The sequence below is a fragment of the Sphingobacterium bovisgrunnientis genome (assembly GCF_009829085.1).
Classification (GTDB): Bacteria; Bacteroidota; Bacteroidia; order Sphingobacteriales; family Sphingobacteriaceae; genus Sphingobacterium; species Sphingobacterium bovisgrunnientis.
The window spans coordinates 1-57,671 of sequence record NZ_WUQY01000004.1; the positions used below are offsets into that span (position 1 = coordinate 1).

Annotated in this window: 50 protein-coding genes (1 of these 50 running past the window's edge); 36 read left to right on the top strand and 14 right to left on the bottom strand. The window is 36.7% G+C overall.

Features of this window, described 5'->3' with window-relative positions:
- Window positions 1-140: 140 nt before the first annotated feature.
- Window positions 141-869 (bottom strand): RDD family protein, encoded by a 729-nt coding sequence (locus GOQ16_RS03285; protein WP_160067878.1) that lies wholly within the window; start codon window positions 867-869, stop codon window positions 141-143.
- 32 nt (window positions 870-901) lie between these two features.
- On the opposite strand from GOQ16_RS03285, the gene GOQ16_RS03290 reads away from it, so the two are divergent.
- The 6 genes from GOQ16_RS03290 to GOQ16_RS03315 are packed head-to-tail and all read left to right on the top strand — an operon-like array spanning window position 902 to window position 7,093.
- Entirely contained in the window at window positions 902-1,867 is a 966-nt protein-coding gene (locus GOQ16_RS03290; protein ID WP_149914810.1) for a stage II sporulation protein M, read from the top strand.
- Window positions 1,855-2,772, top strand: coding sequence for an ABC transporter permease (locus GOQ16_RS03295; protein WP_160067880.1), 918 nt, complete (start codon window positions 1,855-1,857; stop codon window positions 2,770-2,772). Before GOQ16_RS03290 ends, GOQ16_RS03295 begins: the two co-directional genes overlap by 13 nt.
- On the top strand, window positions 2,765-3,565 hold the full coding sequence (locus tag GOQ16_RS03300) for a hypothetical protein (protein ID WP_160067882.1): 801 nt from the start codon (window positions 2,765-2,767) through the stop codon (window positions 3,563-3,565). The genes GOQ16_RS03295 and GOQ16_RS03300 overlap by 8 nt, the downstream gene beginning before the upstream one ends.
- Window positions 3,562-4,767, top strand: coding sequence for a DUF4350 domain-containing protein (locus GOQ16_RS03305; RefSeq protein ID WP_160067884.1), 1,206 nt, complete (start codon window positions 3,562-3,564; stop codon window positions 4,765-4,767). Before GOQ16_RS03300 ends, GOQ16_RS03305 begins: the two co-directional genes overlap by 4 nt.
- Window positions 4,764-5,765, top strand: a complete 1,002-nt coding sequence (locus tag GOQ16_RS03310; RefSeq protein ID WP_160067886.1) for an AAA family ATPase — start codon at window positions 4,764-4,766, stop codon at window positions 5,763-5,765. Before GOQ16_RS03305 ends, GOQ16_RS03310 begins: the two co-directional genes overlap by 4 nt.
- Window positions 5,765-7,093, top strand: a complete 1,329-nt coding sequence (locus tag GOQ16_RS03315; RefSeq protein WP_160067888.1) for a DUF58 domain-containing protein — start codon at window positions 5,765-5,767, stop codon at window positions 7,091-7,093. The genes GOQ16_RS03310 and GOQ16_RS03315 overlap by 1 nt, the downstream gene beginning before the upstream one ends.
- Before the next feature lie 39 nt (window positions 7,094-7,132).
- Here the strand turns inward: GOQ16_RS03315 and metK are convergent, their stop codons facing one another.
- Window positions 7,133-8,386 carry a methionine adenosyltransferase gene (gene metK / locus GOQ16_RS03320; RefSeq protein WP_160067890.1) on the bottom strand — a complete coding sequence of 418 codons (1,254 nt, stop codon included), beginning with the start codon at window positions 8,384-8,386 and terminating at the stop codon, window positions 7,133-7,135.
- A gap of 269 nt (window positions 8,387-8,655) precedes the next feature.
- Between metK and GOQ16_RS03325 the strand changes: the two genes are divergently transcribed.
- The 25 genes from GOQ16_RS03325 (at window position 8,656) to GOQ16_RS03445 (ending at window position 33,847) form a co-directional block, all read left to right on the top strand.
- A complete protein-coding gene (locus GOQ16_RS03325; protein WP_160067892.1) occupies window positions 8,656-9,534 on the top strand; it encodes a diacylglycerol/lipid kinase family protein in 879 nt (292 codons plus the stop codon).
- A gap of 11 nt (window positions 9,535-9,545) precedes the next feature.
- A complete protein-coding gene (locus GOQ16_RS03330) occupies window positions 9,546-9,893 on the top strand; it encodes a translation initiation factor (protein ID WP_160067894.1) in 348 nt (115 codons plus the stop codon).
- Between the two features lie 403 nt (window positions 9,894-10,296).
- Complete coding sequence (locus tag GOQ16_RS03335) at window positions 10,297-11,127, top strand: MotA/TolQ/ExbB proton channel family protein (protein ID WP_149914801.1); 831 nt, start codon at window positions 10,297-10,299, stop codon at window positions 11,125-11,127.
- A gap of 98 nt (window positions 11,128-11,225) precedes the next feature.
- Window positions 11,226-11,882: an ExbD/TolR family protein gene (locus GOQ16_RS03340; protein WP_149914800.1), complete on the top strand. Its 657-nt coding sequence runs from the start codon at window positions 11,226-11,228 to the stop codon at window positions 11,880-11,882.
- A 13-nt stretch (window positions 11,883-11,895) separates the two neighbouring features.
- Window positions 11,896-12,456 carry an ExbD/TolR family protein gene (locus tag GOQ16_RS03345; protein WP_149914799.1) on the top strand — a complete coding sequence of 187 codons (561 nt, stop codon included), beginning with the start codon at window positions 11,896-11,898 and terminating at the stop codon, window positions 12,454-12,456.
- Window positions 12,457-12,490: 34 nt separating this feature from the next.
- A complete protein-coding gene (locus tag GOQ16_RS03350; protein ID WP_160067896.1) occupies window positions 12,491-13,372 on the top strand; it encodes an energy transducer TonB in 882 nt (293 codons plus the stop codon).
- Window positions 13,373-13,662: 290 nt separating this feature from the next.
- Window positions 13,663-14,571, top strand: coding sequence for a PstS family phosphate ABC transporter substrate-binding protein (locus GOQ16_RS03355; protein ID WP_160067898.1), 909 nt, complete (start codon window positions 13,663-13,665; stop codon window positions 14,569-14,571).
- A gap of 25 nt (window positions 14,572-14,596) precedes the next feature.
- Window positions 14,597-16,333, top strand: a complete 1,737-nt coding sequence (locus GOQ16_RS03360) for a tetratricopeptide repeat protein (protein WP_240140953.1) — start codon at window positions 14,597-14,599, stop codon at window positions 16,331-16,333.
- 108 nt (window positions 16,334-16,441) lie between these two features.
- Window positions 16,442-16,822 (top strand): NADH-quinone oxidoreductase subunit A, encoded by a 381-nt coding sequence (locus GOQ16_RS03365; RefSeq protein ID WP_160067900.1) that lies wholly within the window; start codon window positions 16,442-16,444, stop codon window positions 16,820-16,822.
- Window positions 16,823-16,913: 91 nt separating this feature from the next.
- Window positions 16,914-17,468, top strand: coding sequence for an NADH-quinone oxidoreductase subunit B (locus GOQ16_RS03370; protein ID WP_149914795.1), 555 nt, complete (start codon window positions 16,914-16,916; stop codon window positions 17,466-17,468).
- Entirely contained in the window at window positions 17,461-17,964 is a 504-nt protein-coding gene (locus tag GOQ16_RS03375; RefSeq protein ID WP_160067902.1) for an NADH-quinone oxidoreductase subunit C, read from the top strand. Before GOQ16_RS03370 ends, GOQ16_RS03375 begins: the two co-directional genes overlap by 8 nt.
- Before the next feature lie 15 nt (window positions 17,965-17,979).
- Window positions 17,980-19,215 (top strand): NADH-quinone oxidoreductase subunit D, encoded by a 1,236-nt coding sequence (locus tag GOQ16_RS03380; protein ID WP_192922502.1) that lies wholly within the window; start codon window positions 17,980-17,982, stop codon window positions 19,213-19,215.
- The gene (locus tag GOQ16_RS03385; protein ID WP_160067904.1) at window positions 19,208-19,732 is read left to right on the top strand and encodes an NADH-quinone oxidoreductase subunit NuoE family protein; all 525 of its coding nucleotides are present in this window, start codon (window positions 19,208-19,210) and stop codon (window positions 19,730-19,732) included. The genes GOQ16_RS03380 and GOQ16_RS03385 overlap by 8 nt, the downstream gene beginning before the upstream one ends.
- Before the next feature lie 5 nt (window positions 19,733-19,737).
- Window positions 19,738-21,093 carry an NADH-quinone oxidoreductase subunit NuoF gene (nuoF, locus tag GOQ16_RS03390; protein ID WP_160067906.1) on the top strand — a complete coding sequence of 452 codons (1,356 nt, stop codon included), beginning with the start codon at window positions 19,738-19,740 and terminating at the stop codon, window positions 21,091-21,093.
- A gap of 18 nt (window positions 21,094-21,111) precedes the next feature.
- Window positions 21,112-22,128, top strand: coding sequence for an NADH-quinone oxidoreductase subunit G (locus GOQ16_RS03395; RefSeq protein WP_160067908.1), 1,017 nt, complete (start codon window positions 21,112-21,114; stop codon window positions 22,126-22,128).
- Window positions 22,129-22,134: 6 nt separating this feature from the next.
- A complete protein-coding gene (nuoH, locus tag GOQ16_RS03400; RefSeq protein WP_160067910.1) occupies window positions 22,135-23,175 on the top strand; it encodes an NADH-quinone oxidoreductase subunit NuoH in 1,041 nt (346 codons plus the stop codon).
- An 8-nt stretch (window positions 23,176-23,183) separates the two neighbouring features.
- Window positions 23,184-23,702 carry a NuoI/complex I 23 kDa subunit family protein gene (locus GOQ16_RS03405; RefSeq protein ID WP_160067912.1) on the top strand — a complete coding sequence of 173 codons (519 nt, stop codon included), beginning with the start codon at window positions 23,184-23,186 and terminating at the stop codon, window positions 23,700-23,702.
- Between the two features lie 5 nt (window positions 23,703-23,707).
- Complete coding sequence (locus tag GOQ16_RS03410) at window positions 23,708-24,205, top strand: NADH-quinone oxidoreductase subunit J family protein (protein ID WP_149914788.1); 498 nt, start codon at window positions 23,708-23,710, stop codon at window positions 24,203-24,205.
- Complete coding sequence (gene nuoK / locus GOQ16_RS03415; protein ID WP_160067914.1) at window positions 24,205-24,534, top strand: NADH-quinone oxidoreductase subunit NuoK; 330 nt, start codon at window positions 24,205-24,207, stop codon at window positions 24,532-24,534. The genes GOQ16_RS03410 and nuoK overlap by 1 nt, the downstream gene beginning before the upstream one ends.
- Before the next feature lie 20 nt (window positions 24,535-24,554).
- Window positions 24,555-26,474: an NADH-quinone oxidoreductase subunit L gene (nuoL, locus tag GOQ16_RS03420; protein ID WP_160067916.1), complete on the top strand. Its 1,920-nt coding sequence runs from the start codon at window positions 24,555-24,557 to the stop codon at window positions 26,472-26,474.
- A gap of 24 nt (window positions 26,475-26,498) precedes the next feature.
- Window positions 26,499-27,944, top strand: coding sequence for a complex I subunit 4 family protein (locus GOQ16_RS03425; protein WP_160067918.1), 1,446 nt, complete (start codon window positions 26,499-26,501; stop codon window positions 27,942-27,944).
- Window positions 27,945-27,969: 25 nt separating this feature from the next.
- The gene (locus GOQ16_RS03430; RefSeq protein ID WP_160067920.1) at window positions 27,970-29,355 is read left to right on the top strand and encodes an NADH-quinone oxidoreductase subunit N; all 1,386 of its coding nucleotides are present in this window, start codon (window positions 27,970-27,972) and stop codon (window positions 29,353-29,355) included.
- Window positions 29,356-29,462: 107 nt separating this feature from the next.
- A complete protein-coding gene (locus GOQ16_RS03435; RefSeq protein WP_160067922.1) occupies window positions 29,463-31,985 on the top strand; it encodes a DUF5686 family protein in 2,523 nt (840 codons plus the stop codon).
- A 3-nt stretch (window positions 31,986-31,988) separates the two neighbouring features.
- On the top strand, window positions 31,989-32,768 hold the full coding sequence (locus GOQ16_RS03440; protein WP_160067924.1) for an enoyl-CoA hydratase-related protein: 780 nt from the start codon (window positions 31,989-31,991) through the stop codon (window positions 32,766-32,768).
- Between the two features lie 32 nt (window positions 32,769-32,800).
- Window positions 32,801-33,847, top strand: coding sequence for an AI-2E family transporter (locus tag GOQ16_RS03445; protein WP_160067926.1), 1,047 nt, complete (start codon window positions 32,801-32,803; stop codon window positions 33,845-33,847).
- Here GOQ16_RS03445 and GOQ16_RS03450 read toward each other — a convergent pair whose 3' ends face one another.
- Complete coding sequence (locus GOQ16_RS03450; RefSeq protein WP_160067928.1) at window positions 33,848-34,486, bottom strand: 4'-phosphopantetheinyl transferase family protein; 639 nt, start codon at window positions 34,484-34,486, stop codon at window positions 33,848-33,850.
- Window positions 34,487-34,608: 122 nt separating this feature from the next.
- Between GOQ16_RS03450 and dcd the strand changes: the two genes are divergently transcribed.
- Window positions 34,609-35,145, top strand: a complete 537-nt coding sequence (dcd, locus tag GOQ16_RS03455) for a dCTP deaminase (protein ID WP_149914840.1) — start codon at window positions 34,609-34,611, stop codon at window positions 35,143-35,145.
- 81 nt (window positions 35,146-35,226) lie between these two features.
- On the opposite strand, the gene GOQ16_RS03460 is transcribed toward dcd, so the two are convergent.
- The 8 genes from GOQ16_RS03460 to xseA form a co-directional block, all read right to left on the bottom strand.
- The gene (locus GOQ16_RS03460) at window positions 35,227-35,667 is read right to left on the bottom strand and encodes an RrF2 family transcriptional regulator (RefSeq protein ID WP_160067930.1); all 441 of its coding nucleotides are present in this window, start codon (window positions 35,665-35,667) and stop codon (window positions 35,227-35,229) included.
- 93 nt (window positions 35,668-35,760) lie between these two features.
- Window positions 35,761-38,559 carry an excinuclease ABC subunit UvrA gene (gene uvrA, locus GOQ16_RS03465; RefSeq protein ID WP_160067932.1) on the bottom strand — a complete coding sequence of 933 codons (2,799 nt, stop codon included), beginning with the start codon at window positions 38,557-38,559 and terminating at the stop codon, window positions 35,761-35,763.
- A gap of 143 nt (window positions 38,560-38,702) precedes the next feature.
- On the bottom strand, window positions 38,703-39,827 hold the full coding sequence (locus GOQ16_RS03470; RefSeq protein ID WP_160067934.1) for a cytochrome-c peroxidase: 1,125 nt from the start codon (window positions 39,825-39,827) through the stop codon (window positions 38,703-38,705).
- A gap of 10 nt (window positions 39,828-39,837) precedes the next feature.
- Entirely contained in the window at window positions 39,838-41,328 is a 1,491-nt protein-coding gene (locus tag GOQ16_RS03475; RefSeq protein ID WP_160067936.1) for a DUF6850 family outer membrane beta-barrel protein, read from the bottom strand.
- Window positions 41,329-42,528, bottom strand: a complete 1,200-nt coding sequence (locus tag GOQ16_RS03480) for a DUF4876 domain-containing protein (protein WP_160067938.1) — start codon at window positions 42,526-42,528, stop codon at window positions 41,329-41,331.
- 21 nt (window positions 42,529-42,549) lie between these two features.
- Window positions 42,550-45,300: a carboxypeptidase-like regulatory domain-containing protein gene (locus GOQ16_RS03485; protein WP_160067940.1), complete on the bottom strand. Its 2,751-nt coding sequence runs from the start codon at window positions 45,298-45,300 to the stop codon at window positions 42,550-42,552.
- Window positions 45,301-45,435: 135 nt separating this feature from the next.
- A complete protein-coding gene (xseB, locus tag GOQ16_RS03490) occupies window positions 45,436-45,657 on the bottom strand; it encodes an exodeoxyribonuclease VII small subunit (RefSeq protein ID WP_160067942.1) in 222 nt (73 codons plus the stop codon).
- A 2-nt stretch (window positions 45,658-45,659) separates the two neighbouring features.
- On the bottom strand, window positions 45,660-46,919 hold the full coding sequence (xseA, locus tag GOQ16_RS03495; protein ID WP_160067944.1) for an exodeoxyribonuclease VII large subunit: 1,260 nt from the start codon (window positions 46,917-46,919) through the stop codon (window positions 45,660-45,662).
- Between the two features lie 115 nt (window positions 46,920-47,034).
- Here xseA and GOQ16_RS03500 point away from each other — a divergent pair, with 115 nt between their 5' ends.
- From GOQ16_RS03500 to GOQ16_RS03510, 3 genes are all read left to right on the top strand, one after another.
- Window positions 47,035-48,771, top strand: coding sequence for a serine hydrolase domain-containing protein (locus GOQ16_RS03500; protein ID WP_160067946.1), 1,737 nt, complete (start codon window positions 47,035-47,037; stop codon window positions 48,769-48,771).
- A complete protein-coding gene (locus tag GOQ16_RS03505) occupies window positions 48,771-49,931 on the top strand; it encodes a dipeptidase (protein ID WP_160067948.1) in 1,161 nt (386 codons plus the stop codon). Before GOQ16_RS03500 ends, GOQ16_RS03505 begins: the two co-directional genes overlap by 1 nt.
- A 63-nt stretch (window positions 49,932-49,994) precedes the next feature.
- Window positions 49,995-51,482 (top strand): CotH kinase family protein, encoded by a 1,488-nt coding sequence (locus GOQ16_RS03510; protein WP_160067950.1) that lies wholly within the window; start codon window positions 49,995-49,997, stop codon window positions 51,480-51,482.
- Between the two features lie 61 nt (window positions 51,483-51,543).
- Here the strand turns inward: GOQ16_RS03510 and GOQ16_RS03515 are convergent, their stop codons facing one another.
- The gene (locus tag GOQ16_RS03515; RefSeq protein WP_160067952.1) at window positions 51,544-52,956 is read right to left on the bottom strand and encodes a DUF4374 domain-containing protein; all 1,413 of its coding nucleotides are present in this window, start codon (window positions 52,954-52,956) and stop codon (window positions 51,544-51,546) included.
- Between the two features lie 7 nt (window positions 52,957-52,963).
- On the bottom strand, window positions 52,964-55,441 hold the full coding sequence (locus tag GOQ16_RS03520; RefSeq protein WP_160067954.1) for a TonB-dependent receptor: 2,478 nt from the start codon (window positions 55,439-55,441) through the stop codon (window positions 52,964-52,966).
- A gap of 91 nt (window positions 55,442-55,532) precedes the next feature.
- On the opposite strand from GOQ16_RS03520, the gene GOQ16_RS03525 reads away from it, so the two are divergent.
- The gene (locus GOQ16_RS03525; RefSeq protein ID WP_160067956.1) at window positions 55,533-56,489 is read left to right on the top strand and encodes a helix-turn-helix transcriptional regulator; all 957 of its coding nucleotides are present in this window, start codon (window positions 55,533-55,535) and stop codon (window positions 56,487-56,489) included.
- A gap of 68 nt (window positions 56,490-56,557) precedes the next feature.
- Here GOQ16_RS03525 and GOQ16_RS03530 read toward each other — a convergent pair whose 3' ends face one another.
- A protein-coding gene (locus GOQ16_RS03530) for a TonB-dependent siderophore receptor (RefSeq protein WP_160067958.1) crosses the window boundary here: on the bottom strand, window positions 56,558-57,671 show its end. The gene runs 1,349 nt beyond the window's last position; 1,114 of the gene's 2,463 nt are visible here — the last part of the coding sequence; its start codon lies beyond the right edge, outside the window; it ends in the stop codon at window positions 56,558-56,560.

The following is a 57,671-nucleotide window of genomic DNA, read 5'->3' on the forward strand; positions in this document are numbered from 1 at the left end:
ACATTCTGAAAGAAGGATTAAAAATAATATCGTCAGGAACTGGCGATTACACGGGCGGAGACTCAAATAAGACTTTGGCAACAAAGCACAAGTCTGTGAAGCCCGAAGCCCATTTGTCTTTAGCAAATGGGTAGTTCACTTTAGTTATCTTTGAACGAATAATAGTGGTCTTGAATAACCTGAGCTACGAAAGCTTCTGGTTTATCAGTAGATTTCTTTTCAATCATTGTTTCCACCTTTTCCGCTAAAGCGATTATGATTTCGTAATTTTTTCGGCGATAGCCTGTATTATAAATGTCTTTTATTTCGTTGATCTCCTGATCTGAAATTTTATACACTTCGGGATAAACGATTTTGTGTTCTACAGTGAGTTCTTCGAATACCGTTTCTTTAAGATTTAAAGTTTCTTTCAAACTTATAACTGTCGTATCTGCAGCAATATCTCCCAACCGTTGGCCTTTCTGAGAAAGAATAATACTCGTTAATCCAACTCCACCCATGCTTAAAAATATATCCACAGCATTGGAAACCCAACGAATAAAATATTGGTAGAATGTGGCGCGTGTACCATCTATCTTCACCACCTTGAGTTTCATAATTTTCTTACCCAACGTTTGGCCATTTAATGTGGTTTCGCACGCCAAAGGGTAAAAAAATAGCGGTAGAAAAACCAATGAATATATTCCCCACAAAGACCAATTGTCTAATCCTTCGAGGAAATCGAATGTGCTGAAAAACACATAAACCATAAACGCGTAAAGCATCATAATACCGTAATCAATAGCAAAGGCTAGAATACGAGAACCAACAGGTGCTAATTTGTATTCAAAGTTTACGTTTTGTGGCGTATTTATTAACAGCTTATTCATATATTTGAGATAAAGTCAATTTAACTTAAATTATGCGAGAGGCGTCCTTTATAGAACGAAATAAAGAAAAATGGTTGTCAATTGAAAATAATTTACTCAATATTGTGCATGTTGATCCCGATATTTTGGCATCTAACTATATTGAACTGACCAACGACCTAGCGTACGCACAGACTTTTTATCCGCAAAGCAAAACCAAAGATTACCTCAATGAGCTTTCGATTCGTGCACATCAGCTTATTTATAAAGATCAGAAATCTTCCAGCAATAAGCTAGCACATTTTTTCACGTATGAAATTTTTGAATCTATTTGGAAGATCAGAAAGCCACTTATCTATTCTTTATTGATATTTCTGTTGGCAAATGTAATTGGGTTTATTTCGGCAGTGTATGAAGAGAGCTTTTTGAAGTTTATTATGGGTTCGCATTATGTCGATATGACGTTGGCGAATATTAAAGATGGAAATCCAGCGGGCGTATATCAGCAGGGGTCAAATTGGGGTGGGGCATTAGCAATAACTATAAATAATGTGAAGGTTGCATTTTTTGCATTTATATACGGAATTTTCTTCAGCTTGGGTACAGGCTATATTCTAATGCTCAACGGTATTATGGTCGGTACTTTCCATTATTTGTTTTACAAATATGATGTTTTGGGCGAAGCGATGACAGCAATTTGGATTCACGGCACCATTGAGCTATCCGTAATTGTCATTGCTGGAGGCTGTGGATTGGCAATGGGTAATAGCATACTTTTCCCTAAATCTTACACCCGATTAGAATCCTTCAAACGTGCAGTAAAACATGCTTCCAAAGTATTGATTAGCACGATTCCATTCTTTATCGTAGCAGGAACTTTAGAAGGTTATGTTACGCGCTATTATCAAGTTTCGATTTGGTTGTGCTTACTTGTTATAGTATTATCCGCAATTGCAATAGCATATGTCTATATTATAAAACCTAAACAAATGGCTGTAAAATACGCATGGGACAAATAGACTTCGAATTTAAGCGGGAGCGTAAGTTGGGGGAATTTGTACAGGATTTTATCAACTTATTGAAAGTAATCAATACACACCTTTTTGCTGTTTTATTTCGATTATTGATCATACCTATTTGTATGGTCATATTAATCGGCTATTATTTGACTACGCAGATGCGTATTAGTGCAAGTTTTACAAATGTGGATTATTTTAACGTTGGTGCTAGTGTGTTGAGCCTTGTATTGCTCATTATGCTAATTTCCTTGTTTGCATTTGGTTTTACGATTGAGTACTTTATATTATTACGCAATAAAAGGAAGTTAGATTTTGATTCCAAGGAATTGTGGACTCAATTTCGCAGCAATATTGCTTCTTACTTGAGATTTTTCTTTGCCATGTTGGTCGTGGGGGTATTGATCGCAGTTCCAGTGATTTTAGGTGTGTTATTGTCTGCATTTATTCCAATTGTTGGATCATTCGCATCGGGAATTATTTTTTCAATGGTTGGGCTTTGGTTTTTTACAGCATTTATGTTGTATCGCGAAGGTTATTATGATTTAATGGACTGTTTTGGTTCGGCTTTTTCATTATTGAAAAAGAAAATTTTCGAATACGGTCTAGCTTCATATATAGTTTCGTTTATATTTCAAGCTCTGTTGAGCATCATCACGATTATTCCTTTGGTTATCATTTTTGCGATAAGCTACAATGCAATAGGATTTTCTACGGAGTTCTTTGATTCGGAATGGGGGCGTACTATTGCCACATTTGGTGGTTTGGTAGTCGTATTATTGTTTATCGTGTATTATATGCTATCGGTAATTAGTTATGGAATTATTTATGAGACCGCAAAAGAATTAAGGTTTGGAGAGGATATTTTTGACCGCATTGAAAAATTAGGAGGAGATAAAAATGGGTAAATTTTGGTTTATACTTTTTATTCTCTTAGGCAATGCTATTTCTGCATTCGCAGTCCAAGATTCCACAGAAGTTTTGGAATCAATTGCTGAAGAAGTCGAAAAACCTGATCCCAAATACGAATACTGGCGGAAAGATTATTACAAAGACATCACAGTCGCAGATTCATTAATTTTCCCTGCCAATCAGGACTTTGAGAAAATGTTTGCTAAATACCAGAGCAGCGAATTTGAATATATTGAAAGCATTTCGGATAAGTTGAGTATGTGGGCAACGATAAAGAATTGGATCAACAAATTTTTCAGCGATCTATTTCCAGATATTAATGCGAGCCCAGGCGATTGGTTTTATAATATGTTGGGCATTGCTGGAGCAGCTTTTGTTATCTTTCTTTTGTACAAATTTTTCTTCTCGGGTAGACAGTTTATTTTGAATCGAAATGAAAATGAATATTCCGAAAAGGCGAAAATTAATTTTGTAGAGCGGAATTTGTTGGAGGTGGATCTCAACAAATATATTAAGGAAGCTGTAGCTTCGAATAATTATGCTTTAGCAATTCGATACCAACAATTATTAAACATTCAATTATTAGCTAAGAAAAATATAGTCTATTGGAATCAATCGAAGACCAATATGGAGTTGATGGATGAAATCACACAGTTGGACTTGCGATCAGACTTCAAAAAATGTACGGCATTGTTCGATTATGTATGGTTTGGTGATTTTACGATTTCAGCGTCCAAGTTTGAAGAGATAAGTCAACAGTTTCAAGAATTTCAAAGGAGGTGGGCATGAGCAAAAACACGTGGTTAGGCTTACTTTTATTGTTTGTTGTCTTCGTTGGAATTGCGTTGATTGATGCTGGCTCAAAGAAGCCAATTGATTGGCGAGAAAGTTATTTATTTAAGGATAAAATCCCCTTCGGAACTTATGTGTTTCGTGAAGAAATTCCACACATTTTATCTGAAGAAAGAACATTTACAAACTTCGGTGAATCGATTTATGAATTGATGATAAATCGAGATTCCACCGAAGAAGTGCATTCAGCGATAGTGGATATTAGCGAATTTCATAGTACGTATGACTACGATACCGAAGTGATTTTAGATTACGTCGAAAATGGGGGCGAGGTCTTTATGTCAGGTAAGTCCTTTTCGGATGAGTTCTTGGATACTTTGGGTTTGTACTTTGAGTTGTTGGATTATGCAAAATTTAGACCCACACCTAAATCAGTTTTTTATACATTAGGTGCCGATACCACTAAAGTTTTTCTCGATAAAGTAACCAATTTTCCTGCATTTACGAAGCTTAATCCGGATAATACCACTATCCTGGGGTATATAAATGCACGAGGTAGAGCCTTGCCGAATTTTATAAAAGTATCTCGAGGAAAAGGTGCGTTGTACTTACATCTGGTTCCAGCGTTTTTTGGTAATTACTACATGTTACAGGAAGAGAGTTACAATTATGTGTCTAAGGCAATCAATGTGGTAAAAAGCAAAGATATTTGGTTGTCGGATTATGGTTACAATTGGGAGCAACCGCGCACACCTCTTCGCGTAATATTAAAAAATCCTGGTTTTGCGCAGGCATGGTATTTATTACTAACAGGGTTAATATTGCTACTACTTTTCAAATCAAAACGGGAGCAGAGAGCTGTCCCTGTGCTTTTGCCCGAGCCCAATAAATCCAAAGAATTTGCACAAACTATCGGTAATTTGTATTACGAAAATGGAGCCCCCGGAAATATAATCCAAAAGAAGATCGAATACTTTTTATTTGATATACGGAACAATTATCAATTGGATACGTTGAACCTGCATGATGAGCGATTCATCAAGCAACTATCTTCCAAAGCCGGGATAGATATTCAAGAAACCAAGCAACTGTTGGAGTTGATTGATATGTATAGACACAAAAGCAATGCATCCATTCAAGATGTAAAGATTATAAACCAGAAAATTGAAGATTTTAAACAAAAAGCTAATTTCATATGATAGAGCAAGAAAATTTGGATCGATATAAACCTGATTTTGAAAACCGAATTGACTTAAGCACCTTGCAAGAAAAGCTTGAAGCTGTACGCGCTGAAGTTAAAAAGGTCATTATTGGACAAGATAAAGTAATCAACATGTTGTTGTTGTCTATTTTGTCCGGCGGTCACTCATTGATTGAGGGTTTGCCCGGAGTAGCAAAAACTTTGACCGCAAAACTGATTGCTAAATCTATTCGAAGTAACTTCAAGCGTATTCAATTTACACCTGATTTAATGCCTTCGGATGTCACGGGTTCGACTATTTTAGATCTTAAATCCAATGAGTTTGAATTTCGTAAAGGCCCTATTTTCGGAAATGTTATTCTGATCGATGAGATAAATCGCGCGCCAGCAAAGACACAATCTTCACTTTTTGAGTGTATGAGTGAATGTCAAGTGACGGTCGATGGACAAACGTATCCGATGGCAAATCCTTTTATCGTGTTGGCTACGCAAAATCCCATTGAGCACGAAGGAACTTACCGTTTGCCGGAAGCACAATTGGATCGTTTCCTTTTCAAAATTGATGTCAATTACCCAGATACTGACCAAGAATTGGAAATCTTAAGAGAGCATCACGAGCAAAAGGCGAAAAATAAGGAAGATTTGGTGCAAGAAGTAGTATCAATTGATGAGATTATACATTTTCAGCATTTGGTTAAGTTGGTGTTCGTGCATGAGGATATTTTACGCTACATTGCTCAAATTATTGCGCAGACACGCAGCAATCCATATTTGTCATTAGGTGCATCGCCGAGAGCGTCAATAGCGATTTTAGAAGCATCCAAGGCTTGTGCAACATTGCAAGGACGCGATTTTGTAACGCCAGAAGATGTGAAATATGTAGCTGATGCTATTTTATCGCACCGCATTCAGTTGACACCAGAAAAGGAAATGGAAGGCTTTACGCCAGCTTACATCGTCCAACAGATTGTTGAAAGTGTTGAAATACCGAGGTAATGAAATTTATACGTAGGTTATATATTACGAATACTTTTTTCTATGTGCTGCTTGTACTTGCTGCTTGCTATGCCGTGTCTTTCTACATAGAACCACTTCGTATTGTATCTACAGTCATGCTTTGGATTTGGATTGCATTGTGTGTTTGGGATATAATCATTTTGTTTTTAGGGAAACACAATGTGAAAATCACACGTAAGTATCCGGATAAGCTTTCCAATGGAGACGATAATCCTTTTGTGATAGGATTATCAAGTTCTTTTCCAATAAAAGTTAAGGCGCGTGTTTTGGAAGAATTGCCTGTTCAATTGCAAGTGCGCAGTAATGAAACAGAAGTTGAATTACTTCCACGGAAGGAACATCAATTTGAATATACGCTCCACCCCAAGAAACGTGGAGTCTTTGTTTTTGGAAAATGTAATGTTTTAGTACGTCATTTGGGTTTGTTCGAGCGGAAATTTGTGTTGGACGAGTCTCTCGAAATTCCATGCTATCCTTCTTTTATCCAAATGCGTAAATATCAGCTTCTAGCGACTACTGATCGTTTGGTCGAGATGGGGGTAAAGCGTATCCGTCGCATAGGCAGTACAATGGAGTTTGACCACATTCGTGAATACGTGAAGGGTGATGAATACAAACATATGAACTGGAAGGCATCAGCCAAGCACAAACGACTGATGGTGAATCAATATCAAGAGGAGAAATCACAGCCAATTTATTCGGTTATTGATATTGGTCGCGTAATGCGAATGCCTTTCAATGACATGACGCTATTGGATTATGCGATAAATTCTACATTGGTACTTTCCAATGCGGCTATTTTGAAGCAAGATAGAGCGGGGATGTTGACTTTTGGAAAAAAATGTGAGAATCATATTCCGCCCGAAAAGAACAATAAGCAGATGAAGCTTATTTCGGACAAACTATATGGCATTACAACAAATTTTGAAGAGTCCGAATTTGGAAATTTGTATGCATTTATGCGTCGACACGTCAACAAACGCTCGTTGATATTTCTATATAGTAATTTTGAAACTTTGGATGCGCTGAATCGACAATTATCGTACCTCCGGATGATGGCAAAAAGCCATATTATAGTAGCAGTTGTATTCAAAAATACGGAGTTGATTCAAATGGCGAAAGAGAACGCTAAATCATCCGTAGAAATATACAATAAAATTATTGCAGAGAAATTTGTCTACGAAAAAAGTCTAATCATTCAAGAGCTTAATCGAAATGGTATTCAAACAATTTATACTGCACCCGAGGATCTGAGTATAAAATCGATCAACAAGTACCTTGAAATAAAGGCTCGCGGATTGATATAAAAATAACAAAGGCGGAATTTTTAAATTCCGCCTTTAGTATTAAATATTGAATGCTTCTTTTATTTTATCGACGTAGTCTAATTTCTCCCAAGTGAATAATTCCACTTCAAGTGTTTTAGTTTCGCCATTTGTATTATCAAAAGTTTTCGTTACGGTTTTATTCGTTCTACCCATGTGACCATAAGCTGCGGTCTCTGAATAGATAGGATTACGTAAGCCCAAACGAGTTTCGATTCCGTAAGGCGTCATATCAAATAATTCAGTGATCTTTTGCGCTATTTCTCCATCCGTAGCATTTACTTTGCTTGTGCCATATGTATTTACATAAATACCCATTGGATCTTTTACACCAATAGCATAAGAGATTTGAACTAAAATTTCGTCAGCAACACCAGCCGCTACTAAATTTTTAGCAATATGACGTGTCGCATAAGCTGCTGAACGGTCTACTTTCGAAGGGTCTTTTCCAGAGAATGCTCCACCGCCGTGCGCGCCTTTGCCACCATAAGTGTCAACGATGATTTTTCGACCTGTCAAACCCGTATCTCCGTGAGGACCACCAATTACAAATTTGCCTGTAGGATTGATGTGGAATTTGATATTGTCTGTGAACAAAGCTTGCAACTCTGGTTTCAACTGCGCTTTTACACGAGGAATCAAAATATTTTTGATGTCTTCAGTGATTTTAACCAACATATTCGGCTCGGTATCAAAATCGTCGTGTTGTGTTGAGATTACGATTGTATCGATACGTTGCGGTTTGTGATCATCGCTATATTCAAGCGTTACTTGAGATTTTGCGTCAGGACGCAAATATGTGATTTCATTATTTTCACGTCTCAAATCAGCTAATTCATACAATAAACGGTGTGATAGGTCCAATGCCAATGGCATGTAGTTGTCGGTTTCGTTGCTCGCATAACCAAACATGATGCCTTGATCACCAGCACCTTGCTCTTGTTTGCTTTTACGGTCTACGCCTTGATTAATATCAGCAGATTGTTCATGGATGGCAGATAAAACACCACATGAATTTGCCTCAAACATATATTCAGACTTTGTATAGCCTATTTTTTCAATAACAGAACGCGTAATTTTTTGTACGTCAAGATAAATTTTGGATTTTACTTCACCAGCTAATACAACTTGTCCTGTCGTAACTAAAGTTTCTATTGCTACACGCGAATCTTCGTCCCAAGCTAAGAAATTGTCGATTAATGCATCAGAAATTTGATCGGCAATTTTGTCAGGATGACCTTCAGATACAGATTCGGATGTAAATAAGTATGCCATAGTTTAATTTTTTTAAAACATTAAAAAGTGGAGGTGCTATCGAAAAGATAGAAGTGGGAAAAACGTAATATTAGAATGGTTTTTAGCACTTTTTTTTCGTGGTTGCAATCTCCGTTTTTACTTAAGATTTGTAAAATGCAAATCAGTCCACATTTATATTGGTTGCAAAGTTACAACTCTTTTATTACTATCACAATAAATGCGCTTGATTATATTAATTTTTATAGCTAGTGAATTTGGTTTATATTTACTCCGGTTGATATTAGTTTATGCAAGAACAGAAGAAGATACTTTTCGTTATTAATCCTATATCGGGAGGCAAGAAAAAGACTGCTTTTAATAAAAAAGTCTTAGAGGCGTTGGATATGCAAAAGTTTAAGCCAACTTTCCAACAAACGACCAAACCAAATCATGCATTTGAATTGGGCAAAATGGCAATTGAGGAAGGATATGACGCAGTAGTAGCAGTTGGAGGTGATGGCACTATTAATGAGTTAGGTTCCGCACTCGCGGGATCAGATATTCCTATGGGGATTATTCCTGAAGGATCAGGTAATGGATTAGCCCTGTATTTGGGTATTCCGATGAACGAGACAGCCGCAATCAAAAGATTAAATCGTTTCGAAACAGTAGAAGTTGATTGTGGTGTTATCAATGATAAGCCATTCTTTAATATTGCCGGTCTAGGATTTGATGCATCGGTTTCTGATCGCTTTGCGAATGATTCTATACGTGGTCCTATAGGTTATTTGAAATCAGCTATTAATGTGATTAGCAATTATAAACCTTGCAAATATGAACTGGCTATTGATGGACAGGTGTATGAACGTGAGGCATTTATGATTTCTGTGGCTAACTCTCCACAATATGGTAATAATGCATACATTGCGCCAAATGCCTCTGTTAATGATGGTTTATTGGATGTCTGTATTGTGCACAAATTTCCCCTTTATATTTTGCCTATGATGGTTTTTCACCTATTTAATAGGTCAGCGGATCAATCTGAATACGTAGAAATCATTCCAGGTAAAGACATCGTCATCAAACGGAAGGAAGATGGGCCAATTCATGTCGACGGAGAACCTATTACTTTGGTAGGGGACTTGGAAATCAAAGTTAGGCAAAACGCATTAAAAATTATTTGTTAAGGAAGATACAGATGGCAAAGCAGAAAAAGCAAAGATTTGAAGGGGTAGTTTACTCCACAGACTCGAATTTTGATTATGAATCTGAGGAAGAGGAAATCACAGAAACGCTTCCTCCTAGGCAACAAAAGCTAAAAGTATTGTTGGATAAAAAAGCTAGAAAAGGTAAAGTAGTTACAATTATCGATGGTTTTGTCGGACAAGATGAAGATTTGCAAAATTTAGCTAAAACCTTAAAACAGAAGTGTGGCGTAGGTGGAAGTGCCAAAGATGGAGAAATATTGATACAAGGAGATTTCAAGCAGAAGATATTTGAGCTTTTGAAAAGTCTTGACTATCAAGTAAAACTTGTAGGCGGTTAGATAATAATATCTTCTTTAAATCGTTTATATAAAGATTGTTAAGATATGCTATCGATTGATAAACGCATTTTTTGTATTTTTCTAAGTGAGTGTTTGGTTACTTATTTTTTGTTGTTAACCATTTATTAATTTGGATATGCAAAAAAAAATGGTTTTTATTGCATAATATTCTGTAGATGGGTTGACGATTATTTTCTGCGTAAGAATAGGATTACCGCGCTGACCGTTCTTATCATAACTCATAAAAAGAATACAAAAAAACAATTTGAAAAAAATTTGAATTTTATATCAAAATAGTATATTTGTTTTGACTAGCGTCAAAATGATGTCAATAATTTTGCATTATTTCAATAGAATTAAACATAATAATTAAACAACAGTAAAAATCTAAAAATTAGTAAAAATGGCAAACGCACCAAAAACTACTAGCCCAGCAAAACAAGAAAGTGGCAATTCAGGTAATTTATTTGCGAGTTTAGCAATCGTTATTTGTTTCATTATTGGATACCTTGTATGGCAATTTGTGATGGGTAATCCTTCAAACTTTATTGATGGCGATCCTGCAAATCAACCTTTACCAGGCAACTACGCGGGTATGGTTTACCATGCTGGTGTTGTCGTACCTATCCTACTTGGATTATTCTTAATGGTGTTTGTTTTCTCAATCGAGCGTTTCATCGTTATCGGTAAAGCATCTGGCACAGGCAACGTAGGTAACTTCGTAAGAAAAGTACAATCATTATTAAAAACTGGTAACATTGATTCAGCTATCGCTGAGTGTGACAAACAAAAAGGTTCTGTAGCGAACGTAATCAAAGCTGGTTTATTAAAATACAAAGATGTTGAAGCTAATCCAGGCTTAGATGCTGAAAAATCAGCGTTAGCAATTCAAAAAGAAATCGAAGAAACTACAGCATTAGAAATGCCAATGTTAGAGAAAAACTTAAACGTATTAGCTACATTAGTTTCTATCGGTACATTAACAGGTCTATTAGGTACAGTAACAGGTATGATCAAGGCCTTCTCGGCATTAGCAACAGGTGGTGCGCCAGATTCAGCTAAATTAGCGAATGGTATCTCTGAGGCCCTAATTAATACAGCTACAGGTATTGCATGTTCTACTTTTGCAATTGTATTCTACAATATCTTGACTGCTAAAATTGACAAATTAACTTATTCTATCGACGAGGCTGGTTTCTCAATCGTACAAACATACGCTGCAAACCACAAATAAGATGTGCTAAAAATATTTCAACTTTTTTTATGGAAAGTGAAATAGTAAAGCATCATTAGATAAAGAATAGAGTTGTTAATATATTAATAGGTAAAGAAATGGGTAAAGCAAAAGTAAAAAGAGCCAGTACATCCATCGACATGACGGCGATGTGTGACGTGTCTTTCTTGCTTCTTACATTCTTCGTTCTTACAGCAACTGCTAGAACTCCTGAAACCTTGACGGTTGATACGGCACCCTCATATTCACAAGCAAAATTGCCAGATGGTAATTTAGCAGTTATTACAGTAGGAGATGAAGGTAAAGTGTTCTTCAGTATGAGTGATCCTAATGTACGTGTTCAGACATTGCAACAAATGGCTAGCATCTACGGGATGGAGTTCTCACCAGAAGAGTACGGTAAGTTCAAAAATCTTGAGGATTTTGGTGTAAACATGAAAACAATGAAGACATTGTTGGCAGCAGATCAATCAGCAAGAACGGCAGATAGACAAAGCGGAATCCCTGTAGACTCAACACAAAACCTTTCGAATGAATTGTTTTCATGGGTTAAACAGGCTCGTATAGCTTCAGCTAAGATTCTAAAGGACAAGGCAATTGAAGATGGTAAAGATCCTGATGATATTGAATTGTTAACAGTAGCAATTAAGTCTGATGCAAATGAGAAATTTCCAAGTTTGAATTTGATAATTGAGACATTACGTAATCAGAAACAAAATAAGTTCAGTTTCGTTACTGGCCTTAAAGCTGATTAATAATAATATTTAAATGGCAGAATTAAATCAAGACTCCGGTAAAAAGGGTAAAGGTGGAAAAGTAAGAGCCAAGAAAAATGGTGGTAAGGTCGATCTTACAGCCATGGTGGATTTGGCCTTCTTATTGATTACATTCTTTATGTTAACTACATCCTTGAATAAGCCACAAGCTATGGACGTAGCGATGCCAGATAAAAACCCAGAAACAGATGTAAATACGGATGTTGATGTGGATGAGCATCGTAGTGTAACCCTAGTATTAGGGTCTGACGACAAGTTGGTATGGTATCAAGGGGATGTTAAAAAACCTCTTCAGGGTCCTACAGTAATTGATTATAATGCAGAAGACGGTCTTCGTAGCGTATTAATGAGAATGCAAAAGCTTGTTCCGCAACAAGCTGGAGGTAAAGACATTATCGTTGTTATCCGTCCGAGCGAAAAATCAGTTACACGCAACATTATTGATGCGTTGGATGAAATGAAGATTGTAGATATAAAACGTTACATGATATCTAACCGTATCATGAGCGAAGAAATTGAGCTATTGAAAAAAGAAAACTTATATAACGATTAATTTGTTATATAGATTCTCATAAACTAATAACAATATGTTTGAAAAATTAAATATATTTAAAAGTGAGTGGCTTGATGTTGTCTTCGAGAACAGGAACAAAGCTTACGGTGCTTATGAGCTACGTAAGTTAGGTCCAAAAGCAACAAACACTGCATTAGCAATTGTTGTTGCTGTGGTAACAGTATTCAGTTTGCCTAAAGCTTTAAATTTAGATCTATTTTCAGGTGATGATGGACCTAAAGAAGAAGTGGCATTTACAGAAGAAGTTACACTAGAGGATTTGGCTGAACAACTTCCGCCGGAAGAAGAGAAGCCAGTTGTTCAAGAAGAAGCACCAAAGATTGCAGAATCTAAGCCCGCTCTAGACGTTGTAGCTCTTCCTGAGATTAAGCCTGTTCCTAAGGAAAAGGCTGTGACAGAAGAGGTAGCAACGGTAGAAGAAGCTACAGATAAGAAAAAACTTATCGGTCCAGTAGCTATGAAAGGTATGAAGGGTGGTAGTATCACGACTGAAGGTAAATGGGGTACAAAAGATGTAGCGGGAGCTGCAACTGGTAGTACTAAAGGTGTTGAAGGTGGTACAGGTACTGGAGAAGAAATTTTCCAATCTGTTGAGATTCAACCAGAACCGCCAGGTGGATTGAATGCTTTCCGTAAATGGATCGGAGACAACTACCAATATCCACAATCAGCTATCGATGCAGGTGTGAAAGGAACTGTACAGGTTACTTTCGTTGTAGAAAAAGATGGTTCTTTGACAGATATTAAAGTCGCTCGTGATTTATCATACGGTACAGGTCAAGCTGCGATCAATGTATTGAAGAAAGCTAAAAAATGGAGCCCAGGTATTCAGAATGGTCGACCAGTACGTGTAGCTTATTCGTTACCAATTCGTTTGGACTTAACAAATATGTAATGAGTGAAAATTCAGAAATGAATACGAACAAATTTAGACAGAAATCGCCAACAAAGCGATTTCTGTCTATTTTAGGCCTATGCATGTTTTTGTTTTATTTCATAATAGGCTTATTGATAATCTTTTGGAAAGATTTTCCGATTGAAATCGATAAAACATACAAGAATATGTTTGGAATATTACTTATTGTATATTCTTTCATGCGCTTTGCGCGCCTATGGCAAAATAATTTTATACGTTAAATAATGTTAAGGATTAATCTTTTTAATCTGTATTAAATCATATTGGTAATGAATTTGTTCTATAAAATTATATATGTATTTTCAGCTTTTCTTTTCCTTATCTCTTGTGTAGAGAATAAAGAAAAGAAGAACAAAACGGATGATATATTATCTGGTGAAATTGCAGTTTTGGTAGATGAATCATTGATGCCAATAGCTGTAGAACAAAAAGAGGTCTTTGAAAGTTCTTATTATAACGCGAAAATCAACTTGATAGGTAAACCTGAGGTTCAAGCTGTAAATGATTTAATAAAAGGTGAAAGTGGGATGTTGATCTTATCTAGAGAATTGACGGAGGAAGAAAAGAAATCATTTGATCAGCGCTCAATTACCCCGAGGATTTATCCATTTGCATATGACGCTGTAGTGCTGGTTGGTAGTTCAGACATTGATTCAACTATTGCAACGCAAGATATTATTGATTTAATGGCTGGCCGAAACACAACAGGTAAAAAGTTGGTAATTGATAATCCAAATTCAAGTTTGGTTCGTTATTTTAGAGAATTGGGCAAATTGGATAAAATCGCAAATAACTATTTAGAAGTAAAAGGTAATGCAACAGAGATTTTGAACACTGTCGCTGCTAATGATAAGAAAATCGGATTATTGAGTTTTAATCAGTATTTATCTTTGCAAAGATCTTTCACGGAAAAAGATAAAATTCGTATCTTGAGCGTGCTAAATGACACTTTGGAGACTCCTAAATATGTGAAACCTTCACAGGCTTCATTATCAACTGGAGAATATCCATTACGTAGAGAAGTGAAGGTGTTGAATTATCAACCAAATATGGGTTTGGGAATGGGTTTTTCGGCATTTGTAACTGGAGATAGAGGACAGCGAATTGTTTTGAAATCAGGATTGCTTCCTGCGAAGATGCCAGGACGTGAAATTATTATAAGAGATAATATTAATTAGTAAATAACTAAGAAACATAAATAGAATGATGACAAAAAGTAAATTGTTTTTGAGTTTATTAGCAGCAGGCGCTTTAGCAAGCACTGCTAGTGCTCAAAGTTTAAAAGATGCGCAAGCAGCGATTGATGCAGAGCAATACGATAAAGCTAAAGGTATCTTACAAAATTTAGTTGCGAAAAAACCTAAAGATGGTCTTAATCACTTCTACTTAGGTCAGGTATACTTGGTTAATGATAAGTTAGATTCAGCAGCGTTAGCATTTAATAATGGATTAACAAATGCTCCAAAAGAAGCGTTAAATAATGTTGGTTTAGGTATTGTTGATTTACAAAAAAATAACGTATCTGCTGCAGAACAAAAGTTTACACAAGCAACTTCTGCATTGGGTAAAAAAGATTATTTACCACTATATTACATTGGTAAAGCTTACGTAGATGCACCTAAGCCTGATTATGCTAAGGCTGTAGATTATTTATCTCAAGCTAAAGCTAAAAATGCTAAGGATGCATTAATCCCAGTGTCGTTAGGAGATGCATATTTAGGATTAGGCGAAAATAGTCAATCATATATCAGCTACCGTGATGCATTGAATATCAATCCAAATTTAGTAAAAGCTAAAGTACAACAAGCGTTAATTACTCGTCGTGCATTTGCATTCGATGCAGCTTTAGAATCATATAATTCGATTGCAGCAGAATACCCAACGTATGGTCCTGTTTATCGTGAGATTGCGGAGACCGAATTGCAAATTGCCAAACGTTTACCAGATAATACGGATGAAGAAAAGGCAGCATACGAGGCGCAAGTTGCTAAAGCTGTAGATAGCTATAAAAAATATTTGGAAGTTACAGGTGATAAATCATCAGATGCTTTAGTTCGTTATGCAGATTTCTTGGTATTTGGTCAAAAATATGATGAGTTAAAAACCGTAGCTCTTCAGTTGGAAAATGTACCAGGTGTTGATGCTAAAGTATACCGTTATTTGGGATTGATCTCTATCAACCAAGATAAAGATGCAGCTAAAGCGGTAGGTTATTTCGATAAATTATTTGCTAACGCTGAAGAAAGCCGCTTAATTGCTATTGATTATTTGTTCGGTGGTTTTGCAAATATTGAAGCTGGTGATAAAGCTAAAGGTCTTCAGTATTTAGGAAAAGCTTTAGAATTGGATAAAGAATTAATTAATGAGGTTGATGGTTACGGTAGAAATGCGTTTAATGCATCAAACTTTGAAGCTGCTGCAGCAATCTTCAATGTGCCTGCATCTCAAAAGGGAGAGCCTTGGTATTACGAAGCTAATTACTTAGTAGGTGATGCTAACTTCCGTGCAGGTAATAAGAAGAAAGAAGCTGGAGAAGATGCAACTAAAGAATTCAATGATGCAATCAAGGGTTTAGATGTGGTAATTAATTCTACAGATTCAGCAGCTGCTGAGTATAAAGTTCCTGCATTATACATTAAAGGATACAGTAACTATAATTTAGATGTAATCGATCCAGAGCAACCAGAATTGCACAAAGGTTTATATTTAGAATCGTTTAATCAGTTAGCTAAAGTTCTTACAGATAAGCAAGCTGCTGGTGAGCAATTGACTGAAGATGATGTTGTTAAGTTAACTGATGTTTACAACGTAATCGGATATTACTATATCTTAAAAGAAGATTATAAACAAGCAGGTGATTTATTTAAGAAAGCGATTGCGCTATCTCCAAATGATGAAGTTGCGACACAATATTTAGAAGCGTTGAAAGACGTATTGTAAGATTTTTAATATTTTCTTTTAAAAGGGCAAACTGAATTCAGTTTGCCCTTTTATTTTTTAATAAAAGTTCTATATTTGTTTCATACAACTAAGAACTAAACTTTTATTATGGAAAATTTGCAAGGTCAGAATCTGCCTGTTGATTATTTGCCGATACTAATTCAATTAATTGTTGCTGCAGGTTTTGGGATCACAACAATTATTGGTACTCACCTAATAGGTCCAAAAGTCCGTACAGAAAACAAACTAACTGCTTTTGAATCTGGAGTAGAAGTTGTAGGTAACGCAAGACAACCCTTTTCTATTAAATATTTCCTTGTTGCTATATTGTTTGTAATTTTCGACGTTGAGGTAATCTTCATGTATCCTTGGGCTGTGAATTTTAGGGAATTTGGATTTCAAGGTTTAATCGAGATGTTTATTTTCATGGGTATGCTGCTGTTAGGCTTCATCTATGTAATTAAGAAAAAAGCACTTAATTGGGATTAAGAAAGATTCTAAATAACATTCCTTTATTCAATTTAAGGAATAAAAATATTAAATTGAGAACTGTATAAACCGAGGAAAGAATAACTGTATTATGAGCAAGATCACCTTAGCGGAGGCGCCTCCAGGAGTGGAAGGAGCCGGATTTTTTGCCACTACTTTAGATAAAGCGATTGGATTAGCTCGAGCAAATTCCTTATGGCCATTACCCTTTGCCACTTCTTGTTGTGGGATTGAGTTTATGGCGACAATGGGTTCGACATATGATTTAGCACGATTTGGTGCCGAGCGACCAAGTTTTTCGCCTCGTCAAGCGGATATGCTTTTGGTGATGGGGACTATAGCGAAAAAAATGGCTCCAGTATTGAAGCAAGTGTATCTGCAAATGGCAGAGCCTCGTTGGGTTATTGCGGTAGGAGCCTGTGCTTCTAGTGGTGGAATTTTTGATACATATTCGGTGTTGCAGGGGATAGATGAAATAATTCCTGTAGATGTATATGTGCCGGGATGCCCACCGAGACCAGAAGCGATCCTAGATGGTGTGTTAAAATTGCAAGACATCGTTAAAAACGAGTCGTTGAACAGAAGAAATACCCCTGAATACAAGGCATTGTTGGAAAAATATGGAATAGTAACAGACAATGGATAGATTAACCAACCAATATATAGTAGAAAATTTAAGTGAGAAGTTTGGTGAAACAGTGGAAATCATTGGTGAGCCGCATGGACTTTTGACTATTTCTACATCTGCAGAATCTATTATTGAAGTGCTTTCTTATTTAAAAAATGAGGAATCATTTAGATTCAATTATCTGACAGATATTACAGCTGTGCATTATCCTAATCAGGCGAAGCCTTTTGCTGTGGTTTATCATCTTCATAATCTTTTTCAAAATTTTCGAATTCGTATAAAGGTGTTTTTGGAAGGAAAAAAACCTACTATTCCAACTGCAACGACATTATGGAATGGTGCTAATTGGATGGAAAGGGAGACATATGATTTCTATGGAATAATATTCGAAGGTCATCCAGATTTACGTCGAATACTTAACATGGATGAATTGGAAGTATTTCCGATGCGCAAAGAATACCCATTAGAAGATCCGAATAAAGTGGATAAGAAAGATTTTTATTTTGGCCGATAACTTGAATTTACGTAGATGAGCAATCCGATTACCAAAATATCACCGAATAAACCTGTTTTTGAGGATAACGATCCACAAGACGAATTAATCACCCTAAATATAGGTCCTACGCATCCTGCTACACATGGTGTATTCCAAAATGTTGTTCAAATTGATGGGGAGCGTATTGTCAGTGGAGTTTCAACAATAGGTTATATTCATCGGGCTTTTGAAAAGATAGCCGAGCGCCGTCCTTTTTATCAAATTACGCCATTAACCGACCGTCTTAATTATTGCTCTTCTCCTATTAATAATATGGGTTGGCATATGACCGTAGAAAAGCTTTTGGACATAGAAATTCCTAAGCGAGTACAATATATGCGTGTGATTGTGATGGAATTGGCGCGTATAGCTGATCATATTATTTGCAATGGTATTTTGGGGGTGGATACAGGTGCATTTTCAGGATTCTTGTATGTCATGCAGGAGCGTGAATTTATCTACGAGATTTATGAAGAAATCTGTGGCGCACGTTTGACGACAAATATTGGTCGAATTGGTGGTTTCGAAAGAGACTTTAATGACGTTGCCTTTAAGAAAATAGAAGAGTTCTTGGAAAGATTTCCTCCTGTATTGAGTGAGTTTGAGGAATTATTTGTTCGAAATAGAATATTTATAGAACGAACTGCTTGTGTAGCCGCTGTTACTGCTGAAGAGGCTTTAGATTACAGTTGGTCTGGTCCGATTCTAAGAGCTACGGGTGTTGATTATGATGTGCGTATCGTGTCCCCATATTGCTCCTATGATGAATTTGACTTTGAAGTTCCGGTAGGAACGAACGGAGACGTGTATGATCGTTTTATGGTTCGTAACGCTGAGATGCGCGAGTCTTTAAAGATAATCAGACAAGCATTAGACAAGATAGCGAAAGAACCAGCTGGTATATTCCACGCGGATGTTCCAGAGTTTTATCTTCCACCTAAAGAACAAGTCTACAATAATATGGAGGCACTTATTTACCATTTCAAGATTGTAATGGGTGAATGGGAGACTCCGAAATCTGAAGTTTATCATTCGGTAGAAGGTGCTAACGGTGAGTTGGGATTTTATTTAATCCATGATGGCGGTCGTACGCCATATAGACTTCACTTTAGAAGACCTTCATTTATCAATTATCAAATGTTTGCGCCGATGAGTGCAGGTATGTTGATTTCGGATGCAATTTTAAACATGAGTAGTTTAAACATAATAGCTGGAGAATTAGATGCTTAGTGTACAAGAAAACCTTCCTGTAGAATTTTCTACCTCACTTTTAGCCAAGTTTGAGGAGGTGGTGAGTCGTTATCCTGCAGGTAAGCAGAAGTCTGCATTGCTGCCAATACTACATTTAGTGCAAGCTGAATATGGCTGGCTAAGTACTGATGCAATGGACAAAGTTGCTGCTTTTTTGCAGATTCAGCCTATTGAAGTATATGAAGTCGCCACTTTTTATACCATGTATTTTTTAAAGCCCCAAGGAAAGTTTGCGTTAGAAGTATGTCGAACAGGACCTTGTTGCTTGGTTGGAGCAGAAAAAATCATGGATCACATCGAGCAACGTTTGGGTGTGAAAGAAGGGGAAGTAACAGCAGATGGATTGTTTTCATGGCGTGGTGTTGAATGTTTGGCTGCTTGTGGTTATGGTCCAGTATTACAGATTGGTCCAGAATATACTTTTTATGAGAATTTAACGGAAGATAGTGTCGATAAATTGATTGATACTTTACGTAATAAAGCTAAAGAGGCATAATCATTATGGGACGTAAATTATTATTAGAGCATATAAATGAGCCGGGAATCAACACTTTTGCCGTATATCGTCAAAAGGGGGGATACCGAGCTGTAGAAAAAGCTTTGAAAACAATGTCGTCAGATGATGTTGTCGAAGAGGTTAAGAAATCAGGATTACGTGGTCGTGGTGGAGCAGGATTCCCAACAGGAATGAAATGGAGCTTTTTGGCTAAGCCAGAAGGTGTTCCACGTTATTTGGTCTGTAATGCGGATGAATCAGAGCCAGGAACATTCAAAGACCGTTACTTGATGACGCATATTCCACACGCTTTGGTGGAAGGAATGATTGTATCGAGTTATGCCTTAGGTGCGCATACTTCGTATATCTATGTTCGTGGTGAGATGATGCCACAAATTCGTATTCTCGAGAAAGCTATTGAAGAAGCTAAGGCAGCAGGGTTTTTAGGGAATAATATTTTAGGTACAGGCTATAATTTAGAAATATACGTGCAGCCAGGTGGTGGTGCTTACATCTGCGGTGAAGAAACCGCTTTATTGGAATCATTGGAAGGTAAGCGTGGAAATCCGCGTATTAAACCGCCTTTTCCTGCGATAGCAGGTTTATATGGTTGTCCTACGGTGGTGAATAATGTTGAATCCATTGCTGCAGTCGTGCCGATTGTGAATGATGGTGGTGAAGAGTATGCTAAAATTGGTATTGAGCGTAGTACAGGAACGAAATTGATTTCGGCTTCTGGTAACATCAATAAACCGGGTGTGTATGAAATCGAATTGGGTGTACCAGTAGAAGAGTTTATTTATTCGGATGAATATTGTGGTGGTATTGCCAATGGCAAAAGACTGAAAGCATTAGTAGCAGGAGGTTCTTCAGTTCCGATTCTACCAGCAAATTTAATTACGAAAACAGCAGCAGGCAATCCGCGTTTGATGACTTATGAGTCATTAGCCGATGGTGGATTCCAAACAGGATCAATGATGGGTTCTGGTGGTTTTATTGTTTTCGACGAAGATCAATGTATAGTACGCAATACTTGGAATTTCGCCAGATTCTATCATCATGAGAGTTGTGGGCAATGTTCACCATGTCGTGAAGGAACGGGCTGGATGGAAAAAGTTTTGCATAAAATAGAATATGGTCACGGGACCATGGAAGATATAGACTTGTTGTGGGATATTCAACGTAAGATCGAAGGAAATACGATTTGTCCATTGGGCGACGCGGCGGCATGGCCTGTTGCGGCAGCAATAAGACATTTTCGAGATGAATTTGAATGGCATGTGTTGAATCCACAAGAATCGCAGACACGTAATTATGGTTTGGTGCATTATGCTGATCCTTTGGAAACCATAGTTCAATAGATATTAGAAGCAGATACGATGGCAGACGAAGTTGTAAATTTTAAAGTCACAATAGATGGTATTCCGGTAGAAGTCGCTCCGGGAACAACGATATTGAATGCTGCACGTCAGATTGGAGGTGACATTGTTCCTCCTGCGATGTGTTATTATTCTAAGCTAGAAGGTTCTGGAGGAAAATGCCGCACTTGTTTAGTTAAAGTTTCTAAAGGTTCGGAGAAAGATCCTCGTCCGATGCCAAAGCTTGTCGCTTCGTGCCGTACAACTGTAATGGATGGTATGGAAGTGCAAAATATCACATCTCCAGAAGTAGAAGAAGCGCGTAAAGGGGTTGTTGAAATTCTTTTAATAAATCATCCCTTGGATTGTCCAATTTGTGATCAAGCTGGTGAGTGTAAGTTGCAGGATTTGGGTTATGAGCACGGTTCTGAAGGCACACGTTATGAGTTTGAACGTCGTACATTCGAGCGTGTAGATTTAGGTGATAAGATTCAATTGCATATGAATCGTTGTATCCTTTGTTACCGTTGTGTATATGTTGCGAATCAATTGACAGAAAAGCGTGAGCATGGAATTCTGTATCGTGGTGATCATTCTGAAATTACAACGCACATTGAAAAAGCTTTAGACCACGATTTTATTGGAAATGTGATTGATGTTTGTCCAGTTGGGGCATTGACAGATAAAACTTTCCGTTTTAAAAATAGAGTTTGGTTTACAAAACCAGTTGATGCGCATCGTGATTGCCCAACTTGTTCGGGTAAAGTAACGCTTTGGTACAAAGGGGAAGAGGTGTTGCGTGTAACTGGTCGTAAGGATGAATTTGGGGAAGTAGAAGATTTTATCTGTAATACTTGTCGCTTTGATACGAAAAACACATCGGATTGGGTGTTGGAACATCCTACTGATGTGGAAAAAGAATCGGTGATTGGTGCTAACCACTATGAGAAATTTCATCTTCCAGCAGTAATTAAAGAGGATGAAAAATTGAAACTTGCAAATGCGGAGCAATTGCAAAGAACAGAACGTTTAAAATAATTTTCGATGGAAGTCGCTTTTATATTAGAGAAACTTATACTTGTAGTCATTGTATTCACCGTTACTTTGGTGATCGCGATGTATTCTACACTTGCCGAACGTAAGATTGCGGGTTTCATGCAAGATCGTCATGGTCCAGATCGGGCAGGTATTTTTGGGATTTTACAACCATTATGTGATGGTGGTAAATTCTTTTTCAAAGAAGAAATAATTCCTGCAGGCGCGCACAAAAGCTTATTTATACTAGGTCCTGTCATTGCGATTATTACGGCTTGTATCAGTTCGGCTGTAATTCCTTGGGGACAAAATCTGGTTATCGATGGCAAGAGCATTCCACTGCAAGTGGCTGATGTCAATATCGGCGTATTGTACGTTTTTGGTGTTATTGCATTGGGTGTTTATGGGATTATGCTTGGTGGATGGGCTTCAAATAATAAGTTCTCCTTAATGGGTGCGATTCGTGCTGCATCACAAAGTATTTCGTACGAAATCGGGATGGGATTAGCATTAATTGCTTTATTAATGGTAACTGAATCTCTTCAATTGGGCGAAATTGTAGCAAAGCAGTCTGGTTTTGTGAATTGGAATATTTTTGTACAACCTTTAGGATTTTTGATCTTTATTACTTGTGCTTTTGCGGAGTGTAATCGTGTTCCTTTTGACTTACCAGAATGTGAAACCGAATTGGTCGGAGGTTATCATACCGAATATTCTTCGATGAAATTAGGTCTTTACATGTTTTCGGAATACATCAATATGTTTGTGTCATCAGCTTTGATGGCGGCATTGTATTTCGGAGGTTACAATTTCCCGTTTATGTATGACTTGGGCTTGTCCGAAAACTGGATAACAATAATAGGCGTACTTGTCTTTTTCTTAAAAATATTTGGTTTCATCTTCTTCTTCATGTGGATTCGTTGGACATTACCACGTTTCCGTTATGACCAATTGATGAATCTGGGTTGGAAAATTTTGATTCCATTGGCTATTGCCAATATTGTATTGACAGGTGTGATAACATTAATTAAGGATACTTACTTTCAATAAGTCGGGATATGCAATCATTAACTAATCGAAAAAAAGTCATCGAGCAAAAGCCAATGAATATATGGGAACGCATGTATTTGCCGGCTATTGTGAAAGGACTTTCTATTACTTTGCGACATTTTTTCAAGAAGATACCTACTATAAAATATCCTGAAGAAATCAGACCTTATTCAAAAAACTTTAGAGGACAGCATTCTTTGAAGCGTGATGAGCAAGGTAGAGAGCGTTGTACAGCGTGTGGATTGTGCGCATTATCTTGCCCTGCTGAAGCTATCACGATGACAGCGGCAGAACGCACAAAGGATGAAAAGCACTTATACCGTGAGGAGAAATACGCAGCAGTATATGAAATCAATATGTTGCGTTGTATATTCTGTGGATTGTGTGAAGAAGCGTGTCCAAAAGAAGCGATTTATTTGGATGGGCCACATGTGACAGCGGATTATTTGCGTAAGGATTTTATTTATGGTAAAGATAAGTTGGTCGAACCAAAATTTGATATTACAAAACTTAATGTAAACGGGTAAGCATAATGGGTATATTTTATTTTGTAGCATTTTTGTCCATTTTCTTTGCGTTGATGACCATCTTCACAAAGAATCCAGTACATAGTGTGCTCTATTTAGTTATTACGTTTTTCACGTTTACGATTCACTATATCTTATTGAATGCACAATTTCTGGCTGTTGTGAATTTTATCGTATACATGGGAGCCATTATGGTGTTATTTCTATTTGTATTGATGTTGCTGAATCTCAATAAAGATACGGAACCCATGAAATCCACCGTTGTGAAAGTGATGGGTGCAATTGCAGGCATGTGTCTGTTGGCGACTTTCTTAGGTGCATTTCGTGTGTTGGAAGGTCAAACGGAATTTGTAACGGGTAATACCGATGTCGGATTGGTAAAAAACTTAGGTAAAGTATTGTTTGATGAGTTTTTGTTGCCATTTGAATTGTCCTCTATACTGTTGTTGACAGCGATGGTCGGCGCCATATTATTAGCTAAAAAAGAAACGAAACAAGGATAATGGGAGATATTATTCAAAATATACAAGGCATTCCATTAAATCATTATTTGATTTTCTGTAGTGTAATATTTGCTATTGGTGTAGTTGGTGTGTTGATTCGTCGTAATGTCATAATCATTATGATGTCGATAGAATTGATGTTGAACTCTGTGAACTTATTATTGGCTGCGTTTTCAGCTTATTATGGCGATGCAAGTGGTCAAGTGTTTGTGTTTTTCGTTATGGCTTTGGCGGCGGCAGAAGTTGCTGTCGGGTTGGCTATTGTTATTATGGTTTACAGAAATACAAAATCTGTAGATATAGAGTCGTTGAGTAAATTACGTTGGTAAAAGAGTAAAACCTAAATTATATGATGGAACTAATCTGGCTGATACCGTTGATACCTTTATTAGGTTTTATAATTAATGGACTAGGGCAGTATAATTTTTCGAAATTCGTAGTAGGTTTAGTGGGATGTGGTGCTGTGTTAGGCTCCTTCTTATTAAGCTGCATACTATTTTTACAAGTGTTTCAAGCACGCAGTGCAGGTGAAGATGGGACTACAGTGTTTCACTTGTTTGAGTGGATTTCTGTGGGTGGATTTGATCTAAGTTTTTCATTCTTGCTTGATCCTTTAAGTGCGTTAATGCTTCTTATTGTAACAGGGATTGGTTTTTTGATTCATTTGTATTCCTATAGTTATATGTATGAGGATGAGTCTTTCGGTAGATTCTTCTCGTATTTAAACTTGTTTATCTTCTTCATGCTTTTATTGGTATTGGGTTCAAATTACCTAATAATGTTTATCGGATGGGAAGGAGTAGGGCTTTGTTCGTATTTGTTAATAGGATTTTGGTATAAAAATTCATCATACGCAAGCGCGGCAAAGAAAGCTTTTGTAATGAATAGAATTGGTGATTTAGGTTTCTTAATTGCTGTATTTGCTATTATTGCCACTTTTGGAACATTAGAATATGCTGATGTATTTGCTCAAGCTTCTCAATTTCCAATTGGAGATGCGACTTTACTATTGATTACTTTGTTACTGTTTATCGCTGCAACGGGTAAGTCAGCGCAGATTCCATTGTTTACGTGGTTGCCTGATGCGATGGCTGGACCTACGCCAGTTTCGGCGTTGATTCACGCTGCTACGATGGTAACAGCGGGTATCTACATGATTATCCGTTCGAATATTTTGTTTACCTTATCGCCTTTGACTATGCAAATTATTGCAGGTATAGGTGTGGCGACAGCTTTGATTGCGGCATTTATTGCAGTAACTCAAAATGATATTAAGAAGGTGTTGGCATACTCAACAGTTTCGCAATTAGGCTATATGTTTTTGGCTTTGGGTGTTGGTGCATTCACAGGAGCGTTTTTTCATGTAATGACACACGCCTTTTTCAAAGCATTATTATTCTTGGGTGCTGGTTCGGTAATCCATGCGATGCATCATGAGCAAGATATGCGCAAGATGGGTGGACTAAAGAAGCATTTACCAGTTACGTATGTGACAATGTTGTTAGGAACCATTGCAATCGCTGGTATTCCTCCACTTTCAGGCTTTTTCTCCAAAGACGAAATTTTGGCATTTACATTTGAATCTAGTCCGTTTCTATGGGGATTGGGATTTGTAGGGGCATTATTTACGGCTTTCTATATGTTTAGAATGTTGTTTCTGACATTCTTTGGCAAATTTAGAGGCACACACGAGCAAGAACATCACTTGCATGAGTCACCAGCACAAATGACTATTCCATTAATTATTTTGGCAATTCTCTCTGTATTGGGTGGTATAATAAATATTCCATCTGCTTTGGGAGGCGGTCATTGGTTAGCGAATTTCTTAAGTCCAATATTTGCTTACAGCAATTCACGCGTACCAGAAGTTCATTTGGATCACAATACAGAATATGTTCTAATGGCGGTATCAGCTGTTGCAGCAATAGTGATGGCGGTGTTGGCGTATCATAAGTATGTGAAGAAAGCAGATGTACCGCAAGCTGATGGTGTAGCGCAAGGGACATTATATAAATTGTCTTACAATAAATTTTATGTTGACGAATTGTACAATGCTTTATTTGTAAAACCGTTGAACGCATTATCCAAAGTATTTTATAAAGTCGTTGACAAATCTGCTATAGATGGTGTTGTACATGGTGTAGCTGATTTTATCAGTGCTTCAGGACGTGGTATTCGTCAATTACAAAGTGGCTATGTCGGGTTTTATATCTTTATGATTGTGCTCGGTGTAGCGGCGATTATGCTGTATGGTCTTTTGAATATTTAATAGATTTGAAATAGAAGATAATCAATGAATAACCTTTTTATACTGCTATTACTACCTGTTGCAAGTGCTATTTTGTTGGCATTCGCAAAGTCATCTTCCACTGCGAAGTGGATTGCGCTAGTATTGTCTCTCGTTCAAGTTGTATTAACGATTCCTTTCTTGTGTACTTTTGTGCCGGACGCATCTGTGCAGTTTGAGCAATCATTCGATTGGATTTCAAGTTTGAATATTCGTTTTCATATCGGATTAGATGGAATTAGTTTGCCGTTGGTCTTATTAACAAATGGACTTTTTCCTTTAATTATACTATCGACATTTAACAAAGAATATAAACACAGTTTTTATGCGCTTGCAAGCTTTATGCATGCTGGATTATTGTTGGTATTTACTGCGCTTGATGCTTTCACATTTTATGTAGGCTGGGAAGCAGCATTGATTCCAATTTATTTTATCTGTGCACTGTGGGGAGTTGGGGATCGAATTAAAGTCAATTTGAAATTCTTTATCTACACCTTCTTCGGAAGTTTATTGATGTTGATTGCGATTCTTTATTTAGGTCAACAAACACCAAATAAAGATTACGAATGGAGTTCTTTTGTTGCATTGGATTTGAGTGAATATGCGCAACGTTGGTTATTTTGGGCTTTCTTCATCGCTTTCGCCATAAAGATTCCTGTTTTTCCTTTTCATACTTGGCAACCGGATACGTATACAAATGCGCCTACAGCAGGTACAATGTTGTTAGCAGGTATCATGTTAAAGATGGGTACCTATGGTGTTATTCGCTGGTTGATTCCAATTGTTCCGTTTGGGACGAATGCCTACGGCAAAATTGCTTTGGTGCTATGTATTATTGGTGTCGTCTATGCTTCAATCATTGCTTTCAAGCAGCAAAATGCAAAGCGTCTTATCGCATATTCTTCAATTGCTCACGTGGGTTTGATCACAGCAGGTATTTTTGCATGGAATCAGGAAGGGCTACAGGGGGCAGTATTACAAATGGTAAATCATGGTATTAGTGTTATCGGGCTATTCTTGGTTTTAGATATTATCAAATCGCGCACGGGCACTATTACATTAAGTGAATTAGGTGGTCTTGCGTATAATATGCCAAAACTGGCTATTTTCTTTGTTATCATCATGATGGGCGCAGTAGGATTGCCATTGACCAATGGTTTTATTGGCGAATTCTTGTTGTTAAAATCATTATATAGTATGAATATTTGGTACGCTGCATTTGCAGGTCTAACCTTGATTTTTGGTGCTGTATATATGTTGCGATTATTCCAAAAAACGATGTTGGGATCTTTAGATAGCAATTACGTAAAAGTAACAGATGCAAGAGGTGCAGAAGTGCTTGTATTGCTGATCGTTAGTGCGTTGGTAATTGCTTTAGGTGTATTTCCGAATAGCTTATTGAAATTATCAGAAGCCTCGGTAGCACAATTAATTCAGTCAGTAAAAATTTAAAATAAGTCAAAATACACAATCATTTATGGGTGCGATTATTACACTGTCACTTTTGGGAATTCTGGTTTTATATTTGGGCTTATATAAAGCGAAATCCTTATTGTTGCCTGTCACCTTATTGGGATTAGTTGCGGCATTAGGTTTCGAAATAGCGTCTTGGAATAAGGGTGAAAATCCTATCTATAATGGCATGGTCTTATTTGATAATTTTGCCTTAGCCTTTTCTATACTTTGTATCGTTATTACTGGACTTATTTTATTGTTAAGCAAGGAGTATTTCCGGGCTATTAGCAATAATGTTGCGGAATATTACTGCTTGATACTGTTCTCACTTACAGGGGCGTTGATGGTCTGTTCGTACCACAATTTTGCGATGTTATTCATTGGAATAGAAGTGATGTCCGTTGCGTTATATATTTTGGTAGGCATTCGTAAAACAGATTTTGCATCGAATGAAGCAGCCTTAAAGTATTTTTTAATGGGGGCTTTTTCGACAGGGTTTTTGCTTTTCGGTATCACATTGCTATATGGAGCAACTGGCACATTTGATATTACAGGCGTTAAGAATTATTTAATCTCTAATCCGGCAGCTGTATCACCATTATTTTATGGAGGAATTTTATTGTTGTTGGTCGGCTTATTGTTTAAAGTAGGTGCTGCCCCATTTCATTTTTGGACTCCGGATGTGTATGATGGTGCGCCAATTCTGATAACTACGTATATGAGTACAGTGGTAAAAGTGGCATCATTTGCAGGCTTCATGAAATTGTTTAGCTATGTGTTCTCGCCTTTGCAAGATTTTTGGACACCTATACTTTTAATCATTATCGTAATAACATTATTCATCGGAAATATTACAGCATTGCTTCAGACGAGTTTTAAGCGTATGTTAGCTTATTCAAGTATTTCACATGCGGGATATATGTTATTTGCAATTATTGCTCTGGGTGCTAATGCAGATTCCAGTATTTTGACTTATGGGTTGGCTTACTCATTAGCTTCTGTTGCTGCATTTGCAGGATTAATATTGGTGAAAAGAAGTCACGGTTCAGATCAGTTTGTTGCTTTTGATGGGTTAGGGAAATCAAATCCATTGTTGGCTTTAGTTATTACGGTAGCTATGTTGTCACTTGCAGGAATTCCTTTGACAGCAGGTTTTATTGGTAAATTCATGTTGTTCCGAGGGGCGATGGCAGATTACCATATTATTTTGCTCGTGTTGGCGGTAGTAAATGCCGCAATAGGTATTTATTACTATTTGCGCGTGGTTGTTCATATGTATTTTTATCCAAGTATTAAAGGAGATGATACTGTTGCTGTGCCGACAAGCTTTAATATTGTGCTCGTAGTTACTTTATTACTAACTATTTTAATTGGGGTATATCCCGATTGTATCATATCGTTGCTATAAATTAAATTAAAATATGATTAAAAAGCTCTTCATCGAAGAGCTTTTTAATTAGAATAATTTTGAACTTTACGCACAAATTGTATCTTTATAATTGAGCCTCAACACGTATGAAAAGAGCGAATTACTATCTGATACGATTTATTTATGCTGCCCTCATTTTGCTAGTTTCAGTTTTGACTGTAGAGGGACAGGTACGTATTAGAGGTAAAGTACTTGATGCCTCAACTAAATTTCCCATTACTACGGCCAGTATTAAATCACCAGAAAATAAAACTGGAACAGCGACTACTAAAACAGGTGAATTTTTATTGACTCTTGAAAAAGGCACAAGGGAAATTGTTGTTTCAGCTCTTGGATATTCGGATAAATCAGTGGAAATAGATTCATTTGTGAATTATTTAGAAATTTCTCTTGAGCCTAAAAGTTTTTTAATCGATGCTGTTGAAATCAATAGAAAAAGAAAATATAATAATAGAAACCCTGCCACCGAATTAATTGATCTTGTAATAAGAAATCGCTCGTTGAATAAGCTAGAAAAGAAAGATAGCTTATACTACGAATCCTATGATAAGATCAAGTTTGGGCTTATGGATCCCAAAACTGTTTTCGGACGTGGAACTAAAAATTTAGCATTTTTTTATACTAACATAGACAGTTCTGTGGTGGATGATAAAGAGGCATTAAGCATTTTCATGCAAGAATCTTTGTCGGATAATTATGTAAAACAATCTCCATCAAAAACAAAAAAGATCATTAAAGCGGAGCAAAAAACAAAGTTTGATCCGCGTTATATCAATAATGCAAACATTGAGTCCTTCATGGAATATATGTTTCAACCAATTGATATTTACGAAGAAAGTATTTATTTTATTAATAAGCAGTTTCTTAGTCCGATAGCAAGTAATGCTAAAACATATTATAAGTATTATGTAAAAGATACTGTACGTACAGAAAAGGACTTTTTTGTGCGCCTTGAATTTGAACCTCGTAACCCTACAGATTTATTGTTTAAGGGAGAGTTATCTATTTCAATGGATGGTCGTTATGCTGTAAAGTATGTCGACATGCAGCTGGATGAGAAGGCTAATGTGACCTGGGTGAATGATTTGCATCTACGTTTGTCTTATTTCAAAGATCAATCTGGCATGATGTTACAAGATACTTCTGAGGTAACGGTATTGTTTGGTCGTGGCAGTAAGGATGCAATATTTGGAAATCGTTTTAGTGTAAATCAAAAATACGATTTGCAACATAGAGCTGGAGAGAATATTTTTACAGGTGCTCCAGTAGAAAAAAGAATGGTAGAAAGATCTAATTTGGCTTCAAATAGACCTGTGCCCCTTAATTCTGCAGAAAGTGCAACGTACAAGAATATCGATAGTTTAAACAACCTTTCTTCATTTCGGACGATGATGGCCATGGGTTATCTTTTTTCCCAAGGCTATTTTAATTTAGGAAAATTCGAGTTGGGACCCTTAGAATATTTGTATCATCAAAATGATGTTGAGGGAAATCGCATACGGTTGGGGGGGCGCACAACTGCAGAATTTTCAGAGAAAATGTATTTGGAAGGTTACTTGGCTTATGGAGTAAGGGATGAAGCTTTGAAATATAATTTGCGCACAGCCATTTCATTGAACGGTAAAGCTGTTACCACATTCCCCGCACATTATATTGAAGGATCTATTCAGCACGATATATTTGAACCAGGTAAAGGATTGGGTTTTCTAAAGGGAGATAGTTTCTTTCGAAGTTTTAGATCTAATCGACCTACCAAATTTATGCAAACTGATGGGTATAGATTGGGACACGTAATAGAGTTTGGTAATCATTTGAGTGTATCGTCCATGATGACTTTACAAAGACGTAGTCCTGTGGGGGATTTAAAGTTTGCTCTCTCTTCTGATTCTAATCAGTTTTTAAAAAACATTAATACATCTGATCTTCAGGTTGTATTAAGATGGGCTCCTAATGAAAAGTTTTATTACCGTAATTTGAAGCGGAGTACTATTGTTGAAAAATATCCTGTATTTAGTCTACAGTATAATAAAGGTTTGGATGGGTTTTTAGGTGGAGATTATGATTACGATGCACTACGGTTTTCAGCGTCCAAAAGATTATTTTTAAATCAATTGGGTTTTGGGGACGTGACGGTCTCAGTTGGTAAAATCTGGGGAACGCTGCCTTATCCTTTATTAGAAATGCCAAATATCCAAGAGCAAAAAGATCGCCATTCCATTTCTTATGAGCGTGTGAATTCAATGGAATTCATAGCAGATCAATACATGAAACTTAGTTATAATCATAGGTTGAATGGTTTTTTACTAAATAAAATTCCTTTGGTTAAGAAATTGAAATTACGTGAGATTTTTGGTGCGCGCATGTTTTGGGGAGATTTATCTACAAAAAATAATCCTTACCTCAGTGCAGATGTAGTTTATTTTGATCGAGACAAAGAAGGTAAAATCATGACCAATGTCATGACTAAAGAGCCTTATTGGGAGGGATATGTGGGATTGGATAATATTTTCCGTGTGTTGCGCGTTCAATACTATGTGCGGATGACTTACAATGAAATCAAAGAACCGATTAGAGAGAGATTTCGTGCATCATTACATTTTAGTTTTTAATATATGGCTACTTATGAAAACATCCTTGTCGAAAATCAAGGTAAAACTATAGTTATCACAATCAATAGAGAGGACAAGTTGAATGCATTGAATTCTCAAACTCTTGGAGAATTATCAGACGTACTGGATGATATTTTGCACGATAACAGCGTTCGGGGGGTAATCCTGACGGGAAAGGGTGAAAAGGCTTTTGTTGCAGGAGCAGATATTAAAGAATTTTTGAATCTAAATGTATCCGAAGCAAGTGAGCTATCACGATCTGGACACGAGAATGTTATGAACAAAATTGCGAATTTTCCAAAGCCTATAATAGCTGCTATAAATGGTTTCGCATTGGGTGGAGGGTTAGAAGTCGCATTGGCGTGCCATATGCGAATTGCAGTAGAAACAGCTAAAGTAGGTTTACCAGAAGTGTCTTTGGGCATAATTCCTGGCTATGGTGGTACACAGCGTTTGACGCAGTTGGTCGGCAGGGGGAAGGCATTGGAAATGATTCTAACAGGTGATATGATCGAGGCTGTAGAAGCCCTTAAGTGGGGATTGGTAAATCATATCGTAGCGACACAAAGTGAACTTTTAGCCAAAGCTAGTGCAGTATTGGAACGTACTTATACACGTTCTTCTAAGGCTATTGCGGCAGCGATCGAAGCTGTTAACACTGGTCTTATGAATACAGAGCAAGGTTTTGAGAAAGAAATTGAATTATTTGGCAAAAGTTTTGGTTCGGCGGAAATGAAAGAAGGTGTTACAGCATTTTTAGAGAAACGCAAACCAAACTTTTAATCGTTTGTTGTTATTCATAAATCCCAACACTTATGAATAACCCTGTTTTTTCACAGAAAGAACGAAATATTATAATTTTAATCATCGTTCTGGTACTCGGTGGTATCCTTTTGTACGCTATGAAAGGTATTTACGGTGCTTTTTTGGGTACATTTGTAATGTACGCTCTTTTTAGAAATCTAAATATATTCTTAATTGAAAAATGGCGCTGGCCACGTCCATTATCTTCCGTTTTTATCATAATTCTTTCTTTACTAATTATAGTTTTGCCTTTTGCGGGTATCGGCGCTATGCTTGTAAATAAGGCATTGGAGCTGAAAAATAATCCAGAATGGCTAACCCGACTTGTTGAGGCTATCAATAATTTTGTTGGGGATTTAGTTGGGAAACCCGATGTGATTAAAGAGCAATTGGAGTCTAGTGCGGCCTATTTGGGTGGTTTATTGACTATTGTGTTAGGAGGTGCTGCAAATGTATTCCTCGAGGTTTCGGTTATGTATTTTATTCTGTACTTCTTATTTATTAATTATAAAGGATTTGAAAACAGTTTCGTGCATTACATGCCATTTGATGAAGAAAATGCGGTGACATTTGGGGAGGAATTAAAAAATATTACGTATTCTAATATTATAGGACAGACCTTTATTGCTATAGTGCAAGGGGCTTGTCTTGCGTTGGGTTTTTGGATTTTCGGTGCCAACGATGGATTTTTCTGGGGCGTGATCTGCGCTATTCTATCCTTTATCCCGTTACTGGGGCCGCCTTTAATATTTGTGCCAGCCTCAGTTATTCTGATTTCTCAAGGAATGACGTGGCAAGGGGTAGGGTTACTAATCTGGGGGTTTGGGTTAGTTATTAATATTGATAATGTATTGCGTTTAGTTATTGCCAAAAAAGTTGGGGATATCCATCCAATAATCACGGTAGTAGGGGTCGTAATTGGTATTCCTCTATTTGGATTGATGGGGTTGGTATATGGACCTCTCTTGCTTTCCTATTTTTTGATTGCGGTAAAGATTTACAAAGCAAACAAAAGACTAGCACTCAAGAAGCAAATGCTGGAGGATAGTCTTCAATAGCTATTCTACAGCATAACCTAGCATGTAATTTTGAAATTGCTCGTAATAAACTTCGTAAGTTACGGTTTGGTTATCTTTTGTCAAATCCAATAACATAACACCTTGGGGCTTGTAATTAAAAGTTTTTATAGTCATGTCATCCAAAAAGGAAACGCCTTTGTTTCCTTGCAATTTATACACTGCTTCTTTGGCGCACCAGCAGGCATATAACTGTAATATTTCGTTTTCAGGATTAATAAAAGCTAATTCCTCGGGTTTGAGGAATTTCTCTTTGATACGCAAAACTTTATCCATCACCAATTCTAAATCCATACCGCAATCGCCTTGCGTACTCAGCATTACTCCAGCATATTCAAAAGAATGAGTTAAAGATATTTTGTAGGGATAATCGGGCAAGTAAGGTTTGCCGTTACTATCTGATGGACAGTGAATATATTCATTGGTCTGAAGCAAATAGCGCAACAATACACGTGTCGCTAGCCAATGTAGTGTTCGCTTCCCCTTACTTAGGTGACGCAATTTCTCTTGTTCAGCATCGTCTAATTGCAGTTTGCTCAACAATTCCTCTGCCGTTTCTTCTATCTTCCAAATGGCAAATTTGGTTTGATTATTCAGTTCTCTAAGATATACTAGCGCCATAGTCAAATGTACACATTATGGCAATAATTCTTTCATATCACAGCCATTTGATTTGTTTCGGTACGCTTAATACTGTATTTTTGAAACCTATTTGGTTTATTGCCAATGTAATATTGATCCGTATGATTTTATCCGATAAAAGAATTCTTGAAGAAATAGAAAGTGGTAGCATTGTAATTGAGCCTTTTGACCGAAAATGCCTGGGTACAAACTCATATGATGTACACTTAGGAAAATACTTAGCCTGCTATAAAGACGCTGTTCTAGATGCTAAAAAGCATAATGAGATAGCACATTTTGAGATTCCTGCTGAAGGGTATGTATTGGAGCCTGGCAAATTATATCTGGGAGTGACTTTAGAATATACGGAGACGCATGGTCATGTACCATTTTTAGAAGGTAAATCAAGTACAGGTCGTCTAGGAATAGACATTCATGCGACAGCCGGAAAAGGGGATGTCGGTTTCTGTAATACGTGGACATTAGAAATTTCGGTAGCTCAACCTGTGCGTGTATACGCTGGTATGCCAATCGGACAGTTGATTTATTTTGTCGTAGAAGGTGATATTGAAACCTTGTACAACAGCAAAGGTAACGCGAAATACAATAACAAAACTATTCGTCCTGTCGAAAGTATGATGTGGAAGAATGCTTTCTAATTTCCAGAAGCAGTTCCTATAAATATAAAATGCCCTTGAAAAATTTTTCAAGGGCATTTTACGTTAAATGTTTTATGAATATTAGTCTAAACCAAAGCCTAATTCTTTTTCTTTATTGATTAATGAAGCAATACTTGTATCGTTTAATATTTGCAACATCGCATTGCGCACATCTACAAAAGTATCACGAATACCACAAGCATGCTCTTCTGTACACTCGTCACATGAACGGTAGAAATTCAAGCTCACACAAGGCAATAGAGCGATAGGGCCGTCAATAAGACGCATAACCTGAGATAAGAAAATATCTTCAGGTGCTTTGTTCAGACTGTAGCCACCGCCAGCTCCTTTTTTAGAGTACAAAATTCCCGCATTACGCATTTCTAATAAGATCTGCTCAAGAAACTTTTTTGGAATACGCTCTTCTTCTGCAATTTTGATAATTTGCATCGGCTCTTTTCCATAGTTTCTCCCCAGAACCATTAATGCCTTAATGGCGTATTTTGTCTTTTTAGAAATCATAAGTATGTGATTTTTCCCTCAAAAATACAAATTTTAATTCTTTTATTGCCTTTAAACTTCTTCTATAAACTTCCTCGGTTCGACTAATGGATGCTATTTGAGGTGGTTTTTTAGGTATGCACCTGTAAAACTTTCCTCGCATTTTATTAAATCTTCTGGAAGTCCAGTGAACACAACGTTACCGCCGCGTTGACCGCCTTCAGGACCAATATCAATCACCCAATCTGCGGATTTGATCATGTCCATATTATGCTCAATCACTAATATACTATTTCCTAGGGCAATAAGGTCATTAAATGAACGCAAAAGTTTTTGAATATCGTGAAAATGTAACCCTGTGGTTGGTTCATCAAAAATAAACAAGGTCTTTTTACTGTTATTTCCCTTTATTAAGAAGGAAGCTAATTTAATGCGTTGGGCTTCTCCACCCGATAATGTGCTTGAGGATTGACCCAATTTTACATAGCCCAATCCAACATCTTGCAACGGTCTTAATTTTGCTAAAACTTTTGGCTGATCCACGAAAAACTCTAAAGCTTCGTCGATACTTAAATCCAAAATGTCCGAAACAGATTTTTCTTTGTACGTTACATCCAACACATGTGGTTTAAATCGTTTTCCGCCACATGCTTCACAAGGCAACACAATATCCGCCATGAACTGCATTTCAATCTTCACTTCGCCATCACCTTGACATACATCACAACGTCCGCCTTCGATATTGAATGAGAATGCAGCTGGTTTTAAGCCATTAGCTTTAGCGGCAGGCAATCCAGAATACAAAGAGCGAATTTCGTCCCAAGCCTTGACATAAGTCACCGGATTAGAACGTGAAGAGCGTCCAATTGGATTCTGATCGACCAATTCGACTTGTTCGATTTGCGAGATATCGCCATCGATTCCATCAAATTGACCCGTTTGCTCGCCCGAATAATTACCCATCGTCTTTTGCAAAGCAGGATAAAGCACTCTTTTAACAAGTGATGTTTTTCCTGAACCGGAAACACCTGTGACAACTGTAAAGACGTTCAACGGAAAGTCCACAGTTATTCCATTCAAATTGTTTTCTCGCGCACCTTGAATGGTGATTTTATCCGTCCATTTGCGACGAGATTTTGGAACAGCAATCTCGAGTTCACCGCTCAAATATTTTCCTGTTAAGGAATGCTTATCCTTAACGATTTCTTTATAATTTCCCGCGAACACCAATTTACCTCCATTGATTCCCGCTTCTGGACCAATATCAATTAAATAATCAGCTGCTTCCATCATCTCTTGCTCATGTTCCACGACAATAACCGTGTTGCCAATATCGCGTAGTGATTTCAGAACTCCGATAAGACGATTGGTATCCTTCGGGTGGAGACCAATACTAGGCTCATCCAATACATAGATAGAGCCGACAAGCGAACTTCCTAAAGAAGTAGCTAAGTTGATGCGTTGTGATTCACCGCCCGAAAGCGTGTTGCTTAAGCGATTCAACGTCAAATAACTTAAACCTACATCACACAAAAACTGAATACGATTTGTAATTTCAGTCAATAAACGTTTGGCAATGATTTGTTCATTGCTGTCTAATTCTAGATTTTTGAACACCTCCAAAAGCTGATCTATTGGCAACAAAACCAAATCTAAAATAGACCTTCCATTTATTTTGACATAAGCTGCATCTTTACGCAGACGCGTGCCTTTACATTCTGGACAATCCGTCTTACCGCGATAACGAGATAGCATTACGCGGTATTGAATTTTATATGTTTGTTCTTCGAGTTCTGTAAAAAACTCATTCAGACCGCGAAAATGTTTATTTCCCGTCCATAATAATTCTTGCTGTTGAGGAGTTAAGTCTGCATAGGCACGATGAATAGGGAAGTCAAATTTGAGTGCTGTACGCACCAATGCTTCTAGCCATACCCCCATTTTCTCACCACGCCAAGGTGCTATTGCGCCATCGTATACAGATTTACTCTTATCAGGCACGACCAAGTCTGGATCGATACCAATTATTTTCCCGTAACCTTCACATCTTCGGCAGGCTCCATATGGATTATTGAAGCTGAAAAAGTTGGGAGAAGGCTCGTCGAATGTCATGCCATCCAATTCAAATTTCTCCGAAAAATGATGAACTTCGCCATTAATATCTACATAGCATTCACCTTTTCCTTCAAAATAAGCTGTTTGCAACGAGTCTGCTAGGCGAGAAGCTGTTTCTTCTTCACCATCTAATTTGATGCGATCTATAACAATACGTACATCGCCCGTTTTAAAGTTTTTATTGGAAATGGATTTGTCTTCAATAATACTTTCAATCTTTTGGATGCTGTCCTGAAATAGGATACGTACAAAACCTTTTTGAAGAAGAATAGATAATTCTTCTTTCAGTTTACGGTCATTTGTCGAAATCAGCGGACTATATATCGTTATTGTGCTGTCTAACTCATGCGCTGTGATGGTATCAACAATATTCGAAATGGAGTCTTTAGTTACCAATTGACCCGAAATAGGGGAATAGGTTTTTCCGACACGTGCAAAAAGGAGTTTTAAATAATCATAAATCTCTGTAGAAGTACCAACTGTAGAACGTGGATTTGACGTAATAACCTTTTGCTCGATGGCAATAGCAGGTGCAATTCCCTTGATGTAATCTACTTCAGGCTTATTCATACGTCCCATGAACTGACGTGCATAGGAAGATAGACTTTCCACATAACGACGTTGTCCTTCGGCATATAAGGTGTCAAAAGCTAAGGAAGATTTTCCAGAACCCGACATGCCAGTGATCACGACTAACTTGTTTTTCGGTATTTCGACATCAATATTTTTAAGGTTATTGACGCGCGCACCTTTGATTAAGATATATGATTTGGGATTAAAATCCTTGTTTTTTTGCATAACTGACAAAGTTAATCATTTCTAAGAAGTTGAAAGTTAAATCAAAGTAAATGATTGGATATATTGTATTGATTTTCTTTAGTAAGAAAAAAACCAGATGACTTTTGGTTCATCTGGTTTGTATAGTCTTGTAAGAGTTTTTTTTAGCGTGGTAAAGATTCAGGTCTATTCATTCTATATTTTGTAGCTGTTGTTGCTTGCAAAAAGGCTGCAATAGCTTGAATTTCTTCTTTCGTTAGATCCAATTTTTTCAATAACGGATCTGTTCTTGGGAACATAGGATCGGCATGTTGTTCTGCTGTTTTGGGATTATTCATAATCATACCGCTGTTATACAAATTCAACAGTCCTATAATATCTTCGAATAATCCGTTGTGCATCCAAGGTGCTGTATTCATCACATCACGCAAAGAAGGCGTGCGGAATTTCCCAACGTCGGCTGGATTTTTAGTGACTTCATAACGACCTAAATCTTCGTATTTTCTTTTGTAATACGTTAATCCGATATTGTGAAAATCTTCATCCGTCAAAAATTCCCCATTATGGCAATTCATACACCTAGCCTTTGTGCGGAAAAGGTGCATACCTTGAATTTCTTGATCCGTCATTGCAGTATACTTACCATCCAAAAATTCATCAAAACGACTACGTCTACTAGTTAGTGTACGTTGAAATGCGGCTAAAGCTTTCATGACTTCAGGCATGGAAAAATCTTCCTCTCCGAATGCTTCTTCGAATAATTTGCGGTAGCCTGGGATAGCTTTTAATTTTGGAATTAATTTAGTCAATTCCATCGCCATTTCGTGATGCGCTTCTATTGGGAATAAGGCTTGCTCTTCCAATGTTTTTGCCCGACCATCCCAAAATAAGCTTTTGCGCGCATGCACATTCAACAATGAAATGGTATTGCGCGTTCCTACTTGATGATCATGCCCTACCGGAACGGTCAAATGATCGCCCCAAGATGTTTGCGGATTGTGACAAGAGCTACAAGAAATTTGATTAGAGCCAGATAGCAGAGGATCAAAGAATAGTAATTTACCCAATTTGATATCAGGTCGCTCCATCAAACTAAAGTAACTGGTATCTATCTTTGGTAAAGACTTAAATTCTGACCAAAGCACACCCGAATCAATAGTCGGTTTTGGCCATTCGGAGATTGGTCGACTGTATAGTGTGCGTAAGTCATCTATCGATTTATTACTCATGAAAACCACAGCTGCTACGACAACTCCACATAAACTCAATACTGCACCTAATTTTTTCATCGCTACAAAATTAAAAAACAAAACCAGATGTGAGACCAAAATTTGTTAATGCATAAGCAGAAACATGGGAAGCATTTGCTCCTATATAAAAAGTTTGGAGTTTTGGGACAGGAAAGGAAAGTCTTGCTCCAAAGTCTACAAACGAAGTTTGGGTATTTTTATAATTATAATTGTTTAATAACATGGCATATCTGTTTGTATTGCTCGCAAAGCTGTTCCATTCTCTTGTGGCAGAAAGCGGATTGCTATAGTTGTAGATGAACTTAAGGCTTAGTAGATTTTCTGTAAACCTTTGATTCCAGCCAAATTGCCCTTCGATATTGATAAACTCAAATTTCTCTTCACTCAAAGGAATTTGGTAAGTTTCATGTTGATTTATTAACGAAGAGCTGACTGTTGCAAACCAATCATAGTTGTTGCTATTGCGTTGTAAAGATATGTAGCCAGTCCAATTTTTAGAAGTAGAATTAAACAGATTTTCTCTTGATAATATGGGCATTAGGGATTGTTCGATGTGAAATTTAGCTTCTACACCTTTTAATTTTTTATCCTTGTAATTCATGCCAATTTCTAGTTTTGAATGAGAATTTACGGCCAGCTTATGCCCTAATTGTATTTCAAAGTTGTCTTTGTATGCTTCATTCATTATATCAGCAAGATTCTGAACCCTCTTGTCAATTGTAGTGCCGGTGTATTTTGCTAATGCGAACCAGCCCAAATGATGTGAAGGAACAAAATGTAATGATAGTCCATAATTATAGCCTAAATATTCTGCATTATCTCGAGAGCCAGCCAGGAGTTTGTTGAAGTTTCCAAACCCTGTTTCGTGGATAATATTTGGTCGCCCTAACTCACTGTTGAATTCAACCTTTGCTTTTTGAAAATAGCGTTCACCAACTACAGCAAGCGTAAGATTATAGATTGAGTTCAGTTTTTGATTTGCCGAAACTTTAATGTTAAAGTTTGAGCTGATATTCTGGGTACGAGGATCGCGGTTTCGAATAGATTGTTTTCCAATAAATGAGCTTTCCAGACCTAATGTGGTTTTGTTGAAAAGTTTTGAAATTCCTCCTGAAATAGCATAATGCTCATCTTTTAAATCTCCCCCCACAGAATCCGCCATGATGTAGGGATACAGGTAATCGTAATCTAAGGTTTCATTATAATTGACTTCTCTAGCAGCTATATTATTGTAATAAAAGCCACCCCAAAGGTTAATGTCATTCTTTTTTGCAAGGAATGAATTGATATTTATATTGAAATTGTTGAATCCTGAACCTTTTTGCCAAATATACTTCTCACTTCTCTGTTGCGTATAATTGATGTTCATATCTGTATAGGGTACAGGCGAATTTAAATCCTTAAGTGATGGAGCGTCGTAATAATTGTTCAGCTTGTCATTTAATAACTTATGCTGTTGCAATTTTAAATATGTACTATCCTGTGCTTTTGAAATGGTACATATGGAAATATATAACGTTATAATAGATAGTAATCGCATTTACTTGTTTTTTATAGAAGGTGTTGCTTCTGGGATAAAATCGACAGTGGAATTGTTTGTGTCTTGATAGATTACTCTGCCATCAGGATTGGTTGTAAGCTCTTTTCGCAGAACAGATTTTCCAAATCGATTCGTATCACCATCTAACTTCCCCGCGTATGACCAACCCATATCCAATTGAGGAGACATAACAATCCATTCAAATACCGTAGGAATTGTTAGGTTTACCGCATCTAAGATGTAAGAATTAGGAATTTTGTATGCATTTGCAGTTACAATTCTTGTGCCTGAAAGGTAGCTGTATGTATAATAATGTTCGGTTTTAAAATCATCTACAGATACATTTTCCGGTAATCGCGCCAATACATAGGATGTTAAACCTCTGTTGTGCATCGTCATGGATCCAGAAATGGTAATAGTATTAGTGACTTCTGGGTTGTCAACATTGATAGCTGCCAACAATTGCATTTCAAAGTCAGCATTTTTCAAGTCAAAAGAATTTGGGTTTGATTCTGTGTGATCTATCGCGTTGCTAGCTATCAAAAGTTGATGACCTGGTGCAATCGGATAATCCATCCCGTTTCCTGGGATCATACATATGTCCGTAGTCGTGAATGCCTCATTCATGACATTCGGCGTATACTCTCTTTTGGTCGTTGTTAGAAAAGTGGATTGCGATATCAGCAGCTTGTCAGCATATAAGGTATCCTCAGAATTATTGTAAATCAAAAAATATTTATCGCCTTGATGGAGTTTATTCTCAGGTGTTTGTGTGCCTGTGAAAAAGATTTCTTTGAAAATAAAACCCGCATTATCATTCGCTAAGAATAAATCAAGACTAATTGTCTGATCTTGTCCAGTTAAGGCTATACCATCTTTATAGCTTTTTACTTTTTCTACAAAACGAATATTATCTCGGCTATAATCTATTTTACCATTAAGTGTTACGGTATACGACCCTGTTGGTAATACCTTGTCCAATTTATCCATTTCATCAAGCATTGCTATTGTCTCTATGCCTGTATTGGATTCTTTGAAGGTAAGTGTAATTTCTGTTAAGTTAGGATTTTGAATACCGGTGGGTACATTTAATTTTATGCGTATACCCGAATATTTAATATCAAAATTATCACGCTCGCAAGCAGCGAAAGTGAACAAAATATTAAATATAACAACAAGAGAAAATATGCGCTTTTTCATTGTATATCTTTATAATCAGGATTAAAGTGATATTGTTAGTTCCATTCCAAAGTATGGAGCGTCTAAAGAGCGAACCACATTTAATCCCAAAGCTGAAGTGTATTCTGGTCGATGCAAAAATAATCTATTGATAAAGACTGAGGCTTTGATATAGTTTTTAAAACTTTTAGAGGCTTTCAAATTCACTTGTAAATCTAAAGGCTCTTTGAAGCGAAGAAATGTGGTTGGACTATACGTTTCAACTAATTGGAGAAGCGTTGGATCATTTAATGAAGTCTCATTGAAAGGCAGTTCTATATTCTCGTCAGCAAATCGATAAGCCACGGGAGTTCCTAATTTTAGCATATTTTGTGAAGAGGTAAACCACAAGGCTTGGAACGATGCGGATAAATTAAGCCCTATAATCGGCAGGTAGCTGTCCATTGTAAAGTTTGAATTTAACATTTCTCGTATAGAGCCGTCATCATCCAAATATTTACCAATCACTTGTCTGTTGAGGCCATTGTGTACAATATTGGTGTTTAACCGCCATGCCTCTTGACTATTTTTATATATTGTCTTATAATATGCCCCAATTAAGGTAAAACGTGTGTTTATTCCTTTAAATCTTCGCGTCATAAGCTGAAATTCGAATCCATTTTTCAAAATCTGACTGGCGTTTTCTGTTTGCGTATAAGCATAAAACTCATTTCTTGGAGCACTTGCGAAATCGGATACGGAAGGTTTTTGATTTAAATTTGTTAAATCGATAGACGTATTGTCGTACAGCTGATATGCAATGGTTTTGTAAAGTGAACTAGGTCTGAACGCATCTTGCATATTTTCTTTGAACAAAGTCAACGAAAGTCTATTGCCGTCGTAATCGAAGTCTGTATTTACTTCGTATTTGTTATTGGTAGCTGGTGAGATACTATAATTTACAGGATTTGTAATATCAGTATACGCTTGCGCGATTCTATATTCTGGATTATTGTGGTAAAAATTTAATTCTACAATATCTCGATACTGTAAATTAGGATACAAATGATCTAACGTAGGTGTTTTCTTGTGCGCACCAAGCCCACCACCAATGATGATTTCGAATGGCTTGTTGTCTATTAAGAATTTAGGTAAATGTAATCTAAGATTTGTTCTCGGCTCTGCATATACCTTATTCATCATCGAATAATTTTTGGATAATGAAGTCATCGTAAATGCCCGTATACCAATAGCAGCATCAAGTTTGAAATTATGAATACGCCAGCTAAAATTATCTTCCGCGAAACCCGATAAGGTGTGCATTCCCGGAATATTTTCAAATGCTCGCGGTCTTGCTGTAACACCAGTATTTGCGATTGCAGGAAAATTCAAATCGTATAGCTGTCCTTGACCGAAATTTTTGGAATAATTACTTTCTATACCAAATTTTAATTTATTGTGAAAATTGCGATACGTTAAGTGGTGGTTACTTACAATTTTGTGGTAAGCTGTTAGCGGCATCCCTTCCACGAAAATATTTGATAGGTATGAAGGAGTCAGAAATTGAGCCTCATGTGAGCCTTGTACTAACGAATTTACTAAAATCGTGGCAGTACGCGCTTGAATCCATTTGTCTTCTTTGATAATATCTTTGTTAAAGGAAAAACTAGAAACAAATTGCAATTCATCAATCCATCTTTTTTGATGATATTTTATGGAAAATTGATTATTAAGTGCATAACGTTGCTTTCTGCCATAATATTTATCTAAAATATACGAATTGTCTGGATCAGTTTTTTTATTATCTAGTGTTGTATTATAATCAAAATTTGATTTAAAATTGTAGGTATTTATACCATTCCATGTTTTATCGAAACGAATAGATCCAGTAGCACGGTTAAAGTTTTCGAAGCTTTCCGTTGGGTTTGATGTGCTCCGTGTATAACCAATATCAATATTTAGAAAGGAGTTTTCGGACAAGGTATAGCCTTTACCTAGGGCAAATAACTTTCCAAAACCGTCCGTCTTAGCTCTGAATGTATAGGGGGAGGCACCTTTTTTACGTTCGATTAATACTAATCCTGAGGTTAAATCTCCATATTCTACCGAAGGGATACCACGAACGATGGTAACTTTTTCTATATCATCCGTTCCTAAAGATCTCAAATCTAATCCTCTATTGGTGTTTTCTCGTGCTGTATTAATTGTAGATGTTGTAAAGTTATTTACTGATTGGAGATCAGAATTGGTATTTATAGGAGCTCCGTCTACATAAAATGATATGCCTAGAGAAGATATGTCATATTTGTTGGATGTGACAGACTTGCCCTGCAAATTCACCTCACGTAATTTTATAGCATTGAAGGAGGTTAAGTTAGGATCTTGCGCTCTACCTCCTGGTAATAGTTCTAAGAGGTCTGTGAAACTAGATGGCTGAAGTAATTGCATCGCTTCTTTATCAATTACCGAACTTGTGTTTATGTTTTTTGACTCTCGAGCCGTTACATATACATCATCAATATTTATACTATTTTCAGATAATATTATGTTTAAGGTTGTGTCTTTTGTCAGAGTGATGAACTGAATGGATTCTGTATAGCCAATACTATTGTATTTAATAGTACGTTTACCAGCTTTTAATTTTATTTCATAAAATCCTTGAAAATCAGAAGATGTTTTGACACCGTTAGTCTGTACTGTAACATTGCTTAAGGGCTTCAATTTTTCATCTTGAATAATTCCTTTCACTTTTATATCCTGCGCGAATGAGTTTGACACAGATAAAAGAATGAATAGAAGAAATATGTTTTTCACGTTACTTATTAAGACTAATTATAAATAGCGCAAAATAACGTAAAATATATTACATACTACTTCGTATTCCTAAAATTATTAAGAGTTAAGCTTTGTAAAATCGTAATTAAGACATTTTTATGATATATACTGCTGTTACTCCTCCTCTTCAGTCGGTTCTTCGGTAGAAAGTTGACTTAACAATCGTTCGACTTCTTCTTCGGAAGCAACAAGTTTTGCTTTACATACTGCTATTAGTTCTGAAGCTCTTTTTATTTTTGATGCTAGTTCGTCTACATTGACATCGCCAATTTCGATGTCTGCTACGATTTGTTGTAACTCGTTGAATGCGTCTATATAGGTGTATTTTGATTCCATGATTAATTTTGTTTTGAAGTTACCTGACTTTGGATTTTCCCATCTATCAAAATAGTTTCGATATTATCACCAATTTGCACATCAGAAATGGATTGTACAGCCTTTCCATTTACCCGAGTAATCGAAAATCCTCTTTTCAACAATTGTGAAGGATCTGCTATTTTGATCAGTCTTGCTATGTTTTCCAAACTGGCATTTTGCTCTTTCAGAAAATGTTGACTAAATAGCTGTAAACGTTGGGATAGTATGTTAATATTATGCTTTTCTTGCTGTAACCTATTTTTACTAGACCATGAAAGAGCTTGCGCAAATTCTTGTAATTTGATTCTTTCTTGCGAAAATTTATTCTTCGACAAAAATATTAATTGTTCTTGCAACTGATCTAGCGGAAGAGAAAAATTATGAAATTTTTGAATCAAAAAATCTGCTAATTCACTTGGTGTAATAGCATTTTTGTAGGCTACCATCTCACTGACCGTTTCATTTGTAGAGTGTCCAATACCTGTTAATACGGGAATTGGAAATATGGCAATGGCTTTTGCCAAATGATAGTTGTTATAGGAAGAAAGACCAACTTCACCGCCCCCTCCACGTATTATGGCTACAGCGTCATAAGCATCTGTTCGCTCCGCGATGACCGCCAATTGTTTGATAATCGAAGGAATAGATTTGTCACCTTGCAAAAGAGCGGGGTAGAGTGTAGTTTCAATTTTATAACCCCAAGGATTATTATTTATGATCTTGTAAAAATCAGAAAGCCCTTTACTCGTTTCTACAGAAATAATTGCCAATCTTTTGGGAATGATGGGGAAAGGAATTCTTTTATTTGCATCAAATAGGTCTTCTTGTTGCAACTTGAGGATACTTTCCTTCTTTTCACGTTCCAATTCACCTAAAACAAAAGTAGGATCGATATCCACGATTCGCAGACTCAATCCATGCAATGGATCATACGAAATGCCGGCTTGAAATAGTATCGTAATGCCATCGCGAAGCGGTTCGTTAAGGAGTTTTATAAAGGAAGAATTTATTCTTTCAAAATCCGATTTCCACAGTATCGACCGAATTTCTGCTAGAATTTTGCCTTCTTTTTTTTCGACCAATTCTGGATAACAGTGACCTGAATGTTTGTAATGGTTGAGCTTATTCATTTCCGCCTTGATCCAATACAGACTTTTGTAGCGATCAGCAAGTGTCTTTTGGATACTTTTGGTCACTTCCAGTAGCGTAAAAATGGTCTTATCGTTTACTTTTTCTGGCATAATTCAAATATAAGTTAATTAAAATATCGGATAAAACGAAATGATTATGTTACTATTTATTGTTGCGGTTTTGTGCGTTTTATTAGTACATTTACACTAGAAACCGTGCTACAATATGAAAATTCAATTCAAGTTACCAAGCCTATTTTTGTGTATATTATTTTTGTCTACAGCTGTTTCAGCGCAGTACAAACAGACCATTACAAATAAAACTCAACTACTATTTAATAAAAATAAGACTATTCCTCTTGGTCGACTTGATCATCTGAAAATAGCTGTAGCTGTTTCATCCGAGGGAAAATACAATGCATTTATTGAACAAGTTGAGCGGTACGCAGATGTATCGGTGATTGACTTGAATCAATTGAATGAACAAGGAAAACTTTTCAATACTATCATTGTGGCTGCTACGGCATCTGATTTGGGAGTGACAAATGCGGCATTATTTAATCAGGCTGTCTCAAATAACAAAAATATTGTTTTGTGTAAATTCTTAGACACGGATTTGAGTCGTGTGCAAAGCAATTCTCAGTTTGGTGGGAAAGTGACAGAATTAGTTTCACCTGAATTTTCTACACAAGCGCAGCGTAATATTGCGATGAGCATTTTCGGCGGATTGGCAATTACGGAAGGAAATACAAAATTAAAAACTACACAAACACGTTTACAGTATTCTGATGGTGTAGAGTCCGGTTTGAACTTGCCAAAAATGACGCAAAAGATTGATGCTATTGCGGCAGAAGCTATACGCGAACAAGCAACGCCTGGTTTGGTGGTGATGGCAATTAAAAATGGACAGGTTATTTTTGAAAAAGCGTATGGGAATCATACCTATGAAGCAAAACAAAAAACGAGCATAAAGGATATTTTTGACTTAGCATCCATTAGTAAAATTGCGGGCACGACGCCAGTGATTATGAAGTTGCAAGAGACTAATGCTATTCACTTGGATAGTACAATGGGATCTTATCTATGGAATGTACGTTCTACGAATAAAAAAGATATTAAGCTAAGGACAGTTTTATTGCACGAAGCTGGTTTCACGCCGTTTATTCCATTTTACAGAAATTTAAAAACTGGTGATGTGCAAAGTTTTCCCTCTGCTACGCATCAAGTCCAGCTAGCCGATAATTCTTATTTGAAAAACAACTATTATGAGGAAGTAATGTGGCCAGAGATGATGAAGTCTGCTGTCAAGCCATCAGGTAATTATGTGTATTCGGATATCAGTATGTATGTCATGAAAGAAGTTGCCGAACATATTACGAGTATTCCGATGGACGAATACGTTCAACAAATATTGTATAGACCAATAGGCATGAAGACAGCAGGTTATAATCCACGAAAGCGTTTTGATAAATCGCAAATCGTACCAACAGAGCACGATACTTCCTTCCGCAAAGTATTATTGGAAGGTTTTGTACATGATCAAGGTGCTGCGATGGCAGGCGGTGTAGCTGGACATGCAGGCTTATTTGCTTCCGCAAATGATTTGGCAATTTATGGACAGTTGCTTTTGAATCGTGGTGAATATGGAGGAACACGTTATTTTAAAGAAAATACTGTGGATTTATTTACTTCCAATCAATCTAAGACTAGTCGTCGCGGTCTAGGTTTTGACCGTTTTGATCCTGATCCGAAAAAGGAATACCCTTCAAAATTAGCAAATCAATCGGTTTATGGCCACACAGGGTATACTGGTACGTGTATTTGGATTGATCCAAAACATCAGTTGATATATGTTTTCTTATCGAATCGAGTGCATCCGCAAGTGTCAACAAAATTGTTGAATTTGAATATTCGCAGTCGCATTCAAGATGCGATTTATGAAACTATTAATGAAGCGAAATAATGAAAAAGACGCTTATTCTTAATTTTTTGGCAATGTGTTCTTTTGTCTATATAGCAAAAGCACAAGAAGACTATAAAAAAATACACAAGGATCTTTTGGTAGTTGATGGGCACAATGATGTAATTATTTCCAGTATTTTGGAAGGTCATGATATTTCGAACGGCTTGACAACGGGTCATACGGATATACCTCGGTTGATTGAAGGAGGCGTCGATGTTCAAGTATTTGCGGTTTGGTCTGACGACAAAAAATGGAAGAAAAATGCTTTTAAGCATGCTAATGATCAGATTGATGCATTAGAAAAAGTTATTAAGAAAAATAAGGACAAGATTGCTATAGCCAAAAATGTAGATCAAATTTATCGTCTGCAAAAGCAAGGGAAAATTGCTGCTGTAATTGGCATCGAGGGTGGCAATATGATCGAAGAGAGTATTCCAAATTTGGTGAAATTGCACAAGCGCGGCGCAAAATATTTGACTTTGACTTGGAACTATAATCTGTCTTGGGCAACAGCCGCTTCTGTAGAAGATAGTAAGCCTGCTGCAGAACAAATGGGTCTATCCGACCAAGGAAAAGCGATTATCCGCAAAATGAATGAACTCGGTATGCTCGTGGATTTGTCGCATGCGAGCAAAAAGACATTTTACGATGTATTGGAAGTTTCTACAAAGCCTGTATTAGTATCACATAGTAATGCAGCTGCTTTGACTCCGCATTCCAGAAATTTAGATGATGCGCAATTGGCTGCACTTAAGAAAAATGGGGGAGTCATTGGTGTCAATTTTTATTCTGGATTCTTAGACACCGCTTTTGAATCTCGCATTCACGAACTATACGACAACCATTTTGGTAAGCCGACAGAAATACTTTCTGCTTCTAGAAAATACCATAAGCTTCCAAAGGAATTGAAATTCCAAGCGGATGTGAAATTAGACTTATTGCTACATCATATTGATTATTTGGTTAGTAAAGTAGGAATAGATCACGTGGCAATTGGTTCGGATTATGATGGGATAGAGTCTACTCCCCAGTATTTGGAAGATGTTTCAAAGTTTCCGATTTTGACTAAGTCTTTGTTAGAAAGAGGTTATAAAAAGGAGGACATTGCGAAGATAATGGGGCTTAATTTTCTTCGTATAATGAAAGAAAATGAAAAATAATTGAGTTACTCTGTGAGTAATGTGTTATCTTTTAGTCAATTATAAACTTTATACTTTTGACTAATGAATAACAAACGATTGTTTTTTGTCTTATTCCTTTTTACGACATTTTTATCCTGTTCTAAATCTGTTACCAATGATGATACTCCCGTCGTGGAGGAAGAAGTAATCGAAATTTCTGAATTTTATTTTGCCAAAGAGAAAAATCCGACCTTAACTGCGGATTTTATGCTGGAAGAAGCTAACGGTGTGTACTCAGGAGAATTGCCTAAGTATCATTCCAAAAATCTAATTCCTACTTTCAAAACCAATGCGATTAAGGTATTGGTTAATAATTTAGCGCAAGAAAGTGGAACAACAGTCCGAGATTTTTCTCAACCTGTAACCTACAGTTTTGTGGGGGCTAAAGGGACTAAAAAAGATGTAACGATCCGCGTTAATTGGACTAGTTTCGAAATACCCCAATTTAATATCTCTATTGATGGAGGCGAAGAGGTTGTCGAGAAAGAGAAATATTTAAAAGCTACTTTGCGTATTGATGGCAAGACTTTCTACCCAAATTTTGAGGCTTCGACAGAGATTCGTGGAAGAGGAAATTCTACATGGGGACAACCTAAAAAGCCTTACCGTCTTCGACTAACGACAAAAGCATCCATCTTAGGATTGCCTGAAGCGAGAAATTGGGTACTATTGGCCAATTTCTTAGACCCTAGCCTCATGTGTAATGCTGTAGCTATGCGTATAGGTCGTGATTTACAAGTTCCTTTTACCAATGATATTATTCCTGTTGATGTTTCTATAAATGGTACTTATCGTGGCAGTTATGTGTTGACACAACATCTAGAAGTAGCAAGCAATCGTATTAATATCACAGATGATGGATATCTATTTGAATTGGATGATTATTTTGATGAGGAATTTCAGTTCAGAAGTGCGAATTACCATCTTCCAGTAATGATTAAGTCTCCGGAGTTAGAAGAGCAAGATGAAATAGCTCCTATCAAAGCTGATTTTGAACAATTGGAGGATTTGATATACGCCTCCAACTTTCCAAACAATGGATATCGAGATAAATTGGATATCGATGTATTTGCACGTTATCTTATGGTCTATATCTTGACGGGAAATGAAGAGTTAAATCATCCGAAAAGTACCTATATGCACAAGGTTCCAACGGGTAAATTTAGTTTTGGACCAATTTGGGATTTTGATTGGGCGTATGGTTTTGAAGGCTCTGGAAATCATTTTAGTAATCCAGGAAGAGATTTCTTCTGGACTGGTAATAAGTCTGGCACACGTTTCTTTCAAAGATTACTTTCGGATACTGAAGTAAAAAAAGCTTTCAAAACGCACTGGGAAAGTTATAAAGCAAACCATTTTAATAATCTAATTCGTTTTGTGGATGAATATTCTAATATCATTAAAGAGTCTAAAGCTAGAGATGAAGTGATTTGGAAGAAAGGAAAGAACTTCGACCTAGAGGTAGTCAAGTTGAAAAGCTACTTAAATGATAGGAAAACTTATATTGACAATATGGTCAGGGGATATTAAACTTTGTAAACAATAAAACCTCGACAATTTGTCGAGGTTTTTCATTTAGGGTTTTAATTTTTTAATAAGCGCCTAAGTAGAAGCTGCCTGATTGGTTTTTCAATTTAGCTCCTTTGGTAATAGCTTTTGTTTTGTAGTTGATTATATAAAGGTTACCGTCTAATCCATTAGGAGTCAATGGTACGTATACATTATCACCATGTACACCAATGTTTTGAAATTGTCCAAATGTACCTACCATTGCAGTTACACCTGTAGCAGTGTTTGCAGAGCGACCGCTTAATCCAATGTTGCTTTCTTGTTCGGTAGTCAATTTGGTTGCTGTTTTTGCTTTCAAATCAACTAATGCTAAGTATCCACCATCTGTACCTGTTACGGTATATAATACTAGGCCAATATCCTCTTTGATTAGTCTCCAAGCTCTGATCGCAATATTAGCTGATGAGTTTAGTGCTGTTTTTAAATCAAAATTATACGAATCGTCATAGGTATTTGTGCTCCCTGAAATTTTCAAAATTTGAGAACCTCCAGTTGCAGTTGCTTGGTAAATATCACCATTAGACCCTAACCATTGCGTCATCGTGCGATACGAGTGATTGTTAGTTTTACTTACTCCAGAATATATTAATTTTGGATTGGCTAGGCTCGGGTAATCAACAACCAAAGTTGCTGTACCTAATTCTCTACCAGGGTTAGTTGTAGCCCACACTTGATTACCATCATTGTTTACTGTTGATGTTTTAGTTGCGTCAACTCTTGTCAAATTACAACCAATAAAAACTTTGTTCTTAGCAGCATTTAAGATGGGTACGTCAATACGTCCAATTTGATAGCCCGCTTTTGTCTGCGCTTCTGTGAATGGAATAGTAAATTCTGTCTGACGTAAGATAGTAGGGTTATCTAAGTCTAAAGCTAAAATTTTTGCTGTACTTTTCACATCAACAAAGTTAGCTCCTGCACCTTCTGCAGTTCCTTGTACCTTTGCGGATGCATATACACCAACACCAATACCGTTCGCAGCAATTACCCATCTAGGCGCGTTACCAAGGATAGGTTCTGTGTTTACCTCCTCACGGGTATCAATAAAGTTTTTACCTCCTTGTACGTGGTACTTGTTGAAGATACCACCATCATCACCAGTATACTGAATATTATATAAAAAGTTTCCATTAGGAGAACCTTGGACACGTGCGGTACGTTGTGAGCGCAATGTATAACCATCTGCGAAAACATTTGCTTCAAAATTTGGATTTTCGGCTTCAGCTAGGGAAATCGCTAAAGCTCTTGTTCCACCATTACCCGCTTCACCTTCGGCATCAGGAAATGCGCCTGTCAGTGTTATAAATTGTCTTGTTCCAAGATCTGGTCCAGTCAAAAAATTAGGTCCTTCGTCGTTTGTTTTCTCACAGCTTGATAATGTTCCTATAGCTATAGCGCTACTGAAAACTAGAGATTTGAATATATTATTTCTCATATTTATATTATTTAAAATTATTTATAGTATAGTTTAATTTTACGTAAAATGCTCTTCCTGGCTTTTGAACACCAAAGTTGTCGTATACTTCAGAATTAAAAATGTTTTTGCTATCCAAACTCAAGACAATATTTGATTTTGGTAACCTGTAATTTATACCAATATCATGTGTAAACTGTGTAGGTGTCGTAAACCAATCTGAATCAAACCATATTGTTTTGAATGGAGCGACATATCCCATATTGTAATACACATTTACAACGGACTTTTTTTGTATTAGATTGTTAATGCGGTATTGTACGTTTGCATTCATTGTGAAGAATGGCTCATTGGGTACTTGTAGATTATAAAGCGCATGTGGATTACCCCAATCATCATTTTTTACTTTGAATAATGAATTGAACTTCGATAAGTTAAAAACGGCATTTAATTTATTATTGTATATATAATTTAGTTCTGCTTCAAATCCAATTGCCTGCGTTTTTTCTAAATTCACGAATTGGGTAACTTGAATATCTTCTATTTGATTTTCACGTCCTGGTAATACCTCATCTGTTCTTGTTTGTTGTATGATTTTATCGTAACCATTTCTCCAAAAGAAGTTTCCATAGATGGATAATTTGTGTTTTTCCCAGTTAGATAAAGCATATCGAGTCCCCAAATTGTAATTAATTGCTAACTCAGGTAAGATGTTTTCATTTGGCAATAAGTTTTCTTCTGGTGAACCATATATATGACGTTCCGTAGGCATGATAAATGATTTTTCTGCTGAAACAATCAAAAAAGCATTTTTAATTGCTTCATATGAAGCTGTTCCGCCAAAACCGCTATTATCACGTGTCGTCTTTTTATTTGTGTAAATCATTTCACCATTCGTCTCGCTTACTGGAATGTTTTGAACCGTATTATATATGCCATATTTACCAAAGAAATTGGTTCTTAATCTTCCGTTAAATGTTTCGGCTTCATAATTTACAGCGAAAATATTGTTGTTTACATCGTTTTGGGTAATCCATTTACTCCGCTCTGGTATTAATAAATCCTTGTCATCACGAGTAGTCGATTCGTATTTGTGGTTAAGTGACAGACGATGTCCTGAAAATAGGGTATATGCAAGATTCGATCGTATGTTGGTGATTGTACGGTCAATATCTGAAATTACAGCTTCACCTTGTTGACCTCGACCTATTTCATGTGGATAGGGAAGAACTTCACCCTGACTATTAGGGGGAGCAAGCATCAATTCTAATTCATAGGAATTACTGCCTTCACGAGCCCAGTTATACTTTTGGCTAACAGTATCTTGTAAATAGGTATTTCTATAACTTCTTGCAGCATTTACATTCAACGATAAACCCTCAACGAAAAGATTCCTTTTATTATAATTTAAATTCAGTACGTGCGCTTGATATTCATTAAAGCGTCCTTTGTAAGCACGAGTCATTGTAAGTCCATGCGGTATATCTTTGTAAGAGTCCGAAATATTGTAACCTACAAAGAATTGATCTGCCCATTTTACATCTGTAAATCCAAATTCAAAGCGTCCACCTATTGTTTCAAATTTGTCATTTGGTCTGCGGGTTTTATTATATCTGATGGTATTTCCTCCTGAAGTGGTGTATTTGGAGAATTTACCCCACATCTCATAGTTATTGTCCGAATGGCTGTAAAATCCCGATACACGAGTTGTAAATCCAGATTTTTGGTTACGATACATTCCTGATACATCAGCGCGATAAGTGTTGAATGAGCCATAAGAAACCGCAGCTGTAATGTTGTTGGCAGAAGCGTCTTTTCTCATCACCACATTTATTGCTCCTCCGATATAGTTACCCGATAGATGTGATGGCAACACGCCCTTGTATACTTCAATACGCTCAATCATCGCTGGAGGAATATTGTTAAGATTGAATGAAGAACCATAGGTTGATATCTCCAAACCATCTAAAAATATACCTATTGTGCTACCGGACATACCATTTAAATTGTATTCAATCGGAGATCCTTCACCTCCATTTTGACGAACACGCACACCTACAGCACGGTCCAACAATTCGTTTGTCGTTAAATTTCTCAATGAAGCTTCTTTGGTTTCGATTACAGAGACGGCAAAACCCGATGTTTCAATTTCTTTTTTAGCGGTTTTGCGTTCGATGCGAACTTCATCGATTGAAAATCCTCCTTTTTCGTCGATATGAATATGTAGATCGGGATAATTTTTATTAACATTTAACTGCAATACTTTGCTCTCAATTTCTATGGATGAAATCAACACATTATATTTTCCGGCAGGCACATTTTTGAATTCATAAAGACCGTTTTCGTCCGTAATTGCAGTAAAGTTTGTTCCATCTAATTTTATAGTTACATGTGAAACAACTTCTCCATTTTCTTTGTGCACTTTGCCTTTTACAGAAAAAGTTTGTTGCGCAAATGCGGTTATATGAATTAAAGTAAAAACGATTAACAGATAAAAGATTTTCATTTATTCGGATTAATATATTAATTTTGATATTCTTTAGAACCAGTCTAAATAAATATTACGCTGCAAATCTAGAATTATTCTAAATAATAAAATGACGGAATCGGGAAAAAATGCTTCACAATCAGAAATAGTCGATCCATTAAGTAGACTAGAATCGGAGATTTCGCTGAATTCTTTCCATATTGAGTTGCATTATGTCATTTTTGATGAATTGTCCTCTTCAATTATTGCGAGTCCTGTCGATGGTTTTTTGAATATATTATTTCCTTCAAGTTCGTCTCCTTGCATTTCACCATATTTTGTTAAAGACAATTCGTATGTCATTCGTGGAGGAGAAAATATACTTCATCCTATACAAATAGGGGATTCGGTTGAATGGAAAAATACGTACGGCAATAATGTTGCAATCGCTCTTTTTGTCCCTAAGAATCTGTTAAGAGATTTTCAGCATAAATTCGAAACGGAGCGACATCGCTTTGAGAATGGACTTTTAACCAAAAGCGATAATCGTATTGCTTTGGCTATCAATCAAATTTTGGATTTAGCAAAGAGAGATCACCAATTGAATAATCTTCGTATACAGGCATTAATGATTGAAGCTTTGGTACACCAAATTGAAGGTCTGTATGCCGAGAATGATAAGCGCGAAGTAATTTTAAATAAAAATCATTACGATAAAATAATTCAGGTCAAATCCATTATTGATAAAGATTTGTCAAAGAATCATACCATTGCCGAGTTAGCTCGATTAGTCGGAACGAATGAGCAGTATTTGAAGAAATATTTTAAGCAACATTTTGGTAAAACCGTCATGAATTACATTACCGAGCGGAAGATGGAACACGCGAAGGAATTAATTATGACAGGAGAGTATAGAGTCGTTGATGTGGCGCGAATGACAGGCTATAAACATTCTACCCACTTTACCACAGCTTTCAAAAAATATTTTGGCTTTATCCCAAATTCACTTCGTTATTCTTTTCTAGTTGCGCAAGAAGGCGTACAACATGTAATAACGGAAATAGGAAGCTATATGGGCATATTGTAAACAAAGAAACTATTAAACGCATAAAAGCCATTCTCATTGAATGGCTTTTATGCGTTTTTTTGGAAATTTTAAAACTTGTAACTTATTGTTGTCATAAAGTTGCGGGGAGGGATTGGATTAACTGAATAATTTTCATGTATGTAATAACTCAATTCATCCGTTACATTAGCCATTTTTGCTAGAATGCTGAATCTTTTTGCGGTATATCCTACCGATAAATCAAACGTCGTAAATGGATCGACTGGAATTAGTCTATTCACGCCATCACGAACATTGATTTTCGAATTATTCCAGCCTGCATTACGCTTGCCTGTGTAGAATGCCGAAGCACCAATTTTTAATCCTTTGAATGCACCATTTTGCAAGGTGTAGAATAGCGTTGTATTTCCGGTGTGTGCAGTTGTTCCTACAAGTCGATCACCCACCGCATTACCTGAATTTTCGGCATCTTTGCCATCGGCATTCTTAAACTTAATAATGTCCAAAGTTTCCGTATAGCGCATAAAGTTGTATGCGTATCCTGCCATAATATCTAATCCTGGCAATAATTGTCCAGTTATATCTAGTTCCACGCCGTCAGATGAGGTTTTACCCGAGAATTCTTTCATGTTAGTATCTCCATTAGTAGAACCGTTAGCATCCAAAATAGCCATCTGCGTGAAATTGTTGTTATTAATTCTATAGGCTGTCAGATTAGCCGTCAGATGTCCTTTAAAAAAATCGTTTTTGATCCCAGCTTCATAGTGATCGATAATCGAAGGAGCTAATGGTTGATAATTGATGTCGTAACCACTATTCGATGTGAAATTATTCGCATAACTAACATATACAGTTGATGTAGGTATTGGCTGATAAATCAATGCAAATTTAGGAGACCACGCTTTGTCAATTTTTGCGCCAACTTCATTTCCTTTAGCGTCTTTATTTACTACAGTTTCACTCACTCCAGTCTTATAGGTGTATTTCTCCGAATAAGGTGTTCTTTGGTAAGTATAGCGAATACCCGCTAATATTTTGATTTTTTCTGTCAAAGAAATTAAATCCTGCGCAAATGCTCCATACCTGAATACATCTGTTTTAGTCCAAGTATTGTTAGACCATTCGGGGATATCAGATCGTGTAGTAGATTTATCAAAGACATTTATATTATCATATGCTGTAGTAGGTGTATTGGGTTTAGAA

What these genes read in the sequence shown, in the direction of transcription:
- GOQ16_RS03450 (WP_160067928.1), bottom strand. Translation starts at nt 34,486, where the DNA reads ATGGCGCTAGTATATCTTAGAGAACTGAATAATCAAACCAAATTTGCC.
- GOQ16_RS03350 (WP_160067896.1), top strand. Translation starts at nt 12,491, where the DNA reads ATGTTTGAAAAATTAAATATATTTAAAAGTGAGTGGCTTGATGTTGTC.
- GOQ16_RS03385 (WP_160067904.1), top strand. Translation starts at nt 19,208, where the DNA reads ATGCTTAGTGTACAAGAAAACCTTCCTGTAGAATTTTCTACCTCACTT.
- xseB (WP_160067942.1), bottom strand. Translation starts at nt 45,657, where the DNA reads ATGGAATCAAAATACACCTATATAGACGCATTCAACGAGTTACAACAA.
- nuoK (WP_160067914.1), top strand. Translation starts at nt 24,205, where the DNA reads ATGGGAGATATTATTCAAAATATACAAGGCATTCCATTAAATCATTAT.
- GOQ16_RS03340 (WP_149914800.1), top strand. Translation starts at nt 11,226, where the DNA reads ATGGGTAAAGCAAAAGTAAAAAGAGCCAGTACATCCATCGACATGACG.
- GOQ16_RS03370 (WP_149914795.1), top strand. Translation starts at nt 16,914, where the DNA reads ATGAGCAAGATCACCTTAGCGGAGGCGCCTCCAGGAGTGGAAGGAGCC.
- GOQ16_RS03445 (WP_160067926.1), top strand. Translation starts at nt 32,801, where the DNA reads ATGAATAACCCTGTTTTTTCACAGAAAGAACGAAATATTATAATTTTA.
- dcd (WP_149914840.1), top strand. Translation starts at nt 34,609, where the DNA reads ATGATTTTATCCGATAAAAGAATTCTTGAAGAAATAGAAAGTGGTAGC.
- GOQ16_RS03520 (WP_160067954.1), bottom strand. Translation starts at nt 55,441, where the DNA reads ATGAAAATCTTTTATCTGTTAATCGTTTTTACTTTAATTCATATAACC.
- GOQ16_RS03375 (WP_160067902.1), top strand. Translation starts at nt 17,461, where the DNA reads ATGGATAGATTAACCAACCAATATATAGTAGAAAATTTAAGTGAGAAG.
- GOQ16_RS03380 (WP_192922502.1), top strand. Translation starts at nt 17,980, where the DNA reads ATGAGCAATCCGATTACCAAAATATCACCGAATAAACCTGTTTTTGAG.
- GOQ16_RS03475 (WP_160067936.1), bottom strand. Translation starts at nt 41,328, where the DNA reads ATGCGATTACTATCTATTATAACGTTATATATTTCCATATGTACCATT.
- GOQ16_RS03285 (WP_160067878.1), bottom strand. Translation starts at nt 869, where the DNA reads ATGAATAAGCTGTTAATAAATACGCCACAAAACGTAAACTTTGAATAC.
- GOQ16_RS03480 (WP_160067938.1), bottom strand. Translation starts at nt 42,528, where the DNA reads ATGAAAAAGCGCATATTTTCTCTTGTTGTTATATTTAATATTTTGTTC.
- GOQ16_RS03365 (WP_160067900.1), top strand. Translation starts at nt 16,442, where the DNA reads ATGGAAAATTTGCAAGGTCAGAATCTGCCTGTTGATTATTTGCCGATA.
- GOQ16_RS03435 (WP_160067922.1), top strand. Translation starts at nt 29,463, where the DNA reads ATGAAAAGAGCGAATTACTATCTGATACGATTTATTTATGCTGCCCTC.
- nuoL (WP_160067916.1), top strand. Translation starts at nt 24,555, where the DNA reads ATGATGGAACTAATCTGGCTGATACCGTTGATACCTTTATTAGGTTTT.
- GOQ16_RS03525 (WP_160067956.1), top strand. Translation starts at nt 55,533, where the DNA reads ATGACGGAATCGGGAAAAAATGCTTCACAATCAGAAATAGTCGATCCA.
- GOQ16_RS03345 (WP_149914799.1), top strand. Translation starts at nt 11,896, where the DNA reads ATGGCAGAATTAAATCAAGACTCCGGTAAAAAGGGTAAAGGTGGAAAA.
- GOQ16_RS03410 (WP_149914788.1), top strand. Translation starts at nt 23,708, where the DNA reads ATGGGTATATTTTATTTTGTAGCATTTTTGTCCATTTTCTTTGCGTTG.
- GOQ16_RS03315 (WP_160067888.1), top strand. Translation starts at nt 5,765, where the DNA reads ATGAAATTTATACGTAGGTTATATATTACGAATACTTTTTTCTATGTG.
- GOQ16_RS03405 (WP_160067912.1), top strand. Translation starts at nt 23,184, where the DNA reads ATGCAATCATTAACTAATCGAAAAAAAGTCATCGAGCAAAAGCCAATG.
- GOQ16_RS03395 (WP_160067908.1), top strand. Translation starts at nt 21,112, where the DNA reads ATGGCAGACGAAGTTGTAAATTTTAAAGTCACAATAGATGGTATTCCG.
- GOQ16_RS03305 (WP_160067884.1), top strand. Translation starts at nt 3,562, where the DNA reads ATGAGCAAAAACACGTGGTTAGGCTTACTTTTATTGTTTGTTGTCTTC.
- nuoF (WP_160067906.1), top strand. Translation starts at nt 19,738, where the DNA reads ATGGGACGTAAATTATTATTAGAGCATATAAATGAGCCGGGAATCAAC.
- GOQ16_RS03470 (WP_160067934.1), bottom strand. Translation starts at nt 39,827, where the DNA reads ATGAAAAAATTAGGTGCAGTATTGAGTTTATGTGGAGTTGTCGTAGCA.
- GOQ16_RS03510 (WP_160067950.1), top strand. Translation starts at nt 49,995, where the DNA reads ATGAATAACAAACGATTGTTTTTTGTCTTATTCCTTTTTACGACATTT.
- GOQ16_RS03325 (WP_160067892.1), top strand. Translation starts at nt 8,656, where the DNA reads ATGCAAGAACAGAAGAAGATACTTTTCGTTATTAATCCTATATCGGGA.
- GOQ16_RS03330 (WP_160067894.1), top strand. Translation starts at nt 9,546, where the DNA reads ATGGCAAAGCAGAAAAAGCAAAGATTTGAAGGGGTAGTTTACTCCACA.
- GOQ16_RS03290 (WP_149914810.1), top strand. Translation starts at nt 902, where the DNA reads ATGCGAGAGGCGTCCTTTATAGAACGAAATAAAGAAAAATGGTTGTCA.
- GOQ16_RS03515 (WP_160067952.1), bottom strand. Translation starts at nt 52,956, where the DNA reads ATGAGAAATAATATATTCAAATCTCTAGTTTTCAGTAGCGCTATAGCT.
- GOQ16_RS03505 (WP_160067948.1), top strand. Translation starts at nt 48,771, where the DNA reads ATGAAAAAGACGCTTATTCTTAATTTTTTGGCAATGTGTTCTTTTGTC.
- GOQ16_RS03425 (WP_160067918.1), top strand. Translation starts at nt 26,499, where the DNA reads ATGAATAACCTTTTTATACTGCTATTACTACCTGTTGCAAGTGCTATT.
- GOQ16_RS03335 (WP_149914801.1), top strand. Translation starts at nt 10,297, where the DNA reads ATGGCAAACGCACCAAAAACTACTAGCCCAGCAAAACAAGAAAGTGGC.
- xseA (WP_160067944.1), bottom strand. Translation starts at nt 46,919, where the DNA reads ATGCCAGAAAAAGTAAACGATAAGACCATTTTTACGCTACTGGAAGTG.
- GOQ16_RS03310 (WP_160067886.1), top strand. Translation starts at nt 4,764, where the DNA reads ATGATAGAGCAAGAAAATTTGGATCGATATAAACCTGATTTTGAAAAC.
- GOQ16_RS03440 (WP_160067924.1), top strand. Translation starts at nt 31,989, where the DNA reads ATGGCTACTTATGAAAACATCCTTGTCGAAAATCAAGGTAAAACTATA.
- GOQ16_RS03295 (WP_160067880.1), top strand. Translation starts at nt 1,855, where the DNA reads ATGGGACAAATAGACTTCGAATTTAAGCGGGAGCGTAAGTTGGGGGAA.
- nuoH (WP_160067910.1), top strand. Translation starts at nt 22,135, where the DNA reads ATGGAAGTCGCTTTTATATTAGAGAAACTTATACTTGTAGTCATTGTA.
- GOQ16_RS03500 (WP_160067946.1), top strand. Translation starts at nt 47,035, where the DNA reads ATGAAAATTCAATTCAAGTTACCAAGCCTATTTTTGTGTATATTATTT.
- GOQ16_RS03355 (WP_160067898.1), top strand. Translation starts at nt 13,663, where the DNA reads ATGAATTTGTTCTATAAAATTATATATGTATTTTCAGCTTTTCTTTTC.
- GOQ16_RS03430 (WP_160067920.1), top strand. Translation starts at nt 27,970, where the DNA reads ATGGGTGCGATTATTACACTGTCACTTTTGGGAATTCTGGTTTTATAT.
- metK (WP_160067890.1), bottom strand. Translation starts at nt 8,386, where the DNA reads ATGGCATACTTATTTACATCCGAATCTGTATCTGAAGGTCATCCTGAC.
- uvrA (WP_160067932.1), bottom strand. Translation starts at nt 38,559, where the DNA reads ATGCAAAAAAACAAGGATTTTAATCCCAAATCATATATCTTAATCAAA.
- GOQ16_RS03300 (WP_160067882.1), top strand. Translation starts at nt 2,765, where the DNA reads ATGGGTAAATTTTGGTTTATACTTTTTATTCTCTTAGGCAATGCTATT.
- GOQ16_RS03360 (WP_240140953.1), top strand. Translation starts at nt 14,597, where the DNA reads ATGATGACAAAAAGTAAATTGTTTTTGAGTTTATTAGCAGCAGGCGCT.
- GOQ16_RS03460 (WP_160067930.1), bottom strand. Translation starts at nt 35,667, where the DNA reads ATGATTTCTAAAAAGACAAAATACGCCATTAAGGCATTAATGGTTCTG.